The organism is Klebsiella sp. 10-1 (assembly GCF_009758445.1).
GTDB lineage: Bacteria > Pseudomonadota > Gammaproteobacteria > Enterobacterales > Enterobacteriaceae > Klebsiella > Klebsiella scottii.
On the sequence record NZ_WQRE01000001.1, the window covers coordinates 973722 to 1030108 of the forward strand.

Here is a 56387-nt window from a genome sequence, read left to right on the forward strand (position 1 = left end):
GCTGGCCGTCGCCGCCCATCGAACCATAAACCATCACCCGGCCGTCGCTGAGGCGGGCCGCCGCCGGGTTAAGGGTGTGGAACGGCTGCTTGCCGGGAGCCAGCGCCAGCAGGTGCTGCGGATCGAGGCTGAACGAGGCGCCGCGGTTCTGCCAGACAATCCCGCTCTCCGGCAGCACGACGCCGCTGCCGAACTCATGGTAGATGCTTTGAATAAAGGAGACCGCCAGCCCGCTGCCGTCCATGACCCCCATCCACACGGTATCGCCAGGCCCCTTGCCGGCGCCCCACGGGGCGGCCTGCCGGTCGCTGACCTGCCCGGCCAGCGCCTGCAGCGCCGCCGGTTCCAGCAGGCTTTGAATATCGACATCAAGGTGACGCGGGTCGGTGATATGGGCGTCGCGCAGGCTAAAGGCCAGCTTGGTCGCCTCGACGATGCGGTGGACGGTCAGGGCCTCATCGGCCTCGGTCATCGCCAGGCGATCGGTAATGCCGAGAATCGCCAGCGACACCAGCCCCTGCGTCGGCGGCGCCAGGTTCCACAGCTCGCCGTGCTGATGCGTAAGTTTTAGCGGCGCAGGGCGGCGGGCGCGGTGCTGCTGAAGGTCGTCAAGGGTGATGGGCAGTCCGTACTGCGCCATGCCCTCGGCCAGGGTTTCAGCCAGCGGGCCGCGATAGAAGCTATCCAGCCCCTCATCGACCAGCCGTCTGAGGGTGTTGGCCAGCGCCGGTTGGCGAAAGCGGCTGCCGGCGACCGGCGGCCGGCCGTCGACCAGAAAGGTCCCGGCAAATCCCGGCAGCGAGCGGAGTTCATCAAGCTTGCCGGCGGTGGCGCTGGCCTGGGATTCGGTGACCGGAATACCGTTGCTGGCGTAGCCGATAGCATCTTCCAACAGACGCGCCAGCGGCAGCGCTTTTCCGCTCAGGGAGCGCGACACCTGGAGCGCTTCGTCCCAGCCGCTGACGGTGCCGGCGACGGTCAGCGCGGCGCGCGGGCCGCGGTGCGGGATCTGCTGCAGGTCGGAATAGGCGCTCAGCGTTGCTCCCGAACCCGCCGCACCGCTGGCGTCTATCGCTATCGGTTCCCCTTCCGGCGGCACGATAAGCCAGAAGCCGTCGCCGCCGAGCCCGTTCATATGGGGATAAACTACGGCGATGGTGGCCGCCGCGGCGACCATCGCTTCTATTGCGCTTCCGCCTTCGCGCAGAACGGCAAGCGCGCTTTGGCTGGCCAGGTGATGGGGGGCGACCGCCATCCCCCGGGTGGATACATGACTGTGCATTCGTTGTCCTCGTGACGCGATGTATTCTCTCAGAGTGCAAAAGCCGTTCCACTTCTGAACCCAAAGTTTCATTCCCGGCCGCCGACGCTTTTTGCCGGACTGGCACGCATCGTGAAAGGAAGGGTATTCAACGTCATGCGCGCCGCAGGCCGGGCATAAATAGCGACAACAGCGCGAGACGCATCGCCAGCGCATAGGCAAGGTGGAGTATGACGGGTATAGTTTGATGAAACAAAAGTTACAGGGGCCTTATGCAACAGCTTGATGAACGACTGAAAGGGCAGTACGCCGCCCTGTCGCCCCAGGAGCAGCGGGTGGCGGATTTTATTTTCGATCACTTCGATGACCTGATTAGCTATAACAGCGCCGAGCTGGCGCAGCTTAGCGGGGTGTCGAAAGCGACGGTGAGCCGCCTGTTCAAGCGGCTAGGGTATGAGAAGTATAAGGATATGCGCGATGAGCTGCGCACCCTGCGGCAGAGCGGGATGCCGCTGACCGATAACCGCGACGCGGTGCAGGGAAACACGCTGCTGGCGCGGCATTATAAGCAGGAGATGGCCAATCTGACGCAGTGGGTCAATGCGCTCGACGCGCGCCAGTTTGCCGAAGCGATTAACGCTATGGTGACCGCCGAACGGGTGGTCATCGTCGGCATGCGCAACGCCTATCCTGCGGCGCTACACCTGCGCCAGCAGCTGCTGCAGGCGCGCGGTCAGGTGCAGGTGCTGCCGCAGCCGGGGCAAAGCTTAAGCGAGGAGCTGGTGGATCTGTCGGCCAGAGATGTGGTGGTGGTGATGGCCTTTCGCCGCCGCCCGCGGCTTATTCGTCCTCTGCTGCAGCAGCTCCAGGCCAGCGGCGTTCCGGTGCTGCTGATGTGCGAGCCGCAGGCGCACGGCCTGTTTCCGCTGGCCCGCTGGCAGCTCTGCGCGCCGCTCGATAGCGTCTCGGCCTACGATAGCTATGCGTCGGTCAACAGCCTGATCAACCTGCTGGCTAACGCGTTTTTGCATGAGATCCTCGATAAAGGTCGCCCGCGCATTCACGAAATCGCCACCCTTTATCAGCAGCTGGACGAGCTCGAGCAGCGATAATGGGGCGTAAGCGTGGTGCTTTGCATTATTTTGGTGCGAATTTCCGACGGTGAGAGAGGGCGATATTTCCCCGCATTCTCTCTCTCTTCCTTGTTTCATAGCTATTTAATGATGCTTTCCGCGTCGGCGCCGGCGTCGCAAAGACCTGGCACATTAGTTGCAAAAGTTTATTTAAAGAATCTTTTGTTTCATACTAACGTAACGGGTAAACATCATGAAAAAACTGTTGATCGCACTGGCCGGGGCCGCCTGTCTGTTCACGCAAATTAGCGCGGCCAAAGCCGACCAGCTGCAGGATATTGAAAAGCGCGGCGTTATCCGTATCGCGGTGCCGCAGGATTTCCCGCCGTTTGGCTCGGTGGGTACCGATCTTCAGCCCCAGGGCTATGACATCGATATGGCGCGCTACCTGGCGAAGCAGATGAAGCTCAGGCTGCAGCTGGTGCCGGTGACCAGCGCCAACCGGGTGCCTTACCTGCAAACCGATAAAGTGGATCTGGTTATCTCCAGCCTCGGCAAGAATGCGGAGCGCGAGAAGGTGATTGATTTCAGCCGCGCCTACGCGCCGTTCTTCCTCGGCGTCTTCGGGCCGAAGGGGCAGGAGCTGAAGGATGCGGCGGCGCTGAGCGGTAAAACCGTCGGCGTTACCCGCGGCGCGGTGGAGGATATGGTGCTGAGCGAGCTGGCGCCGAAAGAGGCGCAGATCAAGCGCTACGAGGATAACAACACCACGCTGTCAGCCTACCTCTCCGGGCAGGTGCAGTACCTGGCGACCGGTAACCTCGTGGTGGCGGCTATCTCCCGGCAAAATGCGCAGAAGGCGCCGGTAGCGAGCTTTATGCTGAAAGATTCGCCGTGCTTTATCGGTCTGAAAAAGAACGAGCCGGCGCTGAAGGAGAAGGTGGACGCGCTGATTGAGCAAGGGGTTAAGGACGGCACGCTCAACGCGCTGTCGCAGCAGTGGCTGAAGGCGCCGCTGCCCGCAGGCTTTGGCGCATAAGGTCCCGGCATGACGGAACAACTTCATTTTTCCGAACTCTGGCCGCACTGGCCAGAGCTGCTGGCAGGGCTGTGGGTGACCGTTCAGCTGACGGTGCTGGCGACGGCGGGCGGCTTAGCGATAGGCATTTTCGGTGCCGCGATCCGCAGCGGGCGTCCGACGTGGTTTAGCCGCATCTGGGGCGGCTACGTGGAGCTGATTCGCAATACGCCGTTCGTGGTCCAGCTGTTTTTTATCGTCTTTGGCCTGCCCAATTTAGGGTTGAAGATGACCGCCGGTGAGGCCGCGCTGCTGGCGATGGTGGTCAACCTCGGGGCTTACAGTACCGAAATCGTGCGCGCCGGGATTCAGGTTACCCCCAAGGGGCAGTGGGAGGCCGGGCGCGTGCTGGGGCTTAGTCGCACGCAGACCTTTATTCAGGTGGTTCTGCCGCCGGCGCTGCAGCGGATTTATCCGGCGCTGGTGAGCCAGTGCATCATCGTGATGCTGGGATCGTCGGTGGTTTCGCAGGTTTCGTATGAGGAGCTGACCTTCGCGGCGAACCTGATCCAGTCGCGAACCTTCCTCAGCTTTGAGGTCTATCTGGTCACCACGGGGATCTACCTGGTGCTGTCGATAACAATGCGTCAGCTGCTGATGGCGGCGGGGCGAAAATGGCTGGGAGTACAGGCATGATGGCCACCTTTACCGACTGGGACATTATCCGCAATCTGCTGCTGGCCGGGCGCTGGACGGTGCTGCTATCGCTGGTGGCGTTTCTCGGCGGAGCGCTGGTGACGCTGCCGCTGCTGCTGCTGCGTTTGACCGGCGGGCGCCAGATCAAGCGGCTGATCCGCGGCTACGTCGAGCTGTTCCAGGGAACGCCGCTGTTAATGCAGCTGTTTTTGGCCTTCTTCGGCGTGGCGCTGTTTGGTATCGACGTCTCGCCGTGGACCGCCGCATCGCTGGCGCTGACCTGCTATACCAGCGCCTTTTTGCTCGATATCTGGTTTGGCAGCCTGCGCGCCTTACCGAAAGGACAGTGCGAGGCGTCGCGCTGCCTCGGGCTGAGCTTCACCCAGACGCTGTGCCGGGTTATTGCGCCGCAGGCGCTGCGTATCGCCATCGCCCCGACGGTGGGCTTCGCGGTTCAGGTGGTGAAAGGCACCGCCCTGGCGTCGATTATCGGCTTCGTCGAGCTGACCAAAGCCGGCACGATGCTGACCAACGTCACCTACCAGCCGTTTAAGGTCTTTGCGCTGGTGGCGCTGGGCTACTTTATTCTGTGCTACCCGCTGTCACGCTACAGCCGCTATCTGGAGAACAAATTCAATGCCTCTCATCACCATTAATCAGATGCAGAAGTACTACGGCGACAACCACGTGCTCAAAGGCGTCGATCTGGATATCGATATGGGCGAGGTGATCTCGATTATCGGCCGCAGCGGGTCGGGGAAAAGCACGCTGCTGCGCTGCATCAACGGCCTGGAAGGGTATCAGGACGGCAGCATTAAGCTCGGCGGGATGACCATTACCGACCGAGATTCGCAGGCCCGCGAGATCAGCCGCTCCATCGGAATGGTGTTCCAGAACTTTAACCTGTTCCCGCACATGACGGCGCTGGAAAACGTGATGCTGGCCCCGCGGCGGGTGCTGAAAAAGAGCGCCGCCGAATGTCGCGAGCTGGCCCGGCAGATGCTGGAAAAAGTGGGGCTCGGCGACCGGCTGGACTACTATCCGGCCAATCTTTCCGGCGGCCAGCAGCAGCGGGTGGCGATTGCCCGGGCGCTGGCGATGTCGCCGAAGGTTCTGCTCTGCGACGAGATAACCTCGGCGCTGGACCCCGAGCTGGTGGGCGAAGTGCTCAAGGTCCTTGAGCAGCTGGCGGCCGAAGGGATGACGCTGATCCTCGTGACCCATGAAATGAATTTTGCCCGTGAAGTGGGCGACCGCGTGGTGTTTATGCATCAGGGACGCGTCTGGGAGCAGGGCGACAGCAAAACGCTGTTTGCCAACCCGCAGACTCACGAACTGAAGCAGTTTATCTCCTCCGTGCGTGGCCTGAATTAAGAGCCTGGCCGTTAGGCTATTTTATTCAGCATTTTGAACCTGGGCAGTGCGCAAAATCCTCACGTACTACGTGTTCGCTCCGGTTTTTCCGCGCTGTTCGTGTTCAAACTGCCTTCAACAATTGCGCCTACCGGGATAGGCACACTAAGGAATCTAAGATGGATATCGCTCAATTTTCTCCAGTCAACCCGCCGCCGCGTATGCTGATGGGGCCGGGACCGATCAACGCCGACCCGCGCGTGCTGCGCGCCATGTCGAGCCAGCTTATCGGCCAGTATGACCCGGCGATGACTCACTATATGAACGAAGTGATGGCCCTGTATCGCGGCGTGTTTCGCACCGATAACCGCTGGACGATGCTGGTGGACGGGACTTCGCGCGCGGGAATTGAAGCGATTCTGGTCTCCGCCATCCGCCCCGGCGACAGGGTGCTGGTGCCGGTATTTGGCCGCTTTGGCCACCTGCTGTGTGAAATCGCCCGCCGCTGCCGCGCCGAGGTTCATACCATTGAGGTGCCGTGGGGAGAGGTCTTCAGCCCGCAGCAGATTGAGGACGCCATCCGCCGCGTACGCCCGCGCCTGCTGCTAACGGTACAGGGCGATACCTCCACCACCATGCTGCAGCCGCTGGCCGAGCTGGGCGAAATCTGCCGCCGCTACGACGTGCTGTTCTATACCGATGCGACCGCTTCGCTGGGCGGTAACGCCCTCGAAAGCGACGCGTGGGGGCTGGATGCGGTATCGGCGGGGATGCAGAAGTGTCTTGGCGGCCCGTCCGGGACCTCGCCCGTCACCCTGAGCGCGCGGATGGAGGAGGCTATTCGTCGCCGCAAGTGCGTAGAAGAGGGGATTCGCACCGACGCCCATCTCGACGGCGTTGATGAGGCGATCTACTCCAACTACTTCGATCTCGGCATGATCATGGATTACTGGGGGCCGGAGCGCCTGAATCACCATACCGAGGCCACCTCGGCGCTGTTCGCCGCCCGCGAATGCGCCCGCCTGATCCTTGAGGAGGGGCTGGATAACGGCATTGCCCGGCATAAGTTGCACGGCGATGCGCTGCTGAAGGGGATCCAGGCGATGGGGCTGGAGATCTTCGGCGACCTGCAGCACAAGATGAATAATGTGCTGGGAGTGGTTATTCCGCAGGGGATCAACGGCGACCAGCTGCGTAAAATCATGCTCGACGATTTCGCCATCGAGATCGGCACCTCGTTCGGCCCGCTGCACGGCAAGGTATGGCGTATCGGCACGATGGGCTATAACGCGCGCAAAGATTGCGTGATGACCACCCTCAGCGCTCTGGAGTCGGTGCTGAACCACCTCAAATTTGCCACCACTCAGGGCGCCGCCATGCAGGCGGCATGGGACCACTACCGCAGCGAGAGTCCGCAATGAGCCAACCGGTACGCCAGCAGGCGGAGTGGGCGCAGGCCGCGGCGCGGGTGATGGTGCGGGCCGATGAGCTGGCCGCGATCAGCGAAACCGCTGATGCGCTGACCCGGGTTTATCTTTCACCGCAGCATCTGCAGGCCAACCAGCAGGTCGCACGCTGGATGACCGAGGCCGGGATGCGCGTCTGGCAGGATAGCGTCGGCAATATTTGCGGGCGCTACGAAGGGGAGCAGGCAGGGGCCGCGGCCATTCTGTTAGGTTCGCATCTCGATACCGTCCGCAACGCCGGGCGCTACGACGGCATGCTGGGGGTGCTGACGGCGATTGAGGTAGTACAAAGCCTCTATCAGCAGGGGCGACGGCCGGCGCGGGCGATTGAAATTGTCGGCTTCTGCGATGAGGAAGGGACGCGTTTCGGCATTACTCTGCTCGGCAGCCGGGGTTTGACCGGCACCTGGCCCGAGGGCTGGCTGGCGCAGACCGATGCCGAAGGCACCAGCGTGGCGCAGGCGATGACGCAGGTCGGGCTCGATCCGACGCGGGTCGCGCTCGCCGCCCGCCGGGTGGAGGAGATTGCCGCCTACCTGGAGCTGCATATCGAGCAGGGGCCGTGCCTCGAACAGGAGGGGCTGGCGCTGGGCGTGGTTGAGGCGATCAACGGCGCGCGCCGCCTGAACTGTCGCTTTCGCGGAGAGGCGGGCCACGCGGGGACGGTACCGATGAGCCACCGCCGGGATGCGCTGGCCGCCGCCGCCGAATGGATGACGCTGATTGAGAGCCGAACCCGGCAGCAGGGGGGCAACCTCGTGGCCACGGTAGGCACCCTGCGCTGCGCGCCGGGGGCGGTCAACGTGATCCCCGGCGAGGTGACGCTGAGCCTTGATATTCGCGGCCCGCACGAGGGGCCGTTAGAGGCGCTGCTGGACACGCTGCTCGACGATGCGCGGACGATTGCCGACCGCCGGGGCCTGCAGTTTGGCTCCGAGGAGTTCTACCGGATTGCGGCCACCGCCTGCGATGAGCGGCTGCAGAAGGTGCTGAGTACCGCAGTCTGCCGGGTGCAGGATCGTTCCCTGTCGCTGCCGAGCGGCGCCGGGCACGACGCCATCGCGATGGCCGAACGCTGGCCGGTAGGGATGCTGTTTGTCCGCTGCAAAGGCGGCGTCAGCCATCATCCGGCGGAGTCGGTGACGGCGGCGGACGTCGCGCTGGCGATCGCGGCGTTTAGCCAGGCAACGCTGGCGCTGAGCGATATTACCTGATATTTCCCTCCCGTTTTGGGAGGGGAAAGTCGGGGGGATTTGTAAAAAAATTAGCACTAAATGCTAAAAATGCCGCAGGCGATCGCTATACCATCCGCGGCACTGACCTCGTCGCCACGGATTGGTAGTCAGTTGGAAAAATTCCGCGGGGTCAGTCCACTCTCTTAGTCCACCTTTTATACCCACTTCGTGCCGCTTATTTACGCTCCCGCTATGCGGGTTTTTGATGCGCCGAATCTCATCGGGCTGGTATGCTGCGTTTTGAGAGAGACAACGTTGTTTGAGAGACACGCCGATGCCTGATTTACAAAAACATTTGCCTCCCAAGGCCCCGCTGGCCACTTCCCCGGGTAACCTGCTTCCCGCGCTATTCGTGATTATCGCCGTATCGGCGTTATGCGTTTTTATTTCCCAACCTTTAGGCCCCTGGAACGTGATATTTGCCAACTCCGGATTCTATATTGATCTGCTGGCCCTGCTGTTTCTGGTATTTATGCTGTGGAATTCTGCAAAAGTCAGAATGAGCCACGTGGCGGTTAACTGGGTGCGCTACGGGCTGCTGCTGTGGATCGCCGGCGGCACCTTCGATTTAATGGACGAGATTTTCGTCCAGCCGCGATGGATGGGCTACTACTGCGAAGATCTGCTGCGCCTGTCGGGCATGCTCCTGACCACTATCGGGATCTACAAAATTATCGATCGCATTAACATCCTCTACGTCGACGCGCGCTCGCAATCGCTTAAAGATGAATTAACCCAACTGCCCAACCGGCGCTTTTTTATTGATACCATTCGCGAAAAGCAGGGCCACCAGCTGGCGCTGATGATTCTCGACATCGATTTCTTCAAGAAAATTAATGATACCTACGGTCACCTGGTGGGCGATGAGGTGCTGTTTGCGCTCGGCAAGCAGCTGGCAAAATTAACCAGCGCTAAAATACAGCCGGCGAGGATTGGCGGCGAGGAGTTCGCCATTATTATCGACGGTATGTCGCCTGACGAGGTGCGCGGCCTGGCGCAGTCGATTCTGGAGAATGTCCGCACCATTTTGATTAATAGCGACTACCCGCTGTCGGTGAGTATCGGCGTCGGCATGCGCGGCCGCGATGAGCCTCAGGAAACGTTTATCAAGAAAGTGGATGAAGCGTTGTACAAGGCGAAAAATAACGGCCGCGGCCGGGTGGAGTGGGCCTGACGCGCGGCGGGAATTACGCCTGCTGCGCGCTGCGGCAGTGGCGACGATACTCTGAAGGGGAGCGCTCGGTGTAGCGTTTAAAGACCCGGCAAAAATAGTTGCTGTCGACGAAACCGCAGTTATGGGCGATCTCTTTGACCTTTAAATCATAGCCGCGCAGCAGCTTTTTGGCTTTTTCCAGCCGAACGCTGGTCAGATATTCGTTAAACCCGACGGAGCCCGATTTCTGGAATATATGCGAGAGGTAGTTGGGGGTAATATGGAAACGTTTCGCCACCGACTCCCGGGTTAAGGGCTGGCTGAGATTGTCCTCCAGAAAATCCTGGACGGCCAAAAACAGATCGCGGCTCCGGCTGACCCGCATCTCAAGCCCGACGAGCTGCTCAAGACAATGGCTTAATAGCGCCGACACCACCAGCCTGGCGGTGACCGGGTCCGGCTGAAGGCAGATTTCATTCAGCGCCAACAGCAGATACGATCCGACGCGCGGCCCAAGCCGGGCGACGTTTTGCTTCTCCGTGTGCAGCTGCTTGCCATCCCAGCGCTGGATGCAGAATCCCAGCTTTTGTCTGCCGAACAGGATGCTCAGCGTCGACGCCGGGCCGGTCCACTCCGGTAACGTCCATTTACCTGCCTGCACGTACAGCGCCTGCGATAGCCTTAGCTGGCTATCAGACAGCGGCAAACCGCGCTCTCTTAGCTCGCCGTCCAGCACAATTTCCAGCCGAGGGAAGGGCACTTTATAGGCCAGCTCAGGGACCGATACGTCCGGCTCAGGGAATCTGACCTGCAGCGTATCCTGCTGATTGACCAGGCGATGTAGAATTTCCGGCAGATCTGCAATCATCCTCTAAACCCCGAAAGATAGCTATTATCCTTTTGATTATAAACTATTTTATAAATAAATGACGCGGTTGGATCACCTTGCAGCGCGCCGGCTTCGCCGCGGACGGCAGCGGATGCGGAGATTTTGATGGCAATCACAGTTTGCTCCCCCGCGTACGGATATCCAGTTTTTCGTAGGATTAGCCTCATGTATTTCAGCCGGCCGCCGTTTAAAGTTTATTTCGTGTTATCGAAAGGTTAAAGGAAATAAATATGGAACATCAGTCTGCCGTATATCTGGATGCGCTTGGCGCCAATATTGCGCTTACAGAAAAGATGAAAGAGGAGCTGAATACCCTCGGCTACACCGTGGTGCATGGCGTCGCCGACCCGCAATGGCTGGAGGCGATGCGGGACCTTATCGACGAGATTGTTGAGAAAGAGGGGGATAATCTCGCCATCGAACACCATCAGGAAGCGACGGCGACCCGTATTGCCAACCTGATTAACAAGGGCGTGATTTGGGAGAAAGTCTGGGCTCATCCGCTGATCCTCTCCGCCTGTCGGTATATTTTTCAGGGCGATTTTAAGATTTCCAGCCTCAATGCGCGGGAAGCGTTGCTCAACGGCGGCAGCCAGCCGCTGCATGCCGACTGGAAAAAGCCGCGACCGGATTTTCCGAAAGTACATCTGGTAAATACGATTTGGGCTATTGACGATTTAAGCGCCGAAAATGGCGCGCCGCGCATTATTCCCGGCACTCATCTGCGACCGGAGCTGCCGGAGGACGTGCTGGAGGACCCCGAGCTGCCGCATCCTGACGAGGTGGTGTTTGCCGCGCCAGCGGGAAGCGTGATGATTTATAACGCTCATACCTGGCACGGCGGCACCTGCAATCACATCGGCAGCAGAAGGCGCGTGCTGCACGGTCTCTATATCGACAGGCAAGATACGCCGCAGCAGGACCAGCAGCGCTGGCTCAGGCCTGAAACGGCAAGTCGTCTGACGCCGGCGCAAAAATGGTTGCTTGATGTGAAGTAGGCCAGCGAAGTAAGGGCGGTTCAGGGGAGCCGCCCTTTGCTGAAGGAAAGGTCAGGGAATATCCAGATAGACGACCGGTTTTTTCATGATGCACTTCACCGCCTCGATAACCTGCTGCGGCTGAAGTAAAAAAGTTTTGATGCTGGTTTTAATGGTCCGTACGCCGATAAACCGTTGCGCATCGTCGATTTCAATATCTGTCACCAGCAGCACCACGTCGGCGTGGGTAATTTCGTCAGGGGTAATCTTATTCTCAACGCCTAATGCGCCCTGGGTTTCAATTTTCATATGCCATTTTTCATGGTGAGCGACTTTGACCAGACGTTCCGCCGCCATATAGGTGTGCGCCACGCCGCTGACGCAGGCGGTCACCGCTACGATATTCAGTTCCATATTCTCCTCCAGGCGCTAACCGCCGATGGTGACGCGAAAACCCGCTTTCTCAGCCATAATCCTGAATGGCTCAATCTGTGACGCGTCCGGGGCCTTAATTTTCGCCATCGACCACTTCCTGCCGAGCAGCGCGTATTTAGGCTCGCCATATTGATGGAACGGTAGAAGATGTATTTCAGGAAGCTTAAATGGCGCCAGAAACGCCAGGATTTGCCGGAAGTTCTCTTCGCTAAGCGTATACCCGGGAATGAGCGGTACCCTGGGAATAACCCGAATGCGCTTGTCCACCAGCCTGCTGAAATTATCTAGCACCCGCGGTACATCGATCCGCAGCTGAGCCTGCGCGCGACCGGTATCCATGATTTTCAGATCGAACAGCACCTCATCGCACTGCCTGGCGAGCGGGTAAAAGCGGCTGAACGCCGCGTCGCCGGCCGTTTCAATCGCCGTGCGTATTCCCAGCTGGCGTAAGGTTTGCAGGAAGCGGGTTGCAAACCCGGCCTGCATTAATACTTCGCCGCCTGACAGGGTGACGCCGCCGCCGGAGGCGCGAAAGAAAACGTCATCCTTGAGGACTTCCTTAACTAAATTATTCAGCGTCACGTCGCGGCCGATTTGCTCCCATGCGCCGGAGGGGCACTCTTCGACATCCTGCTGGCAGCGCGTACAGCGCAGGCATTTGCTCTCCCGGCGTACGGTCTCTATTTTAGTGGAGATAGATTCCGGGTTGGCGCACCACGGACAGACGTGCGGGCAGCCTTTAAAAAAGACCACCGTCCTGATCCCCAGGCCATCGTTCAGCGAGTAGCGCTGGATGTTAAAAATGCGCGCCCGATCGGCGCGCGTCTCCAGAACCTCACAGCTGATGCGCGGTGCGGTGGATAATGTCATCCTGAATCTCCTTTGATAGCTCGACAAAGAAGGCGCTGTAACCCGCTACGCGCACCACCAGGCCTGCGAAATCCTGGGGACGCTGCTGCGCTTCGCGCAGGGTATCGGCATTGACCACGTTGAACTGGATATGCTGAAGCTTGAGCTTGCTGAATGCCTGCAAAAAGTCAGCCAGCTTATTGAGGCCGCCGTCACCGGCAAGGGTAGCCGGCGTAAACTTCACGTTAAGCAGCGTACCGTTGGATAAAAGATAGTTATCCAGCTTGCTGACGGATTTTAGTACCGCCGTCGGCCCTTGAGAGTCCTGGCCGACCATTGGCGAAAGTCCGCCGTCGGCTAGCTGATCGCCGGCCAGACGACCGTCGGGCGTTGCGCCGACCACTGACCCCAGGGGCACGTGCGCTGAGACGGTGTAGGAACCCGGCGTGAAATGCCCGCCGCGCGGGTTGAGATACTGCTCGACTTCTTTACAGTAAAAACGCAGTAAATCGGCGCTGATATTGTCGACTTCATCGATATCATTGCCATATTTTTCAAAACGGTTAATCAGCCGCGCGCGGATCTTTTCCCCTTCCGGAGTTTTGAAGTTGGCCTTAAGAACCTGAATGAGCTCATCAAAACTCATCCGCTGCTGCTCGAACACCATTCCCTTGAGCGCATGTAAAGAGTCGCTGAGGTTGGCGATACCAATGCCCTGCACGCCGGAGAAGTTATAGCGCGCTCCGCCCTCGGTGATATCTTTACCGCGTTCAATACAGTCCAGAATAAAAGAGGACAGCAGGGGAACCGGCGCCTGGTCGCGATGGCCGATATCGCAAATATTGCTGCCGTTAATCATCAGCTTGATGTAGTAGCGAATTTTTTCGCGGATTTGGTTGAGCAGCCCGTTCCAGCTCACGTCGGGATTGCCTTCATTCTCCAGGATTACGATCTCCATCACCTTGAGCAGGTTAAACATCGCAATATCGTGCAGCCCGTATGTTCGCCCGGGGATCGACAGCTCAACGCAGCCGACGACGGCGTAGTCGCGAGCATCCTCAAGCGATACCCCGCGATTCAAAAACGCCGGAATTACGACTTCATCATTAAAGACCTGCGGGATACCGGTACCCAGACGGATCGTTTCTGCGGTCTTGCGCAGGAACGGACGGTCGATCAGCTCATTGACGCGGACGCCAAGATTAGGCTGCGGTAGCCGGACTTTCTGATACGCATCAAGAGCCAGAAACGAGAGTACGTTCACCGCGCTGCGTCCGGTCTCGCTCAGCCCGCCGAGCAACGCGGTATAGCCGGTCGGGAAGCCGGCAAAATAGCGAGCGCTGCTTGACGAGCGCAGCAGGACGATATCGTTGCACTTGACCCACAATGACTCCAGCAGCTCCTGCAGGAAAGCCGGGTCCTGGCCCCGATTTAACGATGTCTGATAGAACGGCAGCATGTACTGGTCGATGCGACCCAGCGAGAGGGAGCTGGCGTTAGATTCATGCTGCAAAATAATATTCATATGCCAGAACAGCTGACAGGCCTGGTAGAAATCCTCCGGGCGATGAACCGCGTTATGCCGGGAGATCGCGGCGATTGCGGCGAGCTCCTGACGCCGCTTAGCGTCGCTGCAGGCGGCGGCCATCTCCTCGGCCAGCAGCGCATAGCGCAGAATGTGCCGCTGCGAGGCCTCCAGCAGAATCAGCGCGGCCTGATAGAAGTGGTTGCCTGGCGCGCTTTCGGCTGCCGCCCGTAGTTCTGCAACCAGGGCCGCGAGGCCATTATTGAGCAGCCGGGGGTAGTCGATAATGATATGGCCCTGGCCCTTATCGGTCTGGTTGACGCTGAAAATCTGGGTGCTGACGGCCGCTTTGACCTCATCGGTCATCCGGGCGTTAATAAAGTCTTTCATCGAGCGCTTTTCCCAGTAAGGAAACAGCGCTTCGCGGTAAATGCGTTTATCTTCTTCGCTAATGACAAAACGATCCTGGGGGCGAGAGGCGAAGCTGTCCAGTTCGTTCAGTAACCAGTAAGGGTCCATTTCCGGGGAGACGATCCCGGCTCGCGGCTTGACCGTGCGGTTGCCCACAATGAGTTCATCCTCACGAATCGAGATCTGCACATGGTCAAGGATCCACGCGGTGGCTTTCGCCCGGCGTAATAGCACCGGCTCACCCGCCGTCTGTTTGTGGCTTGCGGTATACAGCAGCGCCCGCTCAAGCGAGATCTCCCGCGGCTGGGCGAACAAACTGTCTTTTAAGCGTTGAGTACGATTCGTCATGACAAACTCCATGTTAGTCCGGCGGAGCGCCAGGGCGCTCCGCTCTGTTCAGGCTTTCTGTGCAAGATGGCCGTCGATTTTTTGCATGATGGCCTCCGCGCGTTTCACCGCATCGCTGATATTGACGCGGACGATGGTTTTACCGGAAAAACGCTCTTCAAACTTGATGCCGATATCCTTGGTCAGGATGACCATATCGGCGCGGGCGACATCCTCCGCCGTCAGTTCGTTTTCGATCCCGATAGAGCCCTGGGTCTCGACTTTTATCTGCCAGCCTTTCGCTTTGGCGGCGCTCTCCAGCGACTCGGCGGCCATATAGGTATGCGCTACTCCCGACGGGCAGGCGGTGACGGCAATAATGTGGGTCATAGAATTATCCTCTCTGCTTCTCAGTTAATTTCGAAATCAAGATCCAGCTCGTCATCGGCTTTAGCGGCCGGCGTTTTCTTTTTTGTCAGCGCTTTAAGAGTAATGACGCAGGCGGCGGCGACGCATGCGCCGACCAGCAGGCCAGCGATAAATCCGCCTTTACCCTGCACGACCGGCAGCACGATTAGCCCGCCCCAGCCGGCATAGCACTGCACGCCGAGCAGGGCGGTGGTGACGCAGCCGCTGGCGGCGCCAATCATAATTGAGGGGATCACCCGCAGCGGGTCGGCGGCGGCAAAGGGGATGGCGCCTTCGGAGACGCCTACGCAGCCCATCACCAGCGCGGCTTTGCCGGTCTCACGCTCTTCGGCGCTGAAATATTTGCGGCCGACAAGCGTTGCCAGCCCCATGCCAAGCGGCGGAACGGCGATACCGACGGCGGCAATCGCTACGACGCTGTAAATGCCCTGGGAGACGCAAATCAGCATAAAGGCGTAAGCCACTTTATTCACCGGGCCGCCCATGTCGAAGGCCAGCATCAGGCCCATAATGATGGCGAGCAGGACAATACTGCCCTCGCGCATTCCCTGGAGCCATCCGGTGAGGCTGGCGGTTAGCGCACCGACGGGCTCGCCTAAACCCCACATCATGATCCCGGCGGTAATAAAGGTGCCGACGATCGGGATGACAAAAATGGGCATCACCGAGCGCAGCACCTTGTGGACCGGGATCTTCTTGAGGTAATAGACCACCAGACCGCCGATCATCCCGGCGATCAGCGCGCCAAAGAAGCCGGCGCCAAAGCTGTTGCCTACCCACGCCCCGATGGCGCAGGGCGCCAGAGCCGCGCGGTCCGCAATGGAGTAGCCGATATACGCCGCCAGGAAGGGCACCATCAGCGTCAAACCGGCGACGCCAATATCAAACAGTTTTTTCAGATTCGGATCGGTCGCGACATCCGGGACCGCGCCCTTGCCGTACAGCATGACGGAGATGGCGAGCAGGATGCCGCCGGAGACCACGAAGGGGATCATATGTGAAACGCCGGTCATGAGATGCTGGCGTGTATTTTTTAGTATTTGCACCAGTTCGTTCATTGCTTGCTCCTGAGCGTGCTCTCGCTCGTGACGGTATTGATGTCTCAACAGTAGGAAAATGGCGGTACAGAAAATAGAAGAGAAAAAGTGCATTTACTGGATATTTGTAAGGTGAGAATAAAATTGCGATCCACCTCAAATCTTAGCGCTGGCGGGTATAAAACCAATTTATACGCCGCATTTGTGACCGCGGGCATGAAAAAGAATGCTGTGTACAATAGTCCAGTAATTAAGAGTTATTTCGCGTAGTGCCGTCAGGGTTCTTTCTTTACCTTTTGGGTAACTAACGTATTGCTCAGGAGAAAGGCGATGGCTCTGGTCATTAAATTCATATGCGATTTGTCGAATGGCGTTCACGCCCGCCCGGCCAGTCTGGTCGAAACGCGCTGTAATACCTTTTCGTCCACCGTCGACTGGCTGAATACGCGCAGCGGAAGGCGCGGGAATGCGAAAAGCGCGCTGGCGATCATCGGTACCGATACGATTAAGGGGGACGAGTGCCAGTTAATCATCTGCGGCGATGACGAGCAGCAGGCGTTTGCCGCGCTGTCGACGTTTATTGTGGAGGAGTTTCCGCACTGTGATGCGCCGCTGGCAATGGTAAACAGCATGGACGTGCAGCCGGTCCCTGAATCGCTTTCCCGCCTCAACCCGACGCTCTTTCGCGGCCAGCCCGTCTGTGGAGGGAGCGCGGGAGGCAGGCTCAGTCATCTGAAATCCCTTGAGCTTAGCGACCTCGGGCCGCTGCCCGCTGCCGGCAGTATCGAAGAGGAGCAGGCGCTGCTGGATAAGGGATTGCTGCTCCTGGTCAGGAATATCGAATTCCGCCTGCTGGACAACGACGGTACCGCCGGCGCCATCCTTGAAGCGCATCGTTCTCTGGCGACCGATGCCTCCTTGCGCCAGCATCTGCTCGACGGGCTGCTTGGCGGATTGAGCTGCGCGCAGGCGGTTGTCGCCAGCGGCGAGCACTTCTGCTCCCGGTTTAGCGAATCCGCGAATAGCTACCTGCAGGAAAGGGTGCTCGACGTCCGCGATATCTGCTTTCAGCTGCTGCAGCATATCTACGGCGAGGCCCGTTTTTCGGCGCCGGGTCAGCTCAACGCGCCGTCTGTTTGTCTGGCAGAAGAGCTAACGCCCGGCCAGTTTCTTGAACTGGACAAGACCCTGCTCAAAGGCCTGCTGCTGCGCAGCGGCGGGACCACCTCGCATACCGTGATTCTGGCGCGTTCGTTTAATATTCCCACGCTGGTTGGCGTCGATATGGACGCGCTGCTCCCCTGGGTCGGCCAGGCGGTGCATATCGACGGCAACGCCGGGCTGCTGGTGGTCAATCCCGATGAGGCGGTCGCGCGCTATTATCAGCAGGAGGCCTGGGTTCAGGCGCAGGTGCATAGCCAGCAGCAGGCGTGGCTGGATAAGGAAGGGCAGACCAAAGACGGCCTGCGTCTGGAGGTGGCGGCAAATATCGCGCACTCCGTTGAAGCCGCTGTGGCATTCAATAACGGGGCGCAATCGGTAGGTTTGTTCCGCACCGAAATGCTGTATATGGACCGGCCCGGCGCGCCGTCCGAGTCCGAGCTCTATAATATTTTCTGCCAGGCGCTGGAGCCGGCCTGTGGGCGCAGCATTATCATCCGCACGATGGATATCGGCGGAGATAAGCCGGTGCCCTATCTGAATATTCCGGCTGAAAACAATCCGTTCCTCGGCTACCGCGCGGTGCGGATTTATGAAGAGTATCAGGCGCTGTTTCATACCCAGCTCAGGGCCATTCTGCGCGCCTCCGCGCACGGTTCGCTGAAAATCATGATCCCGATGATTTCGTCGATGGAGGAGATTCTATGGGTGAAAGATCGGCTGGCGGAAGCCAGGCAATCGCTGCGCGACGAGCATATCCCGTTTGATGAGAAGATCCCGCTCGGCATCATGCTGGAGGTGCCGTCGGTGATGTTTATCATCGATCAGTGCTGCGAAGAGGTCGATTTCTTTAGTATCGGGAGTAATGACCTGACGCAATATTTGCTGGCGGTAGACCGCGATAACGCGAAGGTGACGCGCCACTATAACAGCCTCAACCCCGCTTTTTTACGCGCTCTGGACTACGCGGTTCAGGCCGTGCATCGCCAGGGAAAGTGGATCGGTCTTTGCGGCGAGCTAGGCGCGAAGGGCTCCGTTTTGCCGCTGCTGGTCGGCCTCGGAATGGATGAGCTGAGCATGAGCTCGCCGTCAATTCCGGCAGCTAAATCGCGCCTGGCGCAGCTCGACAGCCGGGCGTGTCGCCAGCTGCTGAACCAGGCGATGCAGTGCCGAACCTCGCTGGAAGTGGAGCATCTGCTGGCCCAGTTCCGTATGACCCAGCAGGACGCCCCGCTGATCGCCAGCCAATGCATCACCCTGAACAGCGACTGGCGCAGCAAAGAGGAGGTGATTAAAGGCATGACTGACAACCTTCTGCTGGCGGGCCGCTGCCGGTATCCGCGCAAGCTGGAGGCCGATCTCTGGGCGCGGGAGGCGGTGTTCTCCACCGGGTTGGGCTTCAGTTTCGCCATTCCGCACAGCAAGTCGGAACATATCGAACAATCCACCATCAGCGTTGCCCGTCTGGCTGAGCCGGTGGCGTGGGGAGAGGACGAGGTGCAGTTTGTCATTATGCTGACGCTGAATAAGCACGCCGCCGGCGACCAGCATATGCGAATTTTCTCCCGTCTGGCGCGGCGCATTATGCATGAAGCGTTCAGAAACTCGCTGGTCACGGCGCAGAGCAGCGAAGCTATTGCTGAACTGCTACACCGCGAACTCGAACTGTAAAGCGCTACGGACTCTGCGGTCCCGGGTAGGGAACGGAAAAAAGCAGATGCCAGAGCCCGGCGTCTTCGAGGGACAGGCCGCGTCAGCGACGCGGCATCTATTTTATCTGCTGCTCTTAACGCAGAATGGCCTGACAAATGGCCTCGCTGACCTGCTGAGTCGAGGCCGCGCCCTGCATATCCGGCGTTTTTGGCCCGCTGGCGATAACCTGCTCAATCGCTGCCAGAATACCGTTATGTGCCGCTTCGTAGCGCTCGTCGCCCGCCCCGAGGAAATCAAGCATCATCGCCCCGGCCCAGATAGTCGCTATCGGGTTGGCGATATTTTTGCCATAAATATCCGGCGCCGAGCCGTGGACCGGCTCAAATAGCGACGGGAAGGTGCGCTCGGGGTTGAGGTTTGCCGAAGGGGCGATACCGATGGTGCCGGTACAGGCCGGGCCGAGATCGGAGAGAATATCGCCGAACAGATTGGAAGCGACCACCACGTCAAAGCGCTCGGGCTGCAGCACGAAGCGGGCGCAGAGAATGTCGATATGCTGCTTGTCCCAGCGGATCTCCGGGTAGCCCTGCGCCATCGCCTCAACCCGCTCGTCCCAGTAAGGCATGCTGATGGCCAGACCGTTGGACTTGGTCGCCGAGGTCAGGGTTCTGCGCGGCCGGCTCTGCGCCAGCTCAAAGGCGTAGCGCAGAATGCGATCGACGCCGCGGCGGGTGAACACCGACTCCTGGATCACCACCTCGTGCTCGGTGCCTGGATTCACGCGCCCGCCGAGGGCCGAATACTCGCCTTCGGTATTCTCACGCACCACGTAGAAGTCGATGTCACCGGCCTTTTTCCCCGCCAGCGGGCAGGGGACGCCGGCGAACAGGCGCACCGGGCGCAGGTTGACGTACTGGTCGAACTCGCGGCGAAACTTCAGCAGCGATCCCCACAGGGAGACGTGATCCGGCACGGTATCGGGCCAGCCGACGGCGCCGAAATAGATGGCGTCGAACTCTTTGAGCCGGGCATGCCAGTCGTCCGGCATCATTTTGCCGTGGCGGGCATAATATTCGCAGCTCGCCCATTCAATCTGTTCAAAGCTGAGCGCCAGATCCCAGCGTTCGGCCGCGGCCTGGAGTACGCGAATACCTTCAGGCAGAACTTCCTTACCAATACCGTCGCCGGGAATAGCGGCAATGCGCCAGGTTTTCTTCATACGGGTTCTCACTTATTAGCGGGCGAAATTGACTTCTCCTCGATCCTATAATTGACTGCTTCATAATTAATCATGCTAACTGGTGAAACATAAAACACAGATCATGAACAATCTGCCGCTGCTAAATGATTTACGCGTGTTTATGCTGGTTGCCCGCCGCGCCGGTTTTGCCGCCGCCGCCGAAGAGCTGGGCGTCTCTCCGGCCTTCGTCAGCAAGCGAATCTCGCTGCTTGAACAGACCCTGCACGTGGCGCTCTTGCACCGCACCACGCGGCGTGTCGCCATCACCGAAGAGGGCGAGCGCATCTACGAATGGGCGCAGCGCATTTTGCAGGATGTGGATCAGATGCTGGATGAGCTCTCCGACGTTCGTCAGGTTCCGCAGGGTACGCTGCGTATTATCAGCAGCTTTGGCTTCGGCCGGCGGGTGGTGGCTCCCGCGCTGGCGGCGCTCTCCCGGCAGTATCCCCAGCTGGAGCTGCGCTTCGATGTTGAAGACCGGCTGGTGGATCTGGTCAGCGAAGGGGTGGATTTAGATATTCGGGTGGGGGACGATATTGACCCGAATCTGATTGCCCGCAGGCTGGTGAGCAATCGGCGCATTCTCTGCGCCTCGCCGACCTTCCTGGCGCGCCACCCGCAGCCGAAACAGCTTTGCGATCTGGCGACCCTACCGTGCCTGGTGATTAAAGAGCGCGACCGGCCCTTCGGCGTGTGGCAGCTGCAGGGTAAAGAGGGCGAACGGGCGATTAAGGTCACCGGCCCGCTGTCGTCGAACCACGGCGAAATTGTGCATCAGTGGTGTCTTGACGGCCAGGGGATCGCTTTACGTTCATGGTGGGATGTGGGTGAAAATATCGCCAGCGGCCATCTGGTTCACGTGCTGCCGGACTATTACCAGCCCGCCAACGTCTGGGCGGTATACGTGTCGCGGCTGGCGACCTCAGCTAAAATTCGCACTACCGTGGAGTTTTTGCGCCACTATTTCCAGCAGCACTATCCGCAGCAGCGTATCGTCAGCGACGAGGTGAAATAGCCGACGGCGTTGGCCGCCGGCCGAGGGCGTTACGGGCGTGTCACCTTTTGCAAAATGGCCAGCGCGCCGGCGAACTGCGCGTCAGGGATGGTGAGCGGATAGAGGAAACGGATCACGTTGCCGTACTGGCCGCAGGTCAGCAGCAGCAGGCCATGCTCCAGCGCCCGGCGCTGGATCTCCTGCGCCAGCGCCGCCGAAGGTTCGCCGCTTGCCGGGTCAACGAACTCGGCGGCAATCATCGAACCCACGCCGCGCACTTCAGCCAGCCCCGGACACCAGGCTTTAGCCTCTTCCAGGGTCGAAATCAGGCGCTCGCCGAGGGACTGCGCGCGCGCGCACAGCGCTTCTTTATCAATAATGTTAAGCACCGCGTGGGCGGCGGCCACCGCCAGCGGGTTACCGGCATAGGTGCCGCCTAATCCGCCTGGCGCCGGAGCGTCCATAATCTGCGCGTTGCCGACCACCCCGGAGAGCGGCATTCCGCCCGCCAGGCTCTTCGCCATGGTCATCAGATCCGGCTTGTCGGCATAGTGATCCATCGCGAACAGCTTACCGGTACGGGCAAATCCGCTCTGCACCTCATCGGCGATCATCACGATGCCGTGCTCGTCGCAGAGGCGGCGAACGGCGGCGACCAGCTCTTTAGGCGCGACGTTAAAACCGCCTTCACCCTGTACCGGTTCAAAAATAATCGCCGCCACCTGTTTGGCTTCAATATCGGCCTTGAACAGACGTTCGATGGCGGTCATCGCATCCTGAGTGGTAATGCCGTGTAGGGCCGACGGATAGGGGACGTGGTAGACGGAGCCGGGGAACGGCCCAAAGCCCAGCTTATAGGGGGCAACTTTACCGGTCAGCGCCATCGTCATGTAGGTACGGCCGTGGAAGCCGCCGCCAAAGGCGATCACCCCGGGACGTCCGGTATGGGCGCGGGCAATTTTAATCGCGTTTTCTACCGCTTCGGCGCCGGTAGAAAAGAAGGCGGTTTTGGCCGGACCGCGCACCGGCGCCAGCTCGTTAAGCTTCTCGGCCAGCGCGACGTAGCTCTCGTAGGGCACAATCTGGTAGGCGGTATGGGTAAACAGCTGCAGCTGCTGCTGTACGGCGGCGACCAGCTCCGGGTGACGATGCCCGGTATTCAGCACGGCGATCCCGGCGGCAAAGTCGATGTAATCCCGACCTTCGACATCGGTCAGGGTGGCGTTTTGCGCCGATTGGGCAAAGAAGTTGCACATCACGCCCACGCCGCGCGGGGTCGCTGAAAGACGACGCTGATGAAATTCGCTGTTGCTCATGTTTAACACCTTTTAGCAAAGTTGATGACGTTGACCGGCTCGGAGGCTTAAACCCCGAGGCGATCGCGCAGGCTGTAGTAGGCGGCGCCCATCGCGGTAAACGGAATGCGCAAGCTGCGTCCGCCCGGGAACGGGTAGTGCGGCAGTTTGGCAAAGGCGTCGAAGCGCTCGGCATCGCCGCGCAGAAGCTCGGAAATCAGCCTGCCGGCGAGATGCGTACAGGTGACGCCGTGGCCGCTGTAGCCCTGCATGTAATAAATGTTCTTATCGAGACGGCCGAACTGCGGCATCCGCGACAGGGTCAGCAGGAAGTTGCCGGTCCAGCGATAGTCGATCTTCACCCCCTTCAGCTGAGGGAAGGTTTTCAGCAGCTTGGGCATAATCAGACGCTCGACGTCGTCAGGGTCGCGGGCGCCGTACACCACGCCGCCGCCGTAGAGCAGGCGGTTATCGCCGGTTAAGCGGTAGTAATCCAGCAGGTAGTTGCAGTCCTCTACGCAGTAGTTCTGCGGGATCAGCGAGCGCGCGACCTCAGCAGAGAGCGGCTCGGTGGTGACCACCTGGGTGCCGCAGGGCATGCTGCGCTTCGCCAGTTCCGGCTCGAGCTTATCGCCCAGATAGGCGTTACCGGCGACAATAACGTAGCGCGCGGTGACCTGGCCGCGGGCGGTGCTGACCACCGCCGGGCTGGTGTGCTGGATCTGCGTGACCGGCGACTGCTCGTACACCCGGCCGCCGTTGAGGCGGATAGCGTCCGCTTCGCCGATGGCCAGATTCAGGGGATGAATATGACCGCCGCTACGATCGAGCAGCGCGCCGGTGTAGCGATCGCTGTTGACTTCGCGGCGGATAGCGGCGGCGTCCAGCAGCTCCAGCTGGGTATTGCCGTAGCGCTCCCAGTTCTCTTTTTGCTCCTCCAGCGTCTCCAGCTGCTTATGGTTCATCGCCACAAACAGGCCGCCGGGGCGGTAGTCGCAGGCAATCTGATAGCGCTCGATGCGTTCGCGGATAATATCGCCGCCTTCAAACATCATGCTGCCCAGCATTTTTGCCGCATCCGGGCCGTAGGTGCGTTCAATCACGTCGATATCGCGGCTGTAGGAGTTAACCAGCTGGCCGCCGTTGCGGCCGCTGGCGCCGAAGCCGATGCGCGCGCCTTCCAGCAGCACCACGTCGTAGCCCATTTCCGCAAGATGCAGGGCCGAAGAGAGGCCGGTATAGCCGCCGCCGACGACGCAGACGTCGCAGCTGATGGATTCATCCAGCGTCGGGAACGGCTCGTAGGCGTTGGCGCTGGCGGCGTAATAGCTGGTGGTATGTTCGGTCATGATTAAGACTCCAGAGCAATCCAGATGGTTTTCAGTTCGGTGAATTTTTCCAGCGCATGCAGGGATTTATCGCGTCCGTTTCCGCTCTGCTTGTAGCCGCCAAAAGGTACGGTCATATCGCCATCGTTATAGTTGTTGACGAAGACCGAGCCGGCTTTCAGGCGGCGGCTCAGGCGGTGGGCGCGGGAGAGGTCGCGGGTCCATACCGCAGCGCCGAGGCCGTAGCTGCTGTCGTTGGCCAGCCGCAGCGCCTGTTCCTCGCTTTTAAAGCGGGTCACCACCAGTACCGGGCCGAAAATCTCTTCCCGGCTAATGGTCGAGGCGGGATCGACGTCGACAAAAATGGTCGGGCCAATGGCCGCCGGCCACGGGTTTTTGCGCCCGTCGAGCAGCAGGGTGCTTTTACTCTCCCCGGCGCGAATAAAGCTGTGAACGCTATCGGCGTGGGCGTTATCGATAAGCATGCCCATCGTGGTGTTCGGATCGAGCGGGTTGCCCGGCTGCCAGCGGCTTGCCTGCTCCTGCAGGCGGGCAAGAAACTCGTCGGCGATGCTGTCTTCGACCAGCAGACGGGTGCCGGCAATGCACACCTGGCCCTGGTTATAGAAGATGCCGCCGGCGGTGGCGTCCACCGCTTTCTGCAGGTCAGGGCAGTCGGCAAAGACGATATTGGCGCTTTTGCCGCCGGCCTCCAGCCACACGCGTTTCATATTGCTGTCGCCGGCATCTTTTAACAGCTGCTTGCCGGTGCGGGTCGAGCCGGTAAAGGTAATGACTTCTACATCCGGATGCAGGGAGAGGGCCTGGCCCGCCTCGTGGCCGTAGCCGCTGATGACGTTGAGCACGCCGTCCGGCAGCCCGGCCTCTTTCGCCAGCCCGGCAAGACGCAGCGCGCTGAGCGGTGATTTTTCTGACGGCTTAAGGATCAGGCTGTTGCCGGCCGCCAGCGCCGGGCCCAGCTTCCAGCAGGCCAGCAGCAGAGGGAAGTTCCACGGCACAACCGCGGCGACGACGCCAATCGGTTCGCGGACGATCAGCGCCAGCTCGTTCGTCCCGGTCGGGGCAACTTCGCCATAGACCTTATCGATAGCCTCGGCGTACCAGCGGATCGCCCGCGCCGCGCCGGGGATATCATCGCGCAGGCTGTGGCGAATCGGTTTGCCGGTGTCGAGGGTTTCCAGCAGCGCCAGCTCTTCGCGATGGGTTTCCATCAGGTCGGCGAATTTATGCAGCACCGCCTTACGCCGGGCCGGCGAGGCCTGGGACCAGTCGCCGCGATCGAAAACGTCGCGCGCTGCCTGAACGGCGCGATCGACGTCGGCTTTTTTACCGCGCGCCACGTGGGCCAGCGTTTGCTGAGCGGCGGGGTCGATGGTTTCAAAGGTGCTATTATCGGCGGCGGCGCAATATTCCCCGTTAATAAATAGCCGGGTCTCCGGTTGCAGGCTATTTGCTTGTTCCTGCCAGTAGGTCAGATGCTGAAAATCCATATATAGACTCCATCATAATATAAGCGGGTAAGAGTATTCATAAAGTAATCGGATAATAATATTAGGTATTTTCAGACAGCGCGGGACGGATTGCGTCATACCTCAAGCCGAAGCCTTGAGATATAGGCGGTCCCCGGAGTCAGATACCGTTAAGCGCTATTTTATTTGCGCGTATTATTAAGGCCGGCGGAGAGTTATATTTCCGCGCTGCGCAAATAGATTATTTGCGTACTCTGCGCGCCGGCGGAAATATTTCAGCCGCCGGCGCGGGCCTGAAGAATACCTGAAACCAGCTCAGGCTAAAATTAGAACGTGGTGGGGGTATGGGCACTGATAATTCGGCAAATACCTGCCGAAGTGTTGCTGAAGCTGTGCGGTATGCCGGTATTAATGGCATAGCTTTGCCCGGCAACCAGGTGATACGACTGACCGTTAACAATCAGCACAACCTCACCTTCCAGTACGGTGCCTATTTCCTCACCCTGATGTTTGATCCTCTCCCCGGTCGTGGTTCCAGGCTGGTAAGTTTCAAAAATCATCGCCAGCGTACGGTTCGGATTTCCGTTGTGAACCAGCTTCATCGAAACGCCCTGACTGCCCATTTCAATAAGGTCATCCTGATTAATAACCACCTGCGGTTCATCAGGTTTTTCTGGTTCAGAAAAGAATTCCGAGAGCGACAGCCCATAGACTTTCAGCAGCTTTTGCAGCGTACTGATGGCAGGACTGACTTTATCCTGCTCTATGGTACTGATGGCACTATGTGTTAACCCAGACAGTTCGGCGGCACGACGTTGTGAGAGACCCAGCTGTTGGCGGATCGCTGACAGACGTTTCCCTGGCGCCAGTCCGTCATCGCTCATATTTGCATTTCCTTAACTGTAGTGGTCAGAGCCGCTGCTTTTCAGCAATGTGGTTCTGACAGGCGGTGATAAAACCTTCAAACAACATACGCGACAGGGCGTATTCGCTACTGTTCCATTCAGGATGCCACTGTACGCCCAGCGCGAAAGGGTGGTCGTTAACGCTGACCGCTTCCGCCAGCCCGTCCGAAGAGCGGGCCTCCACGCGCAGACGTGGGCCTAATGTTTTTGCTCCCTGCCCGTGTAGCGAGTTTACCCAAAACGTGTTGCAGCCCGGTATTAACTGAGAAAGTAATCCTCCTTCCTGAACCTGAACTTCGTGAGAGGGAGCGTACTGCTGCTCTACCGGAAGCTCGGGGTCTTCGCGATGTTCAAGCAGTTCCGGCTGCTCGAAAAGACGACGATACAGAGTCCCGCCGGTGGCGACAACCAGTTCCTGCAACCCACGGCAGATGGCGAAAATGGGGATGCGCCTTTCGAGTGCGGCGGCAATTAATGCCATGCTCAGAAGATCACGCCCGGGATCGGCGTCAGGCTCATCGCCGTTTTCACCATAAAGGTGCGGCTGGACGTTGCTGGGGCTGCCTGGCAGATAGATTCCGTCCAGTTTGGGTAACAGCGCGGCCAGCAGTTCCGGCTCGGCCAGCGCGTGCGGCAGGGCAATCGGCAGCCCACCGGCGTTAATAATCGCATTCAGGTACTTTTCTTGCAGGGTCTGGGTCTGATGACCCTTGAGCCTGTTCCTGCACATCACGACGCCAATAACCGGCCTGTACATTATATTTTCCATGATCGCCCTCACAAAGTGGACTAAATTATGACCATTTAGGGTGTTAAAAGGCCATATCGTTCAATATTTTCTCAATCTAGCAGCGAGAATAGCCGTTTGCAAACTTAATTTAACATTTGACAAACATTTTGTTTGCATACACATTCGAATGGTGGACATTATATTTAACGGCAGCAGGCCGAAGTCCGAAACCAACACAACGGCGGTGAATGATGGAAACCAATATCGTAGAAGTTGAGAATTTTGTTCAGCAGTCAGAAGAGAGACGGGGCAGCGCATTTGCTTCTGAAGTAAAGCGCTACCTTGAACGTTACCCTGATACCCAGTACGTCGATGTGCTGTTAACCGACCTTAACGGCTGCTTCCGCGGCAAGCGCATCCCGGTTTCCAGCCTGAGTAAACTGGAGAAAGGCTGCTACTTCCCGGCTTCGGTTTTTGCGATGGACATTCTGGGTAACGTGGTTGAAGAGGCGGGTCTCGGCCAGGACATGGGCGAGCCGGACTGCACCTGCGTGCCGGTGCCGGGCACCTTAACGCCTTCCGCCGCCGATCCGCAATACATCGGCCAGGTGCTGCTGACTATGGTTGATGAAGATGGCGCTCCCTTTGACGTTGAGCCGCGGAACGTACTTAACCGTCTCTGGCAGCAGCTGCGCCAGCGCGGGCTGTTCCCCGTGGTAGCGGTAGAGCTGGAGTTCTATTTACTCGATCGCAAGCGTGATGCCGAAGGCTATCTCCAGCCGCCCTGCGCGCCGGGCACCGACGTGCGCAACACCCAAAGCCAGGTTTACTCCGTTGATAACCTCAACCACTTCGCCGACGTGCTGAATGATATCGACGAGCTGGCCCAGCTGCAGCTGATCCCCGCCGATGGCGCGGTAGCGGAAGCCTCGCCCGGACAGTTTGAAATCAACCTTTACCATACCGATAACGTGCTCGATGCCTGCGATGATGCGCTGGCGTTAAAACGCCTCGTGCGTTTAATGGCGGAGAAGCATAAGATGCACGCCACTTTTATGGCGAAGCCTTATGAAGAGCACGCCGGTAGCGGGATGCATATCCATATCAGCATGCAGAACAATAAGGGTGAAAACGTGCTGGCGGACGCGCAGGGCGAAGATTCCGCACTGCTCAAGCGCGCGCTGGCCGGGATGATTGACCTGATGCCGGCGTCGATGGCGCTGCTGGCGCCGAACGTTAACTCGTACCGTCGCTTCCAGCCGGGAATGTATGTCCCAACCCAGGCATCGTGGGGACACAACAACCGCACCGTGGCGCTGCGCATTCCCTGCGGCGATCGCCATAACCACCGCGTCGAGTATCGGGTCGCGGGGGCGGATGCCAACCCGTATCTGGTGATGGCGGCAATCTTTGCCGGGATTTTACACGGGCTGGACAATACGCTGCCGCTTCAGGAAGAGGTGGAGGGCAACGGGCTTGAGCAGGAGGGGCTGCCGTTCCCGATTCGCCAAAGCGATGCGCTATGGGAATTTATGCAAAACGACTCCCTGAGAGAGCTGCTCGGCGAGCGCTTCTGCCACGTTTACCATGCCTGCAAGCATGATGAGCTGCTGCAGTTTGAGCGCCTGATCACCGAAACAGAGATTGAGTGGATGTTGAAAAACGCCTGATCGCCGCCCCGTAAGGGGCCAACGGGTGAGAACCATCGGTAGCATCATACGGCCTGAGCGGAGCCTGGCCGAATATTTTTGCTGGGGATCCAGCCGCTTCCCGGATGTCGCGTTAAGGAGCGCAGGCGACAACGGGGCTTCAGTTAACGACACAGTGTGTGACGAGGTAGGAGATGATGCAGATGTTCAAATATCCGCAGGGAGAAGGGGGCCATGAGGGCCGCTATGAATGTGAACCCGCCGCCGTTCGCCGGTACGTTTTACCCTGTTGTTTACGCTTAACCCCCTTGCTAAGCAGGTTTGTAACCCGGTCAGTGTACCCACAAACCTACGCGTGCATGGGGGGAAACGGTCATGGCTGCTAATACTTCTCTTAACATCTCATCCGAGGCGGGAAAGCCTCGGCTGCGCAAGTCGCTCAAGCTCTGGCAGGTGGTGATGATGGGCCTCGCCTATCTGACGCCGATGACGGTGTTCGATACCTTCGGCATCGTCTCCGGCATCAGCAACGGCCACGTCCCCGCCTCCTACCTGCTGGCGCTGGCGGGGGTGCTGTTTACCGCCATCAGCTACGGCAAGCTGGTGCGCCAGTTCCCGGAAGCGGGGTCGGCGTATACCTACGCGCAAAAATCAATCAGCCCCCACGTCGGCTTTATGGTCGGCTGGTCGTCGCTGTTGGACTACCTGTTCCTGCCGATGATCAACGTCCTGCTGGCTAAGATTTATCTTTCCGCCCTGTTCCCTGAAGTCCCGCCGTGGGTGTGGGTGGTGTCGTTTGTGGCGATCCTCACCGCCGCGAACCTGAAGAGCGTGAGCCTGGTCGCCAACTTCAATACCCTGTTTGTGCTGGTGCAGATTTCGATCATGGTGGTCTTTATCGTGCTGGTGGTGCAGGGGCTGCATAAAGGTGAAGGGGTGGGAACCGTCTGGTCGCTGCAGCCGTTTATCAGCCAAAACGCTCATCTCATCCCGATCATCACCGGGGCGACGATCGTCTGCTTCTCGTTCCTCGGCTTTGACGCGGTGACCACGCTGTCGGAGGAGACCCCGGACGCCGCGCGGGTGATCCCGAAGGCGATTTTCCTCACCGCCATGTACGGCGGCATTATCTTTATCGCCGCCTCGTTCTTTATGCAGCTCTTTTTCCCCGATATCAGCCGCTTTAAGGACCCCGACGCGGCGCTGCCGGAGATCGCGCTCTACGTCGGCGGCAAGCTGTTCCAGTCGATTTTCCTCTGCACCACCTTCGTCAATACCCTGGCGTCGGGGCTGGCTTCACACGCCAGCGTCTCGCGTCTGCTGTACGTGATGGGGCGCGACAACGTCTTCCCGGAGCGCGTTTTCGGCTATATCCACCCGAAATGGCGGACGCCGGCGCTGAACGTGATTATGGTGGGAATTGTCGCCCTGTCGGCGCTGTTCTTCGACCTGGTCACCGCCACGGCGCTGATCAACTTCGGCGCGCTGGTGGCCTTTACCTTTGTCAACCTGTCGGTGTTCAACCACTTCTGGCGGCGCAAGGGCTACAACAAAACCTGGAAGGATCGTTTCCACTATCTGCTGCTGCCGCTGATTGGCGCCGTGACGGTCGGCGTGCTGTGGGTGAATCTGGAGGCGACATCCCTGACGCTGGGCCTGGTGTGGGCCGCGGTCGGTCTGCTCTATCTGACCTGGCTGACCCGGCGCTTTCGTAAGCCGCCGCCGCAGTTTGACGGCGCCAGGGCGGAGCAGGCCTGGGAGTCGTAGCGCGCAGGTGGGAACTGAATAAAGAAAAGCAGGCAACATGCCTGCTTTTCTTTTGTCGCTATAGCGTCTCTATAGCAGACCGGGGGTTATTTTTTCTTCTTGTGAAAAGGCAGCTGGCTGGCGCGACGCTCCTTGACGTATGACACCAAACTGTAAAGCGCAACCCCCAGCAAAATGACCGCAGCGAGAAGGAGAATAATACCGGACATACACAATCCTGGGTCCTGGTTGAAAACGATGCACTCTATAAATACGCGGCTAAGATAGCATCGGGATATGTCTGAAATATGACTCTTTCATCGGTAAAACCTAACAAACGCGGCAGGAAAACCTGTTGTTTTGTCGGGCGGGGTAACACTCCGTTAAGTGATTTTACAGACGCGCGGCCTTCAGGCTGTTACTCTGCACGCGAGTTCGAATTGTCTGAGAATATTGAATGCGTAATAAACATGTCGTCAGCCTGCCAGGGCTGGCACTTATCCTGGTCTCGTTTGCTTCACAGGCGGAGTCCGAACGTCAGCAAACCCGGGAGCGGATCGTCGATCAGGTACTCAAACCCTGCGAAGGAAAGAAGGCCGGAGACAAAGTGGTGATGGTCGATCGTCGCGGCGGAGAGCATGAGGCTATCTGCACGCTGGCGGCGGTACCGCTGCCGGAGTAACGTCTACCGCCGCCGGGCAGATTAGAGATTTCCCGTGCCGCCATCCACCAGCAGCTCGGTTCCCACGACGTAGCTGGACTCGTCCGAGGCGAGGTACAGCGCGGCTTTCGCCAGCTCCTGCGGCGTGCCCATTCGCCCGAGCGGGACCAGGTTTTTGATCTCCTCCTGCAGGGCGCTCAGCGCCTGCGCGCTGAGGCCGAGCTTATCTAGCGCCGGCGTGCGCACCGGGCCCGGGCTCAGGCCGTTAACGCGAACGCCGCGCGGCAGCAGCTCCGCCGACAGGGTGCGGGCCAGCGACAGCAGCCCGGCTTTGCTGGCGGCATAGGCGCTGCTGGTCGGCAGGCCGATATGGGCGCTCACCGAGCCGCAGAGAATCACCGAAGAGGGGTTCGCCAGCAGCGGCAGCAGGGCCTGAAGTAAAAAGAACGGCCCTTTGAGATTGGTATTCATCAACCGATCCCAGCTCTCTTCACTCCAGTCGCCAATATTCGCGTGGGTGACGTCGCCGGCGTTGATGAATACCGCATCAAGGCGCGGCCAGCGGCTGGCAAGAACGTGCGCGAGCCGACGCTGGTCTGCGGCATCGCCCGCATCGGCGGCGATAGCCCATCCTCGATCCCCCAATAGTTCCTGCGCCTGTTGAAGCGCCTCAGGGCTGCGGCCGGTTACCGCAACCTGCGCGCCCTCGGCGATAAATTCCTGCGCCGTAGCAAGGCCGATGCCGCTGGTTCCACCGGTAATTAAGGTCAATTTTCCTGCTAAACGTCCCATCGTTGTGCTCCCAATCGCTCACTGGAAATCCCACTATAAAAGCATTAGTATCCAAAAGGTACCAGGTACCAATTGGGTACTAACGAGGGGAGTGGTGTGCTATGGCGAAAACAGCGGCGCAGGCTGCGGAAAATAATTTTGTACCACCGGTTTGCCCGATGACCAGCTTCGTTAATCTGATCGCCGGGAAATGGGCGATCCCCGTGCTCTATCGTCTGATCGTGCTGAATACTCCGGTGCGCTTTGGCGAACTGCTGCGCGCAATCGCCCCCATTACGCAAAAAGAGCTGACCCGCCAGCTGCGGCTGTTTGAGCAGCGCGGGCTGGTGTCGCGCTGCGTCTATCCGGAGATCCCGCCGCGGGTTGAGTATCAGATAACCGAGCTCGGGCTATCGATGCGCGAGGCGCTGCAGCCGCTGGCGGAGTGGATGAACCACAACGGCCATCGGCTGAAGCGGTAAAAGAATGCCCGCTGCCTCAGTTTGCGCGCTGTTATCTGGCAAAATGTCATAAATTTGTCACAATCAGGGCGATGCTAATCACTGACTGAGGGTTAAGGGATGAGAAAAAGTCTACTCGCCGGCGCGATTGCCGCTGGCGTTTTGTTATCCGCGGGCGTCCAGGCACAGGAACAGGCGGCCCCGCAGGGCTATCAGCTCCAGCAGGTGCTGATCATGAGCCGCCACAACCTGCGCGCGCCGCTGGCGAATAACGGCAGCGTGCTGGAACAGTCAACGCCGAAATCATGGCCGGAGTGGGACGTCCCGGGCGGGCAGCTGACCACCAAGGGCGGGGTGCTGGAAGTCTATATGGGGCACTATATGCGGGAGTGGCTGGCGCAGCAGGGGCTGGTGACCAGCGGCGAGTGTCCGCCGGACAACGCGGTGTACGCCTATGCCAACAGCCTGCAGCGCACCGTCGCGACCGCCCAGTTCTTTATTACCGGCGCCTTTCCCGGCTGCGGCGTAACCGTCCATCACCAGCCGCAAATGGGCACTATGGACCCGACCTTTAACCCGGTTATCACCGATGACTCCGCGGCGTTTGGCGAGAAAGCGGTGCAGGCAATGGAAAAAGAGCGGCAAAAAATGCAGCTCACCGACAGCTACAAGCTGCTTGAAGAGATGACCGACTATCGCAATTCGCCTTCCTGTAAAGAGAAGCAGCAGTGCTCGCTGAGCGACGGAAAAGACACCTTCAGCGCCAAATATCAGCAGGAGCCGGGCGTTTCCGGGCCGCTGAAGGTCGGTAACTCGTTGGTGGATGCGTTCACCCTGCAGTATTACGAAGGCTTCCCGCAGGACCAGGTGGCGTGGGGTGAAATCAAAACCGATAAGCAGTGGCAGGTGCTGTCGAAGCTGAAAAACGGCTATCAGGATAGCCTGTTTACCTCAACGGAAGTGGCGCGCAACGTCGCTAAGCCGCTGGTGAAGTATATCGACAAGGCGCTGGTGGGCGATGCGACGCAGGCGGCGAAAGTGACGCTGCTGGTGGGACATGATTCCAATATCGCCTCGCTGCTGACAGCGTTGGATTTTAAACCTTATCAGCTGCACGATCAGCACGAGCGCACGCCGATTGGCGGGAAAATTGTCTTCCAGCGCTGGCATGATAGCGGCGGCAACCGCGAGCTGATGAAGATCGAGTACGTCTATCAAAGCACCGCACAGCTGCGTAATGCCGACGCGCTGACGCTGCAGTCGCCGCCGCAGCGGGTGACCCTGGCGCTGAGCGGATGTCCGGTGGACGCCAACGGCTTCTGCCCGATGGAGACCTTTAAAACGGTGATGAACCAGGCCGCAAAATAAACAAAAAACCCGGAGCAATCCGGGTTTTTTTATTCTGCCGCATCGTGGTTACACGTTTTTACGCTCGATGGTTTGCTCGCCCCAGAACAGCGAATCTTTATCCGTTTTCGCAAAGGCCAGCGGCAGCACTTCATCACTGCCTTCTTCCCAGATTTTTTCCGCTAACTTTTCATCGTATTTAGCCAGTTCGAAAATCGCTTCGGCGATCTCCACCGAGGTATTGCGTAAACTTGCCCACTCACCGACGTGGTGAGCTTTTGCTTCTTGAGTTGGCATGCAGATCCTCCTGCTGAGGGTTAACCCTGTAATTTAACCGCCAGGCCGGCGACATGTTCGCCCTGGTAGCGGGCGATCGCCAGCTCTTCCTCGCTCGGCTGGCGAGAACCGTCGCCGCCGGCGATGGTGGTTGCGCCATACGGCGTACCGCCGCGAACCACCGAGACATCAAATAATTCCTGAGCGCCGTAGCCAATCGGCACGATCACCATCCCGTGATGGGCGAGGGTGATCCAGGTCGAGGTAATGGTCTGCTCCTGTCCACCGCCGGTGCCGGTAGAGCTGAATACGCTGGCCAGCTTGCCGTACAGCGCGCCGGATGCCCACAGGCCGCCCGTCTGATCGAGGAAGGTGCGCATCTGTCCGGACATGTTGCCGAAACGGGTCGGGGTACCAAAGATGATAGCGTCATACTCTGCCAGCTCCTGCGGCGTGGCGACGGGCGCATTTTGCGTTTTCCCGCCTGCTTTGGCGAATGCCTCAGCATGCATAGTTTCCGGCACGCGCTTCACCACCACTTCCACGCCGTCTACTCTGTTCGCCCCTTCGGCGACGGCATGAGCCATGGTTTCGATGTGTCCATACATTGAATAATAAAGCACCAGAATTTTAGCCATTTGCATCACTCCTCGGTTGCGTTATAGGCCAGCCAAACGACTGGCTATCTTTAAAGATAAGGCGTCTGGCGGAGAGTGCAAATCTAACAATCATTTATTTGATTTATAACAAAATTGCAAAGATTGCTTTTGTCGCAAAAAGATACATTTTCCGCTGCGCTGTTTTCGTCTGCCTTAAGAGAGGCTTAGCGCACGGCAGGGGCGGGAATATGTCTGCAAAGTCGAAAGCTGTTGCAGGATGTTACTATTTACGAGATGAATGAGTTTCGTTCGCTACGCTTAAAGGCACGCGATACGATAATGGTGATGCCATAGGCCGCAGACGCTGCGGCTGCGTATCGCGCGTAATGCAGTATGATGTCTAACCAAGTGGAGGTCAGTGATGGCAAACCATCGTGGCGGTTCCGGCAACTTCGCCGAGGATCGTGAAAGAGCATCAGAAGCAGGTCGTAAAGGTGGTCAGCACAGCGGGGGGAACTTTAAAAACGATCCCCAGCGCGCCTCTGATGCGGGCAAAAAAGGGGGCAAAAATAGTCACGGCAATCGTCATAGCTGATTCATCGCGGATGATGTTTGTCGACCGTTTATGATGCGGGGTTAATCTCCCCGGTACCCTCCGCATCGCCCTCGCCGCCGGCAGCTGCCGGCGGTTTTTTTATCGCCAACGGTTGCGCTCGCGGCCGGCTAATTGCACACTAGCTGGCTATCTATCGTTACCGGCCGCGCTATGTCTTCGTTCAAATTCTCCATTAAACCCCAGGAAGCGATCCTCATCGTGATCACCATGTTCTGGGGCGGTACCTTCCTTGCCGTGCAGTATGCCGTGACGCTCAGCGGGCCGTTCTTTTTTGTCGGCGTTCGTTTTGCGACCGCGGCGCTGGCGGTTGCCCTGCTATCGCTTCGCGTCCTGCGCGGGCTGACGTGGCTTGAGCTGAAGGCCGGCGTGGCGATCGGCGTATCCATTGCGCTGGGGTACAGCCTGCAAACCTGGGGCCTGCAGTCGATCTCCAGCAGCAAGTCGGCATTTATTACCGCCATGTACGTTCCGCTGGTGCCGCTGCTGCAGTGGCTGTGCCTCGGGAAAATGCCGGGAGTGATGTCCTGCCTGGGCGTGGTGCTGGCATTTACGGGCCTGATCCTGCTGGCCGGGCCGGAAAATAATCTGCTGGCGCTTGGCGTCGGCGAAGCGATCACCCTCGCCAGCGCGCTGGCGATCGCCGCGGAGATTATCTTAATCAGCGCCTGGGCCGGGAAGGTGGACGTCCGGCGGGTGACGGTGGTGCAGCTGGCAACCGCGTCGCTGGTGGCTTTTGCGGCGATGGTGCCGGCAGGGGAAGCGATTCCCCCGATGTCGCCGGGGCTGCTGGGCGTCGCGCTGGGGTTGGGTATTTTCAGCGCCATTATTCAGGTCACCATGAACTGGGCGCAGCGCAGCGTGTCGCCGACCAGAGCGACGCTTATTTATACCGGCGAGCCGGTGTGGGCGGGCATTTTTGGCCGCATTGCCGGCGAGCGCTTGCCGCTACTGGCGCTGGTAGGCTGCGCCTTTATTCTGGCCGGCGTTCTGGTGAGCGAGCTGAAGCTGAAGCGAAAAAGGGCCTCCGATGTACAGGAGGCCCCGGCAGAGGTCAAGGCGCTGTCCGAGCTGGCGGAGCGTCCGGACCCGTAGTTCCGGTCGGCATGGCGCGACCGGGAAAGCCCGGTCTACACCGTGGCGTTAGGTTCTTCCGCTACCCGCGCGCGGCGGCTAAGCAGAGCGTGCAGGAGAATGGCGCCAAAGGTCGCGGTGCCGATCCCCCCCAGGGTGAAGCCGCCCAGCGAGAGGGCAAAATCACCGGCGCCGAGCACCAGCGTCACCGCCACCATAATCAGGTTCCCGTTCTGGCTCAGATCGACGCGGTTCTGCACCCAGATCCGCGCCCCGGCCACCGCAATCAAACCAAATACCACAATCGAGGCCCCGCCGATTACCGGCCCGGGAATGGTGTGGATCAGCGCGCCAAACTTGGGCGAAAACCCGAGCAGGACGGCAATCAGCGCGGCGGCAACGAACACCAGCGTCGAGTAGACTTTGGTGACCGCCATTACCCCGATATTCTCCGCATAGGTGGTGACGCCGCTGCCGCCGACGGCGCCGGAAAGCATCGTCGCCAACCCGTCGCCGACGAACGCCCGGCCCATATACGGGTCCATATTGCGCCCGGTCATTCCGGCTACGGCCTTCAGGTGGCCAAGGTTTTCAGCGACCAGAATCACCGCCACGGGCGCAATCAGCATCATCGCCTGACCGTTAAAGGTCGGGGAGGTGAAGTGGGGAAGGCCAAACCACGCGGCCTGTTCCAGCAGGGAAAAGTCGAGCGGCTTGCCCAGCCCGAGGCCGTTTGCCAGCAGCGCGTAGAGCACGCAGGCGGCGATCAGGCCGACGAGGATCAGCAGCCGCTGGAGCATGCCGCTGGTGAAGACCGCCACGAGGCCGATGCACAGCACGGTCAGCACCGCCATCCAGCCGTCAAACGGCGTCGCTGAAACGCTGCGCACCGCAATCGGCGCGAGGTTCAGGCCAATCGCCATCACCACCGCGCCGGTGACTACCGGCGGCATCAGGCGTTCAATCCAGCGGGTGCCGGCTTTCATCACCACCAGGCCAATCAGGGTATAGAGCAGGCCGCAGACGATAATCCCGCCGAGGGCGACGTCCAGATGCGGGTTCAGCCCCTGGCCGTTAAAGCCGGTGACGGCGATGACCACCCCGACAAAGGCCGCGCTGGAGCCCAGATAGCTCGGCACCCGGCCGCCGGTCACCAGAAAGAACAGCAGGGTGCCAATGCCGGACATCAGGATCGACAGGTTGGGGTCGAGCCCCATCAGTATCGGCATTAGCACGGTGGCGCCGAACATCGCGACCGCGTGCTGCACGCCCATGACCACGGTTTGCCCGACGGAGAGGCGTTCATCTGGGGCCACCACGCCGGAAGCGGCGGAGGGCGAGGTCAACTGCCAGCGAGGAAAATCGAAAAGTGCCATGATGATATCCCGGGTTCAAGGTTAACAGGCTGGGCGCATAAGCGTGTGATAGCCGCGGTCGAACCACATCAGCCCGCGCGGCTGCGGATGCTTAACGATGGCGGCGACCTCGCAGAACAGAATGTCGTGGCTGCCGACGCTGACGACCTGGCTGATGCGGCAGTCGAAGCTCGCCAGGGCATCGTTCAGGCGCGGGCAGCCGGTGACGCCGGGCTGCCATTCGGCGGCGGCGAAGCGCTCCGCCATCGGCGTTTTACCGCCAAACAGATTGGATAACGGCTCCTGTCCCGCCGCCAGCGTGTTGACGCACAGCGTCTGATGCTGGCTAAAGGTCGGCCAGACCGAGGCGGAGCGGTTCAGGCAAACCAGCAGCGTCGGCGGCTCGTCGGTCACGCTGCACACCGCGCTGGCGGTAAATCCGGCCCGGCCCGCCGGGCCGTCGGTGGTAATAATGTTCACCGCGGCGCCGACCTGGGCCATGGCGTCGCGAAAGCTTTGTTTATCCGCTATAAGCATGGAGGCTCCTTATGCCAGCCGGCAGGCATCGTCAAAGGAGAGGCGCGGCAGGCGATCGTAGAGCTTTGTTTCATCGCCATAGCCGATGTTAATCAACAGGTTGCTCTTCCATCCGCTGTCGGCAAAGAACGCCGCATCGACCTTTTCCCGATCGAATCCCGACATCGGCCCGGTATCCAGACCGAGCGCGCGGCAGGCGAAAATCAGATAGGCCGCCTGCAGCGAGCTGTTGCGGAACGCGGTCTCCTCGGCGAGCTGGGGGCTGGAGGTAAACCAGCTGCGGGCGTCGCCGTGGGGAAACAGCTCCGGCAGGCGATCGTAAAAGGCGCTGTCCCACGCCACGATGGCGGTGACCGGCGCGCGGAGGGTTTTTTCCACGTTGCCGCTGGAAAGCGTCGGGCGCAGCTTCTCTTTGCCCTCCGGGGTGCGGACAAAAACGATCCGCGCCGGAGAGCAGTTGGCCGAGGTCGGGCCCATTTTCATCAGCGCGTAAATTTCCTCCAGCAGGCTGTCGGCTACCGGCTTATCCAGCCAGCCGCTGTGGGTCCTGGCGTGGCTGAACAGCGTTTCGCACGCGCTTTGGCTAATACTCTCACTCATAAACTCTCCTGGCCGGCGGGCAGCATCGCGGCAAGCCCGTCGCATAAAATGGGGTTGAAGGTCTCGGTATCGGTGACGTTACAAGCATGGCCTCCCCAGGCCATCTCCACCAGCTGACTGCCGGGGATTGCGGCCTGCAGCGAGCGCGAGCAGGAGGCGGGCACCAGCAGATCGTCACGGGAGCTGATCATCAGGGTCGGACAGGTCACCGCCGCGGCCTGCCGGGAGAAGTCAGCCTGCTTCAGCGCCTGTAGCCGCTTCAGCAGATTGTCCTTACCCTGAAAATGGCTGAGCGCGAGGGCATCCTCCGCCTCCAGCCGCGGCGCGCGCGCGGCCATCCACTCCGCCGGATAGAGGAACAGCGGCTGCGCTTCCACCCACGCCTGGGCGCCGCCGGTATGCAGCAGGCGCTCGCGCACCTGGAAGCAGCGGCGGGTGTGGGTCGACAGCGTCAGCCAGGCGTTGACCAGCACCAGCGCGCTGACCGCCCGGGGTTTGTCCAGCGCCAGCTGCAGGCCGATCAATCCTCCCAGCGCATGGCCCACCAGCGCGAAGCGCGTAATTCCGGCCTTCTCCAGCGCCTGCCACAGCTCCTGGGCCATAGTCGCCATGCTGTAGGCGGCGGGCAGCGGGCCGGCGTTTTCGCCGGTGCCGTTCTGGTCATAGGTCACCAGCTGGTATCGCGCTGCCAGCGGCACGCGCTGCGCGGCCCAGTAGCTGCCCGCGCCGCCCAGCCCGGCGCTCAGCACCACAACCGGGGCGCCCTCGTAAGGCGCAGGGGCGATATTCAGCTTCATGGCGCAGGTTTCCCGATATGCGCCACCGTGGCGATCTCCACCAGCGCCTCGGGCTTCACCAAACCGCATTGAATGCAGAACCGCGCCGGCTTATCGCCGGGGAAAAACTCGGCGTAGACTTCGTTAATCGCGGCGTAGTTTTTCCAGTCGGTGATAAAAATGCTGTTGAAGGTCACATCCTCCATACTGCCCCCCGCCGTTTCGATAACGCTGCGGATGGTCTCCAGAACGTGACGGGTTTGCGCCTTTGGGTCGCCGATGTGGACCACGTTGTTTTGCTTATCGAACGGCAGCGTACCGGAGACGTACACTACGCCATCGGCCAGCGTGCCGGGTACGAAAGGGGCGATCGGCGTGGTGGTGCCGGGTGGAATAATGACCTGTTTAGGCATAACGTTTCTCCTCCGGGAACGGGATGGGGCTGGCGGGCTGCAGGGCATCGCAGAAGCTGGCGACGTCGCTGACCCAGCCAAAGAAGGTCTCAATATTGAACAACGCCGCCTGCTGAGCGAAGGCCGGTCCGGCCTGATGGGTGGCGTCCTCCAGCACGATGCCGAAATATTCGAGGAAGAAGCCGTCGCGCAGGGTGGACTCCACGCAGACGTTGGTGGCGATACCGGTGAATACCAGGTGGCGAACGCCGCGGCTGCGTAAAATGCTGTCCAGCTGGGTGTTGTAGAAGCCGCTGTAGCGCGGTTTTGGCAGCACCACGTCGCCCGGCTGCGGCTTAAGCTCATCAACCAGCTGGTAGTCCCAGCCGCCTTTAGCCAGCAGCTTGCCCTGCAGCTCAGGACGGCGGCGCATGGTCTTCAGGGCGTTGGATTTATGGTAATTGGGCGAGCCGGGGCCGCCGGCCTCCATGTACTGGTCGTCCCAGCCGTTCTGAAACCAGATAATCAGCATCCCGGCGGCGCGGGCGGCGGCGACGGCGGTGTTGATGTTGTCGATAACCGGCCGGGTGGCGGAGACGTCAAAACCGGCCAGATCGAGATAGCCGCCCTGGCTTGCATAGGCGTTTTGCATATCAACCACGATCAGCGCGCTGTTTTGCGCCGCGAAGGTCAAGGATTCCGGGCGAGCGGGAAGGGTAATCATCAGGCAACCTCGCGAGTAGCGGTGGCAATGTGGTCGCGGCAGCGCATCAGCGGCTGAATGCGCTCGCCAAAGGCGTCAATTCCGGAGAGGAAATCATCAAAGGTCAGCAGCACGCCGTCGGTACCGGGGACCGCGGCGACTTCATCGAGCATGCGGGCGACGCTGGCATAAGAGCCGACGAGGGTGCCCATGTTGATATTGACCGCTGAGGTGGGGTCGGCCATCTGGCGGACGTTGGTATCGCTACCGGAGCGGGTATCCTTCTGGCTCTGCTCGGTCAGCCACGCCAGCGCGTCTTCGTCGGCGCCGGCTTTGTAGTGCTCCCATTTCGCGCGCGCGGCTTCATCCGTTTCGTCGGCGATAACCATAAACAGCACGTACGAGCCGACGTCGCGGCCGGTTTTTTCCGCCGCCTGCATCATGCGCGCGGCGGTCGGGGCGAAGGCGGCCGGAGTGTTGACCCCTTTGCCGAAGCAGAAGTTGTAGTCGGCGTACTGGGCGGAGAAGGCCATACCGGCATCGCTTTGCCCGGCGCAGATAACCTTCATCGGCTGCGACGGCTGCGGGCTGACGCGGCAGTCGTTCATCGTGAAGTAGTCGCCCTTAAAGTCGCTCTGCCCGGTGCCCCACAGGTCGCGCAGCACCTGGACATATTCGCTGAGATAGTCGTAGCGGCTGGCGAAATAGTCATCCCCAGGCCAGATCCCCATCTGCTCGTATTCTGGTTTTTGCCAGCCGGTAACCAGGTTGACGCCGAAGCGGCCGCCGGAAATCGAGTCAATGGTGGAGGCCATCCGGGCGACGATGGCCGGAGGCAGGGTCAGGGTGGCGGCGGTGGCGTAGATCTGGATCCGCGACGTCACCGCCGCCAGACCCGCCATCAGGGTGAAGGATTCGAGATTGTGATCCCAGAATTCGGTTTTGCCGCCAAAACCGCGCAGCTTGATCATCGACAGCGCGAAGTCAAAGTTGTAATGCTCGGCTTTCTGCACAATCGCTTTATTCAGCTCAAACGTCGGCATGTACTGCGGGGCATGGGTGGAAATCAGCCAGCCGTTATTGCCAATCGGAACGAAGACACCAATTTTCATATGCACCTCAATGCGGTCGTTAAACAAGAAGGCGTGCGGCGCTGCATCCTGCATCTCCCTGAGCCACCTCGCTAACAGGCTAAAGCAAAGGTGATGCCAGTTTTACAAAAGCCAATGTTATTAATGTGTTGCTTAATGGTTGCCGGATGTGATGTCGAGAAAAGTAGACTAAATGGTCAAAATCAGTGCACGAAAAAACGGCAGTCATGCGCAATTGGGGTGCAGAAGGTCGTGTCGGCGATGGGCTTTTGCTATGCTGATGGCGGTGAAAGAAGGAGATAACGAATGGCACAGGGCGCCGAGAAAAAAAACGGCAAACGTTCGCTGGCGGTGAGCGCAAAAAAAGAGGCTATCCTCGCCGCCGCGCTGGACGCGTTTTCGCAATTTGGCATTCACGGCACGCGGCTTGAGCAGGTTGCGGAGCTGTCCGGGGTATCGAAAACCAATTTGCTTTACTACTACCCGTCGAAAGAGGCGCTGTACGTTGCCGTTTTGCAGCAGATCCTCACCATCTGGCTGGCGCCGCTGAAGGCTTTTCGCGAAGATATCAGCCCGCTGGTGGCGATCCGCGAGTACATCCGCCTGAAGCTGGAAGTCTCCCGCGACCATCCGCAGGCGTCCAAACTGTTCTGCCTGGAGATGCTGCAGGGCGCGCCGCTGCTGATGGGAGAGCTGACCGGCGATCTGAAAGCGCTGGTGGATGAAAAGTCGGCGATCGTTTCCGGCTGGGTCGAAAGCGGCAAGCTGGCGCCGGTCGATCCCCAGCACCTGATCTTTATGATCTGGGCCACCACGCAGCATTACGCCGATTTTGCCACCCAGATTGAGGCGGTGACCGGCGCAACGCTACGTGATGAAGCGTTCTTTCAGCAAACCGTGGAAAACGTTCAGCGGATGATTGTTGAAGGGATCCGGGTGCGCTAGTTGGCCGGCGGCAGCGGGCAGCTCTGATCGCCATCTTCGCACTGCAGCAGCGAAGAGAGGTACGATTCGCGCTCCACGGTTTTGTCCGCCATGCACTGGTTGATCAGCGTCGGCTGGATGGTGCCGCCTTCGGCTCCGGAGGCCAAAAACGCGCAGTCGGCATCGCGCAGCGCGATCCACGCCAGCTGGGATTTTTTCAGCAGCGTCAGCTGGTTGCCTGAGGCACGTTTCAGCGCCTGCTGATAGGTCTGGTTGAGCTCGCCATCGGCCGCCTGATACTGCGCCGCCGTGCACTGGTTCATCTCCATTTGATTGTTGGCGTTAGCGCATTCATCCGCCAGCGCCTGCCCGCTTGCCAGCAGGGCGGCAAGCGCGAGTAAAGTGCGTTTCATTGTTCCACTCCCATACATAAAAAGGCCCCCGTCCGGGAGCCTTAATTAACCACAGCTTTGGCCTGCTGTCATCCGGTTCGCGATCCCCCGGCGGCGGGCTACGGTTTTGCCCGAACCGCTGCCGGACGCCACCTCGGGGATCGGCCTTAGCCGATGGTCATCAGGCTGGCGTTGCCGCCCGCCGCGGCGGTATTGACGCTGAGCGAGCGCTCGATATAGAGGCGCTCCAGCAGCAGGTTGGTCTCACCGCGGGCGAATCCCTGTACCGAAACGATCGCCCCGTCCCGCGCCGCCACCTGTTCGCACAGCTCGCGCAGCTGATCGGAATCGCCGTGGTAAATCACCGCGTCGAAGGCCTGGGCGGTCAGATCGGTCTCTTTGGCGAAGTGGATGCGCTCGCTGACTTCGCGCGGCAGCTTCTTCGCCAGTTCGCGATGCAGGGCGTTATCCGGCCACAGGATCTCGCAGCCGACGGCGGCGACCGCCGCCAGCTGGGTCAGCGCATCCTGTTCATTATCCGCCACGCACAGCACGCGATCGCGGGGAATGAAGGTCAGTGTGTTGCGCTCCCCGGTCGGCCCCGGCAGCACACGCTGGGTGCCGGCCTGCGCCTGTTCGCTATACTGCTGGCACAGCGTCTGCAGCTCCGGCCGGCCTGCGGCCCACTGCTGTAGCGCGACCAGCGGTTTTTCCAGCAGGGTTTTCAGCTGGGCGTCCAGCGGACGTTCAGCGTCCTGGCGGGCGAGGGTTGCGCCGACGGCGTTCTGCGGACGGCTTGAGAGCAGGCGGTACAGATACAGCGGGCCGCCCGCTTTCGGGCCGGTTCCCGACAGGCCTTCGCCGCCGAACGGCTGGACGCCAACCACCGCGCCCACCATATTTCGGTTGACGTACAGGTTGCCGACTTTTGCGCTGCCGGTGACCTGGGCGATGGTTTCGTCGATGCGGGTATGGACCCCGAGCGTCAGGCCATAGCCGGAAGCGTTGATCTGCTCAACCAGCCGATCCAGCGCGTTGCGGTTATAGCGCACCACGTGCAGGACCGGGCCAAAGACCTCTTTTTTCAGTTCGTCAAAGCTGTCGAGTTCGATAAGCGTCGGCGGAACGAAGGTCCCGCTTTGCCATTCGCGCGCGTCGTCGCTGTTCTCGCGCACCGCCTGGAAGACGTTGCGGCCCTTGGCGCGCAGCGTCTGAATATGCCGCTCGATATTCTCTTTGGCTTCGGCATCAATCACCGGGCCGATATCGGTGGTCAGGCGGCCCGGGTTGCCCATCCGGCATTCGCCCATTGCGCCACGCAGCATGGTCAGCGTATGGTCGGCGATCTCCTCCTGCAGACAGAGCACCCGCAGCGCGGAGCAGCGCTGGCCGGCGCTATCGAAGGCGGAAGCCAGCACGTCAACCACCACCTGCTCGGTAAGCGCGGAAGAGTCGACAATCATGGCGTTCATGCCGCCGGTTTCGGCAATCAGCGGCGTCGGACGCCCCTGGGCGTCAAGGCGGCTGGCGATATTGCGCTGCAGTAAAGTCGCGACCTCGGTTGAGCCGGTAAACATCACCCCACGCACGCGCTGGTCGCCGGTGAGCGCGGCGCCGACGGTTTCCCCGCGGCCCGGCAGCAGCTGGATAACGCCCGGCGGGACGCCGGCCTCCAGCAGAATCGCCACGCCCTGAGCGGCGATCAGCGGCGTCTGCTCGGCGGGTTTTGCCAGCACGCTGTTGCCTGCGGCCAGCGCGGCGGCAATCTGGCCGGTGAAGATCGCCAGCGGGAAGTTCCACGGGCTGATGCACACCACCGGCCCCAGCGGACGGTGGGTTTCATTATCAAAGTCGTCGCGAACCTGACCGGCGTAGTAGTGCAGGAAATCGACCGCTTCACGAACTTCGGCGATGGCGTTGCTGAAGGTTTTACCCGCTTCGCGTACCAGAATCCCGATAAGCGTTTGCGTTTGGCCTTCCATTAAGATCGCCGCGCGTTCGAGGATTGCCGCGCGCTCCTGCGGCGGCGTGGCGAACCAGATCGGCGCGCAGTTGACCGCGCTGGTCAGCGCCTGCTGTACCTCTTCGTCGCTGGCTTCGCGTCCGTGGCCGACGATATCTTTCGGTTCCGCAGGGTTGACGATCGCCTGCAGCTCGCCTTCGACGACCGGATGCTCCAGCATCGGCAGAGCCTGCCACTTATGCAGGGCGCTGTTGAGTAAAGAGGAGGAGAGGGAGGCGAGGCGGTGTTCGTTCGCCAGATCCAGTCCCGCCGAGTTGCTGCGGCCCTGACCATAGAGATCGCGCGGCAGCGGAATTTTCGGATGCGGCAGGCCGGCCTGGCCTTCCTGCTGTGCCAGCTTCTCGACCGCGCTGACCGGGTCGGCGACCAGCTCGTCAAGCGGCAGGCTGGTATCGGCGATGCGGTTGACGAAGGAGGTGTTGGCGCCGTTCTCCAGCAGGCGGCGTACCAGGTAGGCCAGCAGGGTTTCGTGGGTGCCGACCGGGGCATAGATTCGGCACGGGCGGTTAAGCTTACCGTCGGCCACTTTGCCTACCACCTGCTCATACAGCGGCTCGCCCATGCCGTGCAGGCACTGGAATTCGTACTGACCCGGATAATAGTTTTGCCCCGCCAACTGGTAAATAGCCGCCAGGGTGTGGGCGTTATGGGTGGCGAACTGCGGATAGATCAGGTTCGGCACCGTCAGCAGCTTTTTCGCGCAGGCGAGATAGGAGACGTCGGTATACACCTTGCGGGTATAAACCGGATAGCCTTCCAGGCCGTCCATCTGCGCGCGCTTGATTTCGCTATCCCAGTAGGCGCCCTTGACCAGGCGGATCATCAGACGACGGCGGCTGCGGGTGGCGAGATCGATCAGCGAGTCAATCACGAACGGACAGCGCTTCTGATAGGCCTGAATAACGAAGCCGATCCCGTTCCAGCCCGCCAGCTCCGGCTCAAAGCACAGCTTCTCCAGCAGGTCGAGAGAGATCTCCAGGCGATCGGCCTCTTCGGCGTCGATGTTGATGCCGATATCGTACTGGCGCGCCAGCAGGGTTAGCGACTTCAGGCGCGGATAGAGCTCTTCCATGACCCGATCGTACTGCGCGCGGCTGTAGCGCGGGTGCAGGGCGGAGAGCTTGATGGAGATCCCCGGGCCCTCATAGATGCCGCGGCCGTTGGAGGCTTTACCGATAGCGTGGATAGCCTGCTGGTAGGAGACCATATAGGCCTGGGCGTCGGCGGCGGTCAGCGCCGCTTCCCCGAGCATATCGTAGGAGTAGCGGAAGCCCTTCTCTTCGAGCTTGCGGGCGTTGGCCAGCGCTTCGGCGATGGTTTCGCCGGTGACGAACTGCTCGCCCATCAGGCGCATCGCCATATCGACGCCTTTGCGAATCAGCGGCTCGCCGCTTTTACCAATGATTCGGTTCAGCGAGCGCGACAGGCTGGTTTCATTGTGGGTGGAGACCAGTTTTCCGGTAAACAGCAGCCCCCAGGTGGCGGCGTTTACGAACAGCGACGGGCTGCGGCCGATATGCGACTGCCAGTTACCGTTGCTGATCTTGTCGCGAATGAGGGCGTCGCGGGTGGCTTTATCCGGAATACGCAGCAGCGCTTCCGCGAGGCACATCAGCGCCACGCCCTCCTGTGAGGAGAGGGAAAACTCCTGCAGCAGGCTCTGCACCATTCCGGCGCGCCCGCTGGCGGTTTTTTGATTGCGTAACTTTTCCGCCAGCTTCCAGGCCAGCTTATGCGCCTGTTCGTTCAGCGGCTGCGGCAGGCGGGCCTGTTCGAGGAGCATCGGTACGGCGTCGGTTTCGGCGCGGCGATACGCTGCGGTAATGTCCGCCCGCGCCACCGACTGGGGCAGGATCTGCTCGGCAAATTCAAGGAACGGCTGGTACGGCTCCTCGGTCAGAGGACCCGATTCGTCGCTTTCGTTGGCCGCGCCGGAGAGCAGCGCCGGAAGCTCTGGCAGCGATTCGTCATTCTCCAGCTTTTCCAGATAGTTGAAAATCGCCTGCTTGATCAGCCAGTGCGGCGTGCGGTCGATACGGCTGGCGGCGGACTTGATGCGTTCGCGCGTGGCTTCGTCAAGTTTAACGCCCATGGTGGTGGTGCCCATGTCATGAACTCCTGTTATTGGTCATTCGCTTCAGCCATTACCCGGCCCGCCTGGCGGCGGCATGATTCGGCGTATTGAGCTTCTGTGCGGTTATGCGGTTGCGTAGGAATATCTACTATGTTGCAACTTTGTGCAACCTTGTTAATCACAACTTGTGGGCCAGGCTGAAAAATGCCTTTGTTGTTAAATTTAATGGCGGGATTAGCGACAATTTAACCTTTATTTAATGGCGTATTTATCTGCGTCAGTTAACAGTTTTACCAGGTGCAACCAATAAAAACGTGAGGAAGTGCAACCTATAACAAAATGAAGTTTGGTCATTGGCGGAATTAGTGTAAATGCTGTGTTAAATCGTTTGTGAAAAAACGCAGCTTCCGTCAGGATACGGTCGCCCAATACAACCATTGTGCCATTACCCCGTTCCGGTAGTGGAATAAACGACAAATCTGGACGCTGTCGACAAAAAAATTCTGGAGATTTGCATGGCTATTAGCACCCCGATGTTGGTGACTTTTACGGTTTATATATTTGGCATGGTACTGATCGGGTTTATTGCCTGGCGATCGACGAAGAACTTCGATGATTATATTCTGGGCGGGCGGAGCCTCGGTCCATTCGTGACCGCGCTGTCTGCCGGGGCCTCGGATATGAGCGGTTGGCTGCTGATGGGGCTGCCGGGGGCAATATTCCTTTCCGGCATTTCCGAGAGCTGGATTGCCATCGGCCTGACGCTGGGGGCGTGGATTAACTGGAAGCTGGTGGCCGGTCGTCTGCGCGTTCATACCGAGGTGAATAATAACGCGCTGACCCTGCCGGACTATTTCACCGGCCGTTTTGAAGATAAAAGCCGGGTGCTGCGTATTATCTCCGCGCTGGTTATTTTGCTGTTCTTCACTATTTATTGCGCCTCCGGCATTGTTGCCGGCGCGCGTCTGTTTGAAAGCACCTTTGGCATGAGCTACGAAACGGCGCTGTGGGCCGGTGCCGCCGCGACGATTATTTATACCTTCGTCGGAGGGTTCCTCGCGGTAAGCTGGACCGATACCGTACAGGCCAGCCTGATGATCTTCGCGCTGATCCTGACGCCGGTAATGGTGATTATTTCCGTCGGCGGTTTCGGCGATTCGCTGGAGGTGATTAAGCAAAAGAGCATTGAGAACGTTGATATGCTGAAAGGGCTTAATTTCGTCGCCATTATCTCGCTGATGGGCTGGGGCCTCGGCTACTTTGGTCAACCGCATATTCTGGCACGCTTTATGGCGGCGGACTCCCATCACAGCATCGTGCACGCTCGCCGTATCAGCATGACCTGGATGATCTTCTGCCTGGCGGGTGCCGTGGCGGTTGGCTTCTTCGGCATCGCGTGGTTTAACAACAATCCGGCGCTGGCTGGGGCGGTAAATCAGAACTCCGAGCGCGTCTTTATTGAACTGGCGCAAATCCTGTTTAACCCGTGGATTGCCGGGATCCTGCTGTCGGCGATTCTGGCCGCGGTGATGTCAACCCTGAGCTGCCAGCTGCTGGTCTGCTCCAGCGCGATTACCGAGGATTTGTATAAGGCATTTCTGCGTAAGAACGCCGGCCAGACCGAGCTGGTGTGGGTTGGTCGGATGATGGTGCTGGTGGTGGCGCTGATTGCCATCGCGCTGGCGGCAAATCCGGATAACCGCGTGCTGGGCCTGGTGAGCTATGCCTGGGCGGGCTTCGGCGCCGCCTTCGGTCCGGTAGTGCTGTTCTCGGTGATGTGGTCACGCATGACGCGCAACGGCGCGCTGGCCGGAATGGTTATCGGCGCGCTGACCGTCATCGGCTGGAAACAGTTTGGCTGGGTGGAACTGTACGAAATTATCCCTGGCTTTATCTTTGGCAGCCTCGGGATCGTGGTCTTCAGCCTGCTGGGCAAAGCGCCTTCGGCAACGATGCAGCAGCGTTTTGCCGAGGCCGACGCGCACTATCACTCCGCGCCGCCGGTACCTGCGACCGCAGAGTAACCTTTCCCTCCTGCTAAAGCCCGCCTCTGGCGGGCTTTTTTGTGCGCCTTACCGCCGCCGACCCGCCTCAGCCAGTGCCGATGCGGGCAGGAACCCTCTTGCTAATTCTCTGAAAATACGCTGATATCTCAGCACAAATAACAATGAGGATAGCAATATGACTTTCAGACAGGGTGCGATGGCGTTGGTTCTGGCAGGGCTGCTTGGCGGCTGCGTGGCGCCGAGCAAAACGACCGTCTCAGCGCCGGCTGCCGCGGCCTGCCCGGCGGACAATACGATGGAGCAAACCACGCTGTACTTCGGCCTCAGCCGACCGGCGGGTAAAGATATCACCGCCGAGGAGTGGCAGCGGTTTGTTGACCGCGATGTCACCCCGCGCTTTCGCGATGGCTTGACGGTGTTTGACGCCCGCGGCCAGTGGCTGGGGAATGACGGTACCGTTGCGCGCGAGCAGAGCAAGGCGCTGATGTTGATCCACGGTAAAGATGCGAAGAGCGAAGAGGGGATTGAAGCGCTGCGCACGCTCTACAAGTCGCGCTTCGCCCAGGAGTCAGTGATGCGCGTCGATCGGCAGGTTTGCGTCCATTTCTGAATAACGTTTGTTTCTAAATAAAAGGCGGGGCATAGCCCCGCCTTCAGAATGCTGATATTCGCAGCGTGCGCCTGGCTTACAGCACCAGCCCGGCGAAGCTGGCGGAGAGCAGGCTTACCAGCGTCGCGCCGTAGACCAGGCGCAGGCCGAAGCGGGAAACCGTATTCCCCTGCGGCTCATTAAGCCCTTTAATCGCGCCGGCGATAATGCCAATAGAGGCAAAGTTAGCAAAAGAGACCAGGAATACCGACAGAATACCCAGCCCGCGCGGCGTCATGCCGGCAGCGATTTTCTGCAGTTCGATCATCGCGACAAATTCGTTGGCTACCAGCTTGGTCGCCATAATACTCCCGGCGTTCAGCGCATCGCTTAGCGGAATACCAATCAGCCACGCCAGCGGATAAAAGACGTAGCCCAGAATCTGCTGGAAGCTGAGGCCAAATACCGTAGCGAAGAGGGCGTTGATGGCGCTGATTAAGGCAATAAAGCCGATCAGCATCGCCAGAATAATCATCGCCACTTTGAAGCCAGCCAGAATATATTCGCCGAGCATTTCAAAGAAGCTCTGCGATTCATGCAGCTTCTCCAGCTTAATCTCTTCTTCGCTGCCCGGTCGCGTCGGGTTAATAATTGACAGCACAATAAAGGTGCTGAACATATTGAGGATCAGCGCCGCGACGACGTATTTCGCGTCCAGCATGCTCATATACGCGCCGACGATCGACAGCGATACCGTCGACATCGCGGTGGCGGCCATGGTGAACAGACGACGAGAGGAGAGATCGCCGAGCACGCCTTTATAGGCAATGAAGTTTTCCGACTGCCCGAGGATCAGCGAGCTGACGGCGTTAAAGGACTCGAGCTTACCCATGCCGTTGACTTTTGACAGCAGGGTGCCGATGACGCGAATAAAAATGGGCAGAATGCGCCAGTGCTGGAGAATGCCAATCAGCGCCGAGATAAAGACGATCGGGCACAGCACGCCGAGGAAAATAAAGGCCAGGCCTTTTTCACTCATGCCGCCAAATACAAAACTGGTGCCCTCAGCGGCAAAACCGAGTAATGAGGTGAAAAAGCCGGAGATATTTTTAACTACCCACAGGCCGCTTTCGGCGTGGAGAAAAAAGAATGCCAGCGCAATTTCAATAACAATTAACTGGATAATATAGCGAATGCGGATTTTTTGTCGGTCATAGCTGGCAAGCCAGGCAAGGCCGAGGATAACCACCAGCGCCAGCAGGAAGTGTAAAAACTGTGTCATATTATTCTTTTCGCAGGTAAATAAGGCCGCTATTTAGCCACAGTCGCTACGCCCGGTAAATATCTGCCGCGAAAAAACCGCCGATCCTGCCCGCCGCCGCTGGCGCAGGCGAATACTTTCCTAAGTAATTATTTAACAGCGATTAATTTACAACTCGTCATCATTCTCTACACATTTCACTTGTGTTTCTGATTATTGTAATGATAATCACTATCAGAAATATTTACCTATCTTTGCATCCGTTGACCGCGGCTCACATTTAAGGATGTTGGCATGTTTGTTCCATTTCTCATCATGTTACGTGAAGGCCTGGAAGCAGCGCTGATTGTCAGCCTGATCGCCAGCTATCTGAAACGCACTCAGCGTGGAAACTGGATTGGCGTAATGTGGATTGGGGTCATCCTCGCGGCGGCGCTGTGCCTCGGGCTGGGGATCTTTATCAACGAAACTACCGGCGAATTCCCGCAGCGTGAACAGGAGCTGTTTGAGGGCATCGTGGCGCTGGTCGCGGTCTGTATCCTGACCTGGATGGTGTTCTGGATGCGCAAGGTGTCGCGTAACGTGAAGCAGCAGCTGGAGCAGGCGGTGGATAACGCCCTGCAGCGCGGCAATAACCACGGCTGGGCGCTGGTGATGATGGTCTTTTTTGCCGTGGCGCGAGAAGGGCTGGAGTCGGTATTTTTCCTGCTGGCGGCGTTCCAGCAGGATGTCGGTATCTGGCCGCCGCTGGGCGCGATGCTTGGCCTCGCCACCGCAATTGTACTCGGTTTCCTGCTGTACTGGGGCGGCATCCGCCTCAACCTCGGCGCGTTCTTCAAGTGGACCAGCCTGTTCATTCTGCTGGTCGCTGCGGGCCTGGCCGCCGGAGCCATTCGCGCCTTTCACGAGGCCGGGCTGTGGAACCACTTCCAGGACGTGGCGTTCGATCTGAGCGGCGTGCTGTCGACGCACAGCCTGTTCGGTACGCTGCTTGAAGGGATCTTCGGCTATCAGGAAGCGCCGACCGTCAGCGAAGTGGCGGTGTACTTTATCTATTTGATTCCGGCGCTGGTGCTGTTTGCGCTGCCGCCGCGTAGCAATCCAGCAGCCTCGCGTACCGCTCCGCTTAAGTAGGGCGCCCGCAGGTGTAAATAGTGACCACATACTTATCGAAAGGGATGATCATGATGACTCATTTTCGCCGTAATGCGCTGCAGCTTGCCGTCGCAGCGTTGTTCAGCTCCGCCTTCTACGCCCAGGCTGCGGATATTCCGCAGGTAAAAGTGACCGTTAATGACAAGCAGTGTGAACCGATGAACGTGACCGTGAAAGCGGGTAAAACGCAGTTCATCATTCAGAACCACAGTCAGAAGGCGCTGGAGTGGGAGATCCTTAAAGGCGTGATGGTCGTGGAAGAGCGCGAAAACATTGCGCCGGGCTTTACGCAAAAGCTGACGGCTAACCTGCAGCCGGGCGAATACGATATGACCTGCGGCCTGCTGACCAACCCGAAAGGGAAGCTGATTGTCACCGGTGCGGCCACCAAAGACGCGGCGAAAGCCGACGCGCTGCTGAGCCTCGGCGAAGCGATTACCGCCTATAAAGCCTACGTCACGGCGGAAACTGCCCAGCTGGTTACCGGCACGAAGGCCTTCACCGACGCGGTGAAAGCGGGCGATATCGAAAAAGCAAAAGCGCTGTATGCCCCGACGCGTCAGCACTACGAGCGTATCGAACCGATCGCCGAGCTGTTCTCCGATCTTGACGGCAGCATTGATGCCCGTGAAGACGACTACGAGAAGAAAGCGGAAGATCCGAAATTCACCGGCTTCCACCGTCTGGAAAAAGCCCTGTTTGGCGACAACAGCACCAAGGGCATGGAGAGCTACGCCGACCGTCTGAATACCGACGTGCTGGAGCTGCAAAAACGCATCAGCGAGCTGGCGTTCCCGCCGTCTAAAGTGGTGGGCGGCGCCGCGGGCCTGATTGAAGAAGTGGCCGCCAGCAAAATCAGCGGCGAAGAAGATCGCTACAGCCACACCGACCTGTGGGACTTCCAGGCCAACGTTGACGGCGCGCAGAAAATTGTCGACCTGCTGCGTCCGCAGCTGCAAAAAGAGAACGCCGCGCTGCTGGCGAAAGTTGACGCTAACTTCAAGAAAGTTGACGCGATCCTCGCGAAATACCGCACCAAAGACGGCTATGAGACCTATGACAAGCTGACCGATGCGGATCGTAACGCGCTGAAAGGCCCGATCACCACCCTGGCGGAAGATCTGGCTCAGCTGCGCGGGATCCTGGGTCTGGACTAAAGCAATGGCAGAGCAGAAGCAATTCGAGGTAAATGAACCGTCACGTCGGCGGTTATTAAAAGGGATCGGCGCGCTAGGCGGCGCGCTGGCCATCGCCGGCGGCTGTCCGGTTGCGCATGCGGCCAAAAGCACCAGCTCGCCGGGCACGCTGTCGCCCAACGCACGTATGGAGGAGCAGCCCTTTTATGGGCTGCACCAGGCGGGGATCCTCACCCCGCAGCAAACCGCGATGATGCTGGTGGCCTTCGACGTGCTGGCCGGCGATAAGGCCGACCTTGAGCGTCTGTTCCGCCTGCTGACCCAGCGTATTGCCTTCCTGACCAAGGGCGGGCCGGCGCCGGACACGCCGAATCCGCGCCTGCCGCCGATGGACTCGGGCATTCTCGGGCCGTGGATCGCCCCGGATAACCTGACGATGACCGTATCGGTTGGCCATTCGCTGTTTGACGAGCGCTATGGGCTCGCGGAACACGCGCCGAAGAAGCTGCAGAAGATGACGCGCTTTCCCAACGATTCGCTGGATGCCGCGCTTTGCCACGGCGATTTGCTGCTGCAAATTTGCGCCAATACCCAGGATACGGTGATCCACGCGCTGCGCGATGTGATTAAGCATACCCCGGATCTGCTGAGCGTCCGCTGGAAGCGCGAGGGCTTTATCTCCGATAGCGCCGCGCGGAGCAAAGGCAAGGAGACGCCGGTTAACCTGCTGGGCTTTAAAGACGGTACGGCTAACCCGGTCAGCACCGACGGCGCGCTGATGGATGAGGTGGTATGGGTTACCGCCGGACAGGGAGAACCGGCGTGGGCGACGGGCGGCAGCTATCAGGCGGCGCGTATTATCCAGTTCCACGTCGAGTTCTGGGACCGAACTCCGCTGAAAGAGCAGCAGACGATTTTCGGTCGCGATAAGCACAGCGGAGCGCCGCTGGGTATGCAGCACGAACACGACGTGCCGGATTACGCTAAGGATCCGAACGGCGATGCCATTGCGCTCGATAGCCATATTCGACTGGCTAACCCGCGTACGCCGCAGACGCAGTCGAGCCTGATGATGCGCCGCGGCTACAGCTATTCGCTGGGGGTGACCAACTCCGGGCAGCTGGATATGGGGCTGCTGTTTGTCTGCTATCAGCACGATCTGGAAAAAGGTTTCCTGACGGTGCAAAAGCGCCTCAACGGCGAAGCGCTGGAGGAGTACGTGAAGCCGATCGGCGGCGGCTATTTCTTTGCGCTGCCGGGAGTGATCGATAGCCAGCACTATCTGGCGCAGTCCCTGCTTGAAGCCTGACGTTCCTGCCCGTAAGGGCAGGGCGTTTCTGCTGTTTTTCCATTCTTTTTTTGTATTTCCTGCCTTGTGTTATTTTTCTGTAATCTATTTGTCGGAAACTCTCCTGAGCTGCGATGAGAATTATTTGTTGTCTGTATGTAAAAAATAAGTTGCATTAAGAATTATTTTTGATGTACTTATTACAGACGCGGTAGTTCCCGGCAGTGATGTCGTTTCACTATGGAGATCGCGAATGCCCGATTGCTGTAACGGAAAATGTAAATCTTCTTACCGTACTCATCAGCACGGGGGCCACACTTCCGGCCGCGATTGCCACACCTCAAATTTTTCTCCAGTCACCACAGATAACCTAAACCCAGACCGGGTACGCGGTGCGCGTAGCCGCGACCCGTTGTCAATTCGACAGGCAAGCAATGGCTTACAAGGAAGCCAAACCTCAATCGTTCGTGCGCATAATCGCGTCGATATTGACGCGTGTGATGTAAACCAACAACGCAAGGTGCTATCCATGGGAAGACAAAAAGCAGTGACCAAAGCTCGTCGTGAGGCCAAACGTGTGCTGAGACAGGATTCGCGCAGCCATAAGCAGCGCGAAGAAGAATCGGTCACATCGCTTGTGCAAATGAGTGGCGTAGAAGCAATTGGTATGGCGCGGGACAGCCGCGATTTGTCGCCAATTGAAGCGCGCAATGACGCTCAGGTGCATTATTTGAATGCCATTGACAATAAACAGCTGATCTTTGCCACCGGCGAAGCCGGGTGCGGGAAGACCTGGATCAGCGCGGCGAAAGCAGCTGAAGCCCTGATCCATAAGGATGTGGACAGAATTATTGTTACCCGTCCCGTTCTGCAAGCCGATGAAGACCTCGGCTTCTTACCGGGAGATATCGCCGAGAAATTCGCCCCCTATTTCCGCCCGGTTTATGACGTGCTGGTGAGACGGTTGGGCGCTTCCTTTATGCAATACTGCCTGCGGCCGGAAATCGGCAAGGTGGAAATCGCGCCGTTCGCCTATATGCGTGGACGTACATTTGAAAATGCGGTTGTGATTCTGGACGAGGCTCAGAACGTGACCGCCGCGCAAATGAAAATGTTTTTGACCCGCCTCGGGGAGAACGTGACGGTTATCGTCAACGGCGACATTACCCAGTGTGATTTACCCTCTGGCGTAAGGTCTGGCCTGGTCGATGCGCTGGCGCGTTTTGAAGAAGACGAGATGGTTGGCATTGTCCGCTTTACGACCGACGACTGCGTCCGCTCGATGCTCTGCCAGCGGGCGCTGAAAGCCTACTACTAGTGGTTATATCCAGTGCAAAGCCCGGGGAAACCCGGGCTTTGTTATTTTTCGGCCGCCGTCCGGCGAAGGCGTTAGCCCATGCCGGAGCGGTAAAACGCGCGGCTCGTGGCTTAGCCAATCGCCCCCAGCGCATCTTCGCTGCCCTGTTTTTTCGGCAGCAGGAACAGGGTGGCGAAAATATCCAGCAGATAGAGCAGGGCCAGCAGGCTGATCGCCGCGGTAAATGACCAGTGGCTGACGAACAGGCCTATCACCAGCGGTCCAAATCCGCCGACGCCGCGCCCCAGATTAAACAGGACGTTCTGCGCGGTGGCGCGCACTTTTAGCGGGTAGGTATCGGAGATAAGCGCCCCGTAGCCGCCGATCATCCCGTTGACAAACATCCCCATCAGCGCCCCGGTAAACAGCATGACGGTGGGGTCGCGCAGCTGGGCGTAGATAATGACCATCACCACGGCGCCGACCTGGTAAATGAGGAAGATTTTCCAGCGCGGGAAGCGATCCGCCAGCACGCCAAACAGCCAGATGCCGAAGGTCATCCCCACTACGGTGACCGCCGTCCACAGCCCAGATTTGGTCAGCGAGAAACCAAAGCTGGAGGAGAGATAGCTGGGCATCCAGATCATCAGGCCGTAGTAAC

54 protein-coding genes (2 of these 54 cut by a window edge) are annotated in these 56387 nt (G+C 59.4%); 25 read left to right on the forward strand and 29 right to left on the reverse strand.

Annotated features, from left to right (window positions below):
- Positions 1–1282, reverse strand: partial view of an oxamate amidohydrolase gene (gene hpxW / locus GO007_RS04600; RefSeq protein ID WP_095096124.1) — the 5' portion only. Its footprint begins 302 nt before the window's first position; the window shows 1282 of its 1584 coding nt (coding positions 1–1282); its start codon is at positions 1280–1282; the stop codon falls past the left edge of the window.
- Positions 1283–1533: 251 nt separating this feature from the next.
- Here hpxW and hpxU point away from each other — a divergent pair, with 251 nt between their 5' ends.
- The 8 genes from hpxU (at position 1534) to GO007_RS04640 (ending at position 9276) form a co-directional block, all read left to right on the forward strand.
- A complete protein-coding gene (gene hpxU / locus GO007_RS04605; protein ID WP_095096126.1) occupies positions 1534–2373 on the forward strand; it encodes a MurR/RpiR family transcriptional regulator HpxU in 840 nt (279 codons plus the stop codon).
- Between the two features lie 214 nt (positions 2374–2587).
- Complete coding sequence (locus GO007_RS04610; protein WP_095096129.1) at positions 2588–3373, forward strand: transporter substrate-binding domain-containing protein; 786 nt, start codon at positions 2588–2590, stop codon at positions 3371–3373.
- 9 nt (positions 3374–3382) lie between these two features.
- Positions 3383–4048: an amino acid ABC transporter permease gene (locus tag GO007_RS04615; RefSeq protein WP_095096132.1), complete on the forward strand. Its 666-nt coding sequence runs from the start codon at positions 3383–3385 to the stop codon at positions 4046–4048.
- A complete protein-coding gene (locus GO007_RS04620; RefSeq protein ID WP_189339836.1) occupies positions 4048–4704 on the forward strand; it encodes an amino acid ABC transporter permease in 657 nt (218 codons plus the stop codon). The genes GO007_RS04615 and GO007_RS04620 overlap by 1 nt, the downstream gene beginning before the upstream one ends.
- The gene (locus GO007_RS04625; RefSeq protein ID WP_095096138.1) at positions 4685–5422 is read left to right on the forward strand and encodes an amino acid ABC transporter ATP-binding protein; all 738 of its coding nucleotides are present in this window, start codon (positions 4685–4687) and stop codon (positions 5420–5422) included. Before GO007_RS04620 ends, GO007_RS04625 begins: the two co-directional genes overlap by 20 nt.
- Before the next feature lie 158 nt (positions 5423–5580).
- Complete coding sequence (locus tag GO007_RS04630; protein ID WP_095096140.1) at positions 5581–6822, forward strand: pyridoxal-phosphate-dependent aminotransferase family protein; 1242 nt, start codon at positions 5581–5583, stop codon at positions 6820–6822.
- On the forward strand, positions 6819–8081 hold the full coding sequence (gene hpxK, locus GO007_RS04635; protein ID WP_095096143.1) for an allantoate amidohydrolase: 1263 nt from the start codon (positions 6819–6821) through the stop codon (positions 8079–8081). Before GO007_RS04630 ends, hpxK begins: the two co-directional genes overlap by 4 nt.
- Before the next feature lie 295 nt (positions 8082–8376).
- On the forward strand, positions 8377–9276 hold the full coding sequence (locus GO007_RS04640) for a GGDEF domain-containing protein (protein WP_095096146.1): 900 nt from the start codon (positions 8377–8379) through the stop codon (positions 9274–9276).
- 13 nt (positions 9277–9289) lie between these two features.
- Here GO007_RS04640 and GO007_RS04645 read toward each other — a convergent pair whose 3' ends face one another.
- A complete protein-coding gene (locus GO007_RS04645; RefSeq protein WP_095096149.1) occupies positions 9290–10123 on the reverse strand; it encodes a helix-turn-helix transcriptional regulator in 834 nt (277 codons plus the stop codon).
- Positions 10120–10260, reverse strand: a complete 141-nt coding sequence (locus GO007_RS04650; protein WP_157349074.1) for a hypothetical protein — start codon at positions 10258–10260, stop codon at positions 10120–10122. Before GO007_RS04650 ends, GO007_RS04645 begins: the two co-directional genes overlap by 4 nt.
- Before the next feature lie 114 nt (positions 10261–10374).
- Between GO007_RS04650 and GO007_RS04655 the strand changes: the two genes are divergently transcribed.
- Positions 10375–11142 (forward strand): phytanoyl-CoA dioxygenase family protein, encoded by a 768-nt coding sequence (locus tag GO007_RS04655; RefSeq protein WP_095096152.1) that lies wholly within the window; start codon positions 10375–10377, stop codon positions 11140–11142.
- Positions 11143–11193: 51 nt separating this feature from the next.
- Here GO007_RS04655 and GO007_RS04660 read toward each other — a convergent pair whose 3' ends face one another.
- From GO007_RS04660 to GO007_RS04680, 5 genes are read right to left on the reverse strand one after another with little or no spacing between them, the layout of a single operon-like run.
- Positions 11194–11535, reverse strand: a complete 342-nt coding sequence (locus GO007_RS04660; protein WP_095096154.1) for a PTS fructose-like transporter subunit IIB — start codon at positions 11533–11535, stop codon at positions 11194–11196.
- A 15-nt stretch (positions 11536–11550) separates the two neighbouring features.
- Positions 11551–12426 carry a [formate-C-acetyltransferase]-activating enzyme gene (locus GO007_RS04665; protein ID WP_095096157.1) on the reverse strand — a complete coding sequence of 292 codons (876 nt, stop codon included), beginning with the start codon at positions 12424–12426 and terminating at the stop codon, positions 11551–11553.
- Positions 12392–14689 carry a formate C-acetyltransferase gene (locus GO007_RS04670; RefSeq protein ID WP_095096159.1) on the reverse strand — a complete coding sequence of 766 codons (2298 nt, stop codon included), beginning with the start codon at positions 14687–14689 and terminating at the stop codon, positions 12392–12394. The genes GO007_RS04665 and GO007_RS04670 overlap by 35 nt, the downstream gene beginning before the upstream one ends.
- Before the next feature lie 48 nt (positions 14690–14737).
- A complete protein-coding gene (locus GO007_RS04675; RefSeq protein ID WP_095096162.1) occupies positions 14738–15058 on the reverse strand; it encodes a PTS fructose-like transporter subunit IIB in 321 nt (106 codons plus the stop codon).
- A 20-nt stretch (positions 15059–15078) separates the two neighbouring features.
- Positions 15079–16155 carry a PTS fructose transporter subunit EIIC gene (locus GO007_RS04680; protein ID WP_095096164.1) on the reverse strand — a complete coding sequence of 359 codons (1077 nt, stop codon included), beginning with the start codon at positions 16153–16155 and terminating at the stop codon, positions 15079–15081.
- Positions 16156–16464: 309 nt separating this feature from the next.
- Between GO007_RS04680 and ptsP the strand changes: the two genes are divergently transcribed.
- Positions 16465–18966: a phosphoenolpyruvate--protein phosphotransferase gene (gene ptsP / locus GO007_RS04685; protein ID WP_095096167.1), complete on the forward strand. Its 2502-nt coding sequence runs from the start codon at positions 16465–16467 to the stop codon at positions 18964–18966.
- Positions 18967–19081: 115 nt separating this feature from the next.
- Here the strand turns inward: ptsP and GO007_RS04690 are convergent, their stop codons facing one another.
- On the reverse strand, positions 19082–20167 hold the full coding sequence (locus GO007_RS04690) for a tartrate dehydrogenase (RefSeq protein WP_095096170.1): 1086 nt from the start codon (positions 20165–20167) through the stop codon (positions 19082–19084).
- 82 nt (positions 20168–20249) lie between these two features.
- Between GO007_RS04690 and GO007_RS04695 the strand changes: the two genes are divergently transcribed.
- Positions 20250–21203, forward strand: coding sequence for a LysR substrate-binding domain-containing protein (locus GO007_RS04695; protein WP_189339820.1), 954 nt, complete (start codon positions 20250–20252; stop codon positions 21201–21203).
- A 29-nt stretch (positions 21204–21232) separates the two neighbouring features.
- Here the strand turns inward: GO007_RS04695 and puuE are convergent, their stop codons facing one another.
- The 5 genes from puuE to puuD form a co-directional block, all read right to left on the reverse strand.
- Complete coding sequence (gene puuE, locus GO007_RS04700) at positions 21233–22498, reverse strand: 4-aminobutyrate transaminase (RefSeq protein ID WP_095096175.1); 1266 nt, start codon at positions 22496–22498, stop codon at positions 21233–21235.
- A 47-nt stretch (positions 22499–22545) separates the two neighbouring features.
- Complete coding sequence (locus GO007_RS04705; RefSeq protein WP_095096178.1) at positions 22546–23826, reverse strand: NAD(P)/FAD-dependent oxidoreductase; 1281 nt, start codon at positions 23824–23826, stop codon at positions 22546–22548.
- A 2-nt stretch (positions 23827–23828) separates the two neighbouring features.
- Entirely contained in the window at positions 23829–25316 is a 1488-nt protein-coding gene (puuC, locus tag GO007_RS04710) for an aldehyde dehydrogenase PuuC (protein ID WP_095096181.1), read from the reverse strand.
- Between the two features lie 305 nt (positions 25317–25621).
- On the reverse strand, positions 25622–26179 hold the full coding sequence (gene puuR / locus GO007_RS04715; RefSeq protein ID WP_041144904.1) for an HTH-type transcriptional regulator PuuR: 558 nt from the start codon (positions 26177–26179) through the stop codon (positions 25622–25624).
- Positions 26180–26204: 25 nt separating this feature from the next.
- Entirely contained in the window at positions 26205–26957 is a 753-nt protein-coding gene (gene puuD / locus GO007_RS04720; protein WP_198389036.1) for a gamma-glutamyl-gamma-aminobutyrate hydrolase, read from the reverse strand.
- Between the two features lie 224 nt (positions 26958–27181).
- On the opposite strand from puuD, the gene GO007_RS04725 reads away from it, so the two are divergent.
- Both GO007_RS04725 and GO007_RS04730 read left to right on the forward strand, forming a co-directional pair.
- A complete protein-coding gene (locus tag GO007_RS04725; protein ID WP_095096187.1) occupies positions 27182–28600 on the forward strand; it encodes a glutamine synthetase family protein in 1419 nt (472 codons plus the stop codon).
- A 354-nt stretch (positions 28601–28954) separates the two neighbouring features.
- Entirely contained in the window at positions 28955–30346 is a 1392-nt protein-coding gene (locus GO007_RS04730) for an APC family permease (protein WP_095096192.1), read from the forward strand.
- A gap of 86 nt (positions 30347–30432) precedes the next feature.
- Here GO007_RS04730 and GO007_RS04735 read toward each other — a convergent pair whose 3' ends face one another.
- A complete protein-coding gene (locus GO007_RS04735) occupies positions 30433–30555 on the reverse strand; it encodes a small membrane protein (RefSeq protein WP_095096195.1) in 123 nt (40 codons plus the stop codon).
- 227 nt (positions 30556–30782) lie between these two features.
- Here GO007_RS04735 and GO007_RS04740 point away from each other — a divergent pair, with 227 nt between their 5' ends.
- Entirely contained in the window at positions 30783–31007 is a 225-nt protein-coding gene (locus GO007_RS04740; RefSeq protein ID WP_095096198.1) for a hypothetical protein, read from the forward strand.
- 21 nt (positions 31008–31028) lie between these two features.
- Here GO007_RS04740 and GO007_RS04745 read toward each other — a convergent pair whose 3' ends face one another.
- A complete protein-coding gene (locus GO007_RS04745) occupies positions 31029–31778 on the reverse strand; it encodes an SDR family oxidoreductase (protein WP_095096201.1) in 750 nt (249 codons plus the stop codon).
- A 101-nt stretch (positions 31779–31879) separates the two neighbouring features.
- On the opposite strand from GO007_RS04745, the gene GO007_RS04750 reads away from it, so the two are divergent.
- Complete coding sequence (locus tag GO007_RS04750; RefSeq protein WP_095096204.1) at positions 31880–32239, forward strand: winged helix-turn-helix transcriptional regulator; 360 nt, start codon at positions 31880–31882, stop codon at positions 32237–32239.
- A gap of 99 nt (positions 32240–32338) precedes the next feature.
- Entirely contained in the window at positions 32339–33586 is a 1248-nt protein-coding gene (agp, locus tag GO007_RS04755) for a bifunctional glucose-1-phosphatase/inositol phosphatase (protein WP_095096207.1), read from the forward strand.
- 48 nt (positions 33587–33634) lie between these two features.
- On the opposite strand, the gene GO007_RS04760 is transcribed toward agp, so the two are convergent.
- The gene (locus GO007_RS04760; protein WP_095096210.1) at positions 33635–33862 is read right to left on the reverse strand and encodes a YccJ family protein; all 228 of its coding nucleotides are present in this window, start codon (positions 33860–33862) and stop codon (positions 33635–33637) included.
- Positions 33863–33882: 20 nt separating this feature from the next.
- On the reverse strand, positions 33883–34479 hold the full coding sequence (gene wrbA / locus GO007_RS04765; protein WP_095096213.1) for an NAD(P)H:quinone oxidoreductase: 597 nt from the start codon (positions 34477–34479) through the stop codon (positions 33883–33885).
- Between the two features lie 382 nt (positions 34480–34861).
- Between wrbA and GO007_RS04770 the strand changes: the two genes are divergently transcribed.
- Together GO007_RS04770 and GO007_RS04775 are read left to right on the forward strand one after the other, a co-directional pair.
- Positions 34862–35035, forward strand: coding sequence for a con-10 family general stress protein (locus GO007_RS04770; protein WP_041144912.1), 174 nt, complete (start codon positions 34862–34864; stop codon positions 35033–35035).
- A gap of 171 nt (positions 35036–35206) precedes the next feature.
- The gene (locus GO007_RS04775; RefSeq protein WP_095096216.1) at positions 35207–36148 is read left to right on the forward strand and encodes a DMT family transporter; all 942 of its coding nucleotides are present in this window, start codon (positions 35207–35209) and stop codon (positions 36146–36148) included.
- Between the two features lie 35 nt (positions 36149–36183).
- Here GO007_RS04775 and rutG read toward each other — a convergent pair whose 3' ends face one another.
- The 7 genes from rutG to rutA are packed head-to-tail and all read right to left on the reverse strand — an operon-like array spanning position 36184 to position 41602.
- On the reverse strand, positions 36184–37503 hold the full coding sequence (rutG, locus tag GO007_RS04780; RefSeq protein ID WP_095096219.1) for a pyrimidine utilization transport protein G: 1320 nt from the start codon (positions 37501–37503) through the stop codon (positions 36184–36186).
- A gap of 21 nt (positions 37504–37524) precedes the next feature.
- Positions 37525–38019, reverse strand: a complete 495-nt coding sequence (gene rutF, locus GO007_RS04785) for an NADH-dependent FMN reductase RutF (protein ID WP_095096222.1) — start codon at positions 38017–38019, stop codon at positions 37525–37527.
- Positions 38020–38028: 9 nt separating this feature from the next.
- A complete protein-coding gene (locus GO007_RS04790; protein WP_095096225.1) occupies positions 38029–38619 on the reverse strand; it encodes a malonic semialdehyde reductase in 591 nt (196 codons plus the stop codon).
- Positions 38616–39416 (reverse strand): pyrimidine utilization protein D, encoded by an 801-nt coding sequence (gene rutD, locus GO007_RS04795; protein WP_095096228.1) that lies wholly within the window; start codon positions 39414–39416, stop codon positions 38616–38618. Before rutD ends, GO007_RS04790 begins: the two co-directional genes overlap by 4 nt.
- On the reverse strand, positions 39413–39808 hold the full coding sequence (rutC, locus tag GO007_RS04800) for a pyrimidine utilization protein C (protein ID WP_095096230.1): 396 nt from the start codon (positions 39806–39808) through the stop codon (positions 39413–39415). The genes rutD and rutC overlap by 4 nt, the downstream gene beginning before the upstream one ends.
- Positions 39801–40511, reverse strand: coding sequence for a pyrimidine utilization protein B (gene rutB, locus GO007_RS04805; protein ID WP_095096233.1), 711 nt, complete (start codon positions 40509–40511; stop codon positions 39801–39803). The genes rutC and rutB overlap by 8 nt, the downstream gene beginning before the upstream one ends.
- On the reverse strand, positions 40511–41602 hold the full coding sequence (rutA, locus tag GO007_RS04810) for a pyrimidine utilization protein A (RefSeq protein WP_095098047.1): 1092 nt from the start codon (positions 41600–41602) through the stop codon (positions 40511–40513). Before rutA ends, rutB begins: the two co-directional genes overlap by 1 nt.
- A gap of 285 nt (positions 41603–41887) precedes the next feature.
- On the opposite strand from rutA, the gene rutR reads away from it, so the two are divergent.
- Positions 41888–42526 carry an HTH-type transcriptional regulator RutR gene (gene rutR, locus GO007_RS04815; RefSeq protein WP_095096235.1) on the forward strand — a complete coding sequence of 213 codons (639 nt, stop codon included), beginning with the start codon at positions 41888–41890 and terminating at the stop codon, positions 42524–42526.
- On the opposite strand, the gene GO007_RS04820 is transcribed toward rutR, so the two are convergent.
- Together GO007_RS04820 and putA are read right to left on the reverse strand one after the other, a co-directional pair.
- Positions 42523–42918, reverse strand: a complete 396-nt coding sequence (locus GO007_RS04820; protein WP_095096238.1) for a lysozyme inhibitor LprI family protein — start codon at positions 42916–42918, stop codon at positions 42523–42525. The two genes, rutR and GO007_RS04820, sit on opposite strands and share 4 nt — an antisense overlap.
- A 146-nt stretch (positions 42919–43064) precedes the next feature.
- Positions 43065–47027, reverse strand: a complete 3963-nt coding sequence (gene putA / locus GO007_RS04825) for a trifunctional transcriptional regulator/proline dehydrogenase/L-glutamate gamma-semialdehyde dehydrogenase (protein ID WP_095096241.1) — start codon at positions 47025–47027, stop codon at positions 43065–43067.
- A 482-nt stretch (positions 47028–47509) separates the two neighbouring features.
- Here putA and putP point away from each other — a divergent pair, with 482 nt between their 5' ends.
- Complete coding sequence (gene putP, locus GO007_RS04830) at positions 47510–49018, forward strand: sodium/proline symporter PutP (protein ID WP_095096248.1); 1509 nt, start codon at positions 47510–47512, stop codon at positions 49016–49018.
- A gap of 157 nt (positions 49019–49175) precedes the next feature.
- Positions 49176–49610 (forward strand): DUF3574 domain-containing protein, encoded by a 435-nt coding sequence (locus GO007_RS04835; RefSeq protein ID WP_095096252.1) that lies wholly within the window; start codon positions 49176–49178, stop codon positions 49608–49610.
- A gap of 76 nt (positions 49611–49686) precedes the next feature.
- Here the strand turns inward: GO007_RS04835 and GO007_RS04840 are convergent, their stop codons facing one another.
- On the reverse strand, positions 49687–50871 hold the full coding sequence (locus GO007_RS04840) for a NupC/NupG family nucleoside CNT transporter (RefSeq protein ID WP_095096256.1): 1185 nt from the start codon (positions 50869–50871) through the stop codon (positions 49687–49689).
- A 273-nt stretch (positions 50872–51144) separates the two neighbouring features.
- On the opposite strand from GO007_RS04840, the gene efeU reads away from it, so the two are divergent.
- The 4 genes from efeU to phoH all read left to right on the forward strand — a co-directional run bounded on the left by efeU (position 51145) and on the right by phoH (position 55747).
- Complete coding sequence (gene efeU / locus GO007_RS04845) at positions 51145–51984, forward strand: iron uptake transporter permease EfeU (protein WP_095096259.1); 840 nt, start codon at positions 51145–51147, stop codon at positions 51982–51984.
- Between the two features lie 50 nt (positions 51985–52034).
- On the forward strand, positions 52035–53162 hold the full coding sequence (gene efeO / locus GO007_RS04850) for an iron uptake system protein EfeO (RefSeq protein ID WP_095096262.1): 1128 nt from the start codon (positions 52035–52037) through the stop codon (positions 53160–53162).
- A gap of 4 nt (positions 53163–53166) precedes the next feature.
- On the forward strand, positions 53167–54450 hold the full coding sequence (gene efeB, locus GO007_RS04855) for an iron uptake transporter deferrochelatase/peroxidase subunit (RefSeq protein ID WP_095096266.1): 1284 nt from the start codon (positions 53167–53169) through the stop codon (positions 54448–54450).
- 508 nt (positions 54451–54958) lie between these two features.
- A complete protein-coding gene (gene phoH, locus GO007_RS04860) occupies positions 54959–55747 on the forward strand; it encodes a phosphate starvation-inducible protein PhoH (protein WP_041144929.1) in 789 nt (262 codons plus the stop codon).
- 110 nt (positions 55748–55857) lie between these two features.
- Here the strand turns inward: phoH and GO007_RS04865 are convergent, their stop codons facing one another.
- A protein-coding gene (locus GO007_RS04865; protein WP_095096272.1) for an MFS transporter crosses the window boundary here: on the reverse strand, positions 55858–56387 show its final stretch. Its footprint extends 712 nt past the window's final position; 530 of the gene's 1242 nt are visible here — the last part of the coding sequence; its start codon lies off the right edge, out of view; it ends in the stop codon at positions 55858–55860.

Coding starts and splice junctions, on each gene's coding strand:
- GO007_RS04725 (WP_095096187.1), top strand. CDS start 27,182: ATGGAAACCAATATCGTAGAAGTTGAGAATTTTGTTCAGCAGTCAGAA.
- puuE (WP_095096175.1), bottom strand. CDS start 22,498: ATGAGCAACAGCGAATTTCATCAGCGTCGTCTTTCAGCGACCCCGCGC.
- rutD (WP_095096228.1), bottom strand. CDS start 39,416: ATGAAGCTGAATATCGCCCCTGCGCCTTACGAGGGCGCCCCGGTTGTG.
- puuC (WP_095096181.1), bottom strand. CDS start 25,316: ATGGATTTTCAGCATCTGACCTACTGGCAGGAACAAGCAAATAGCCTG.
- rutC (WP_095096230.1), bottom strand. CDS start 39,808: ATGCCTAAACAGGTCATTATTCCACCCGGCACCACCACGCCGATCGCC.
- efeB (WP_095096266.1), top strand. CDS start 53,167: ATGGCAGAGCAGAAGCAATTCGAGGTAAATGAACCGTCACGTCGGCGG.
- rutF (WP_095096222.1), bottom strand. CDS start 38,019: ATGCTTATAGCGGATAAACAAAGCTTTCGCGACGCCATGGCCCAGGTC.
- GO007_RS04670 (WP_095096159.1), bottom strand. CDS start 14,689: ATGACGAATCGTACTCAACGCTTAAAAGACAGTTTGTTCGCCCAGCCG.
- GO007_RS04730 (WP_095096192.1), top strand. CDS start 28,955: ATGGCTGCTAATACTTCTCTTAACATCTCATCCGAGGCGGGAAAGCCT.
- phoH (WP_041144929.1), top strand. CDS start 54,959: ATGGGAAGACAAAAAGCAGTGACCAAAGCTCGTCGTGAGGCCAAACGT.
- GO007_RS04770 (WP_041144912.1), top strand. CDS start 34,862: ATGGCAAACCATCGTGGCGGTTCCGGCAACTTCGCCGAGGATCGTGAA.
- puuR (WP_041144904.1), bottom strand. CDS start 26,179: ATGAGCGATGACGGACTGGCGCCAGGGAAACGTCTGTCAGCGATCCGC.
- GO007_RS04735 (WP_095096195.1), bottom strand. CDS start 30,555: ATGTCCGGTATTATTCTCCTTCTCGCTGCGGTCATTTTGCTGGGGGTT.
- GO007_RS04665 (WP_095096157.1), bottom strand. CDS start 12,426: ATGACATTATCCACCGCACCGCGCATCAGCTGTGAGGTTCTGGAGACG.
- GO007_RS04740 (WP_095096198.1), top strand. CDS start 30,783: ATGCGTAATAAACATGTCGTCAGCCTGCCAGGGCTGGCACTTATCCTG.
- wrbA (WP_095096213.1), bottom strand. CDS start 34,479: ATGGCTAAAATTCTGGTGCTTTATTATTCAATGTATGGACACATCGAA.
- GO007_RS04630 (WP_095096140.1), top strand. CDS start 5,581: ATGGATATCGCTCAATTTTCTCCAGTCAACCCGCCGCCGCGTATGCTG.
- GO007_RS04660 (WP_095096154.1), bottom strand. CDS start 11,535: ATGGAACTGAATATCGTAGCGGTGACCGCCTGCGTCAGCGGCGTGGCG.
- GO007_RS04675 (WP_095096162.1), bottom strand. CDS start 15,058: ATGACCCACATTATTGCCGTCACCGCCTGCCCGTCGGGAGTAGCGCAT.
- GO007_RS04640 (WP_095096146.1), top strand. CDS start 8,377: ATGCCTGATTTACAAAAACATTTGCCTCCCAAGGCCCCGCTGGCCACT.
- GO007_RS04840 (WP_095096256.1), bottom strand. CDS start 50,871: ATGACACAGTTTTTACACTTCCTGCTGGCGCTGGTGGTTATCCTCGGC.
- rutG (WP_095096219.1), bottom strand. CDS start 37,503: ATGGCACTTTTCGATTTTCCTCGCTGGCAGTTGACCTCGCCCTCCGCC.
- GO007_RS04775 (WP_095096216.1), top strand. CDS start 35,207: ATGTCTTCGTTCAAATTCTCCATTAAACCCCAGGAAGCGATCCTCATC.
- GO007_RS04610 (WP_095096129.1), top strand. CDS start 2,588: ATGAAAAAACTGTTGATCGCACTGGCCGGGGCCGCCTGTCTGTTCACG.
- GO007_RS04745 (WP_095096201.1), bottom strand. CDS start 31,778: ATGGGACGTTTAGCAGGAAAATTGACCTTAATTACCGGTGGAACCAGC.
- GO007_RS04705 (WP_095096178.1), bottom strand. CDS start 23,826: ATGACCGAACATACCACCAGCTATTACGCCGCCAGCGCCAACGCCTAC.
- GO007_RS04790 (WP_095096225.1), bottom strand. CDS start 38,619: ATGAGTGAGAGTATTAGCCAAAGCGCGTGCGAAACGCTGTTCAGCCAC.
- puuD (WP_198389036.1), bottom strand. CDS start 26,957: ATGTACAGGCCGGTTATTGGCGTCGTGATGTGCAGGAACAGGCTCAAG.
- GO007_RS04645 (WP_095096149.1), bottom strand. CDS start 10,123: ATGATTGCAGATCTGCCGGAAATTCTACATCGCCTGGTCAATCAGCAG.
- GO007_RS04750 (WP_095096204.1), top strand. CDS start 31,880: ATGGCGAAAACAGCGGCGCAGGCTGCGGAAAATAATTTTGTACCACCG.
- putA (WP_095096241.1), bottom strand. CDS start 47,027: ATGGGCACCACCACCATGGGCGTTAAACTTGACGAAGCCACGCGCGAA.
- GO007_RS04760 (WP_095096210.1), bottom strand. CDS start 33,862: ATGCCAACTCAAGAAGCAAAAGCTCACCACGTCGGTGAGTGGGCAAGT.
- GO007_RS04820 (WP_095096238.1), bottom strand. CDS start 42,918: ATGAAACGCACTTTACTCGCGCTTGCCGCCCTGCTGGCAAGCGGGCAG.
- efeU (WP_095096259.1), top strand. CDS start 51,145: ATGTTTGTTCCATTTCTCATCATGTTACGTGAAGGCCTGGAAGCAGCG.
- hpxU (WP_095096126.1), top strand. CDS start 1,534: ATGCAACAGCTTGATGAACGACTGAAAGGGCAGTACGCCGCCCTGTCG.
- GO007_RS04690 (WP_095096170.1), bottom strand. CDS start 20,167: ATGAAGAAAACCTGGCGCATTGCCGCTATTCCCGGCGACGGTATTGGT.
- efeO (WP_095096262.1), top strand. CDS start 52,035: ATGATGACTCATTTTCGCCGTAATGCGCTGCAGCTTGCCGTCGCAGCG.
- putP (WP_095096248.1), top strand. CDS start 47,510: ATGGCTATTAGCACCCCGATGTTGGTGACTTTTACGGTTTATATATTT.
- agp (WP_095096207.1), top strand. CDS start 32,339: ATGAGAAAAAGTCTACTCGCCGGCGCGATTGCCGCTGGCGTTTTGTTA.
- GO007_RS04625 (WP_095096138.1), top strand. CDS start 4,685: ATGCCTCTCATCACCATTAATCAGATGCAGAAGTACTACGGCGACAAC.
- rutA (WP_095098047.1), bottom strand. CDS start 41,602: ATGAAAATTGGTGTCTTCGTTCCGATTGGCAATAACGGCTGGCTGATT.
- rutR (WP_095096235.1), top strand. CDS start 41,888: ATGGCACAGGGCGCCGAGAAAAAAAACGGCAAACGTTCGCTGGCGGTG.
- GO007_RS04680 (WP_095096164.1), bottom strand. CDS start 16,155: ATGAACGAACTGGTGCAAATACTAAAAAATACACGCCAGCATCTCATG.
- hpxK (WP_095096143.1), top strand. CDS start 6,819: ATGAGCCAACCGGTACGCCAGCAGGCGGAGTGGGCGCAGGCCGCGGCG.
- GO007_RS04655 (WP_095096152.1), top strand. CDS start 10,375: ATGGAACATCAGTCTGCCGTATATCTGGATGCGCTTGGCGCCAATATT.
- ptsP (WP_095096167.1), top strand. CDS start 16,465: ATGGCTCTGGTCATTAAATTCATATGCGATTTGTCGAATGGCGTTCAC.
- GO007_RS04835 (WP_095096252.1), top strand. CDS start 49,176: ATGACTTTCAGACAGGGTGCGATGGCGTTGGTTCTGGCAGGGCTGCTT.
- GO007_RS04620 (WP_189339836.1), top strand. CDS start 4,048: ATGGCCACCTTTACCGACTGGGACATTATCCGCAATCTGCTGCTGGCC.
- rutB (WP_095096233.1), bottom strand. CDS start 40,511: ATGATTACCCTTCCCGCTCGCCCGGAATCCTTGACCTTCGCGGCGCAA.
- GO007_RS04615 (WP_095096132.1), top strand. CDS start 3,383: ATGACGGAACAACTTCATTTTTCCGAACTCTGGCCGCACTGGCCAGAG.